Below are 47,268 nucleotides of genomic sequence, written 5' to 3' on the forward strand. Positions count from 1 at the left end.
TTGGCCGCCAGGTGCAGGGCGACCAGCGAGGACGAGCACGCCGTGTCGATGCTCACCGCCGGGCCCTCCAGCCCGAGCGCGTACGCGACCCGGCCGGAGACGACGCTGCCGACGTTGCCCGCGAGCAGCATGCCCTCGTAGCCGTCCGGCGCGTGGTGCAGGCGGGAGGCGTAGTCGTGGTGCATGACGCCCGTGAAGACGCCGGTGCGGGAGCCGCGCAGTGACCTCGGGTCGATGCCGGCGTGTTCCAGGGCCTCCCAGGAGGTCTCCAGCAGCAGGCGCTGCTGCGGGTCGGTCGCGCGGGCCTCGCGCGGGGAGATGCCGAAGAACTCGGCGTCGAAGTCGCCCGCGTCGTACAGGAAGGCGCCGTGCCGGGTGTAGACCGTGCCGGTGCGGGACGGGTCCGGGTCGTAGAGGGCGTCGACGTCCCAGCCGCGGTCGGTCGGGAAGTCGCCGACCGCGTCGGTCTCCTGCTCGACGAGGCGCCACAGGTCCTCGGGTCCGGTGACGCCGCCGGGGTAGCGGCAGCCCATGCCGACGATCACGATCGGGTCGTCGTCGTGCACGGCAGCGGAGGGCGCCTCGGGCACGGCCGGGGCGCCGACCGCCTCCCGGACCAGGAGCGCCGCGAGCGCGGTCGCGCTGGGGTGGTCGAAGACGACGGTGGCGGGCAGCCGCAGGCCGGTGAGGGTGGTGAGCCGGTTGCGCAGGTCCAGCGCGGTGAGCGAGTCGAAGCCCAGCTCGCGGAAGGCTCGTTGGACGTCGAGGGTGTCCGGCTCGGCGTGGCCGAGCACGGCGGCGGTCTGGGAGCGGACGAGGTCCAGGGCCGCGCGGGCGCGGCGGTCCTCGGGGAGTGCGGCCGTCCGGCGCGCCCAGGTGGGCGCGTCCCCGGTCCCCGGGACCGCCGCCGGGCCCAGCGCCGCCCGGTGCAGCGGGGCGAGGACCAGGCCGGAGAGCACGGGCGGCACGCTGCCCGCGGCCGCGAGGTCGCGCAGGGCCGCGCGGTCGAGGCGGGCGGTGACGGCGTACGGCAGGTCGTGCCGCAGGGCGGCGTCGAAGAGCGCGAGTCCGTCCTCGGTGGACAGCAGGCCGATGCCGCCGCGCGCGAGCCGGGCGCGGTCGGCGGCGGCGAGGTGGCGGGTCATGCCGCTGCTCTCGGACCACAGGCCCCAGGCGAGCGCGCTGCCGGGCAGTCCGGCGGCGCGGCGGTGCTCGGCCAGGGCGTCGAGGAAGGCGTTCGCGGCCGTGTAGGCGCCCTGGCCGGCGTTGCCGGTGACGGCGGTGACGGAGGAGAACAGCACGAGCCCGTCCAGGTCCTGGCCACGGGTCAGCTCGTGCAGGTGCCAGGCCGCGTCCGCCTTGGGCCGCAGCACGGCGGCCAGCCGCTCGGGGTCCAGGTTCTCCACGGTGCCGTCGTCGAGGACGCCGGCGGCGTGGACGACGAGGCCGAGCGGGTGCGCGGCGGGGACGGCGGCGAGCAGGGCCGCCAGGTCCTCGCGGTCGGCGACGTCGCAGGCGGCGATCGTCACCCGCGCGCCGAGCGAGGCCAGTTCGGCGCGCAGCGGTTCGGCGTCGGCGGCACTCTGCCCGGCCCGGCTGACCAGCAGCAGGTGGCGCAGGCCGTGGTCGGTGACCAGTCGGCGGGCGATCAGCGCGCCGAGGGTGCCGGTGCCGCCGGTGATCAGGGCCGTACGCTCCGGGTCGAGCGGGCGTCCGGCGGGCGGGGCCCCGGCCGGGACGAGCCGGGGGCGGTACAGGATGCCGTCGCGGAGGGCGAGTTGGGGTTCGCCGGTGGTGAGGGCGGCCCGCAGGGCGCGGCCGGAGCGGGCGGGGTCGTCGAGGTCGATCACGGCGAAGCGGCCGGGGTGCTCGGACTGGGCGGTGCGCAGCAGGCCCCAGACCGGGGACTGGCCGAGGCCCGGCAGGGTGTCCCCGGCCCGGGCCGCGACCGCGCCCCGGGTGACGAGGACCAGGCGGGTGTCGGCCGGGCGGTCGGCGGCCAGCCAGGCCCGGACGGTGTCGAGGGCCCAGCGGGCGGCGGCGTGCGCGGCCTCGGCGGTGTCGCCGCCGGGCGTGGCGGGGACGGGGGCGACCACCAGAGCAGGGGCGGGGTGCCCGGCGGCGGTGCGGGCGTCGAGCGCGGCGAGGTCCGGGTGGAGAACCCGCGCCCCGAGGCCCAGGTCGTCCGCGCCGAGAACCGCACAGTCCGGGCCGTCCAACGCGGCTGTGGGCACGGACAGTTCCGTCCAGCGCAGGGCGAAGAGCGCGTCGCGCGGGGCGCGTTCGGCGGGGGCGAGCCGCCCTGCGGGCAGTTCGCGCAGGCCGAGGCCGCCGACCGTGAGGACGGGTGCGCCGGTGGTGTCCTCGGCGGTGAGCGCGGTGGTGCCGTCCGGGGCGGGCGTCAGCCGGACGCGCAGCGCGGTGGCGCCGGTGGCGTGCAGCCGGACGTCGGTGAAGGAGAACGGGATGCGCGGGGCCCCGGCGGCCGGGCCCCCGGCGGCCAGCAGCAGCGGGTGGAGCGCGGCGTCGAGCAGGGCGGGGTGGACGAGGTGCCCGGCGTCGTCCCCGCCGGGTTCGGCGGGCAGCCGGACCTCGGCGTACAGGTGGCCGCCGGTGCGCCAGGCGGCGGTGAGGCCCTGGAACCAGGGGCCGTAGCCGTAGCCGAGCCGGTCGAGGCGCTGGTAGGCGTCGGCGAGGTCGAGCGGTTCGCTGCCGGGCGGCGGCCAACTGCCCTGCCCGGCCGGGACGGTGGCCACCCCGGCGGCCGTCAGCGTGCCGGAGGCGTGCCGCGTCCAGGGCCGCTCGCCGGGCTCGTCCGCACACTCGTACGGCCGGGAGTCCACGGTGACGGCGCGCCGGCCCGCCGGGTCGGCGGGGGCGACGGCCACCCGCAGCTGCGCCCGCCCGGTGCCGGGCAGCACCAGCGGGGCCTCCAGGGTCAGTTCCTCGACGTGCGGGCAGCCGGTGAGCGCGCCGGCCCGGAGCGCCAGGTCGAGGAAGGCCGTGCCGGGCAGCACGACGGTGCCGGTGACGGCGTGGTCGGGCAGCCAGGGCCGGGTGTCGGCGGCGAGGCGGCCGGTGAGCAGGGTGGTGCCGTCCGGGGTGGTGGTGACGGCGCCGAGCAGCGGGTGGTCGACGGCGTCGAGGCCGAGGTCGGCGGGGCGGGTCTGCGCGGGCCCGGCGGTCAGCCAGTAGCGGCGGCGCTGGAAGGCGTAGGTGGGCAGGTCGACCTGCCGGGGGCCGCCGGGGAGCAGCGCGTCGGGGTCGGGCTCCGCGCCGTGGACGATCGCCTCGGCGACGGCGGCGAGGAACTGGCCCTGACCGCCGTGGTCGCGCCGCAGGGTGCCGATGGCCGTACCACCGGCGCCGCCGGCTCCGTCCTGGTCGCCGCAGGCGTCCAGCGTCTCCTGGGTTCCGATCTTCAGGACGGGGTGCGGGCTCGCCTCGACGAACAGCCGGTGGCCGTCCGCGTGCAGCGCTCGCACGGCGGGCTCGAAGCGGACCTCCTGGCGCAGGTTGCGGTACCAGTAGTCGGCGTCGAGCGCGGTGGTGTCGGCCAGCAGCCCGCCGGTGACGGTCGAGTAGAAGGCGGTGTGCGCGGCCCGGGGCGCGAGGTCGGCGAGCGCGGCGAGCAGCGGTTCGCGCAGCGACTCGACGTGCGCCGAGTGCGAGGCGTAGTCCACCGGGATCCGGCGGGCGCGCACGCCGGTCCGTGCGCACTCGGCGAGGAGCGCGTCGAGGGCGTCGTCGTCGCCGGAGACGACGGTGGTGGCGGGGCCGTTGCGGGCGGCGATGCCGAGCCGGCCGGGCCACGGCGCGAGGAGGGCGCCGACCGCCTCGGCGGGCAGCGGCACGGAGGCCATGCCGCCGGTGCCGGCCAGGTCGAGCAGGGCGCGGCTGCGCAGGGCGACGACCTTGGCGGCGTCGTCCAGGGTGAGCACGCCCGCGACGTGGGCGGCGGCGATCTCGCCCTGCGAGTGGCCGACGACGGCGCTCGGCTCGACGCCGACGGACCGCCACAGCCCGGCGAGCGCGACCATGACGGCGAACAGCACGGGCTGGACGACGTCGACCCGGGTGAGGTCGGGCGCGCCCGGCCGGCCGTGCAGGACGTCGTGCAACGACCAGCCCGTCCAGCGGGCGAGGGCGGCCGCGCAGGCGTCCAGCTCGGCCGCGAACACCGGTGCGGTGTCGAGGAGTTCGACGGCCATGCCGGGCCACTGCGAGCCCTGGCCGGGGAACACCAGGGCGGTCGCGCCGCGGGCGGCGGACTGGGCCAGAACGAGGTTGTCGGCCGGCTCGCCGTGGGCGAGCGCGGTCAGCCCGCGCAGCGCCTCGGCGCCGGTGCGGGCGAGGACGACGGCGGTGTGGTCGAACCTGGTGCGGCCGCGCAGCAGGGCGTGGCCGAGCGCGGTCGGGTCGACGCCCGCCCCCTCGGACCGGGCCGCGAGGTGCCGGGCCAGCCGGTCGGCCTGGGCGCGCAGGGCGGCCCCGGTGCGGCCGGAGACGGTGAGCGGCACGGGTACGTCCGACCGCACGGGCACCTCCGGCTGCTCGGGCACCTCCGGCCGCCCGGGCGCATCGCCGTCCACCGCCTCGCCCGGCGCCTGCTCGACGATGACGTGGGCGTTGGTGCCGCTGATGCCGAACGAGGAGACGCCGGCCCGCCGGGGCCGCGCGGGGCCGCCGGGCGAGGGCCACGGGGTGGCGGCGGCCGGCACGGTGAGCGCGCCGTCCGCCCAGCGGACCTTCGGCGAGGGCTCGCGCAGGTGCAGGGTGGCGGGCACCAGTGCGTGCCGGATCGCGAGGACGGTCTTGATCAGCCCGGCGATCCCGGCCGCGGCCTGGGTGTGGCCGATGTTGGACTTCACCGAGCCGAGCAGCAGCGGGTGTTCGGGGGCGCGGTCGCGGCCGTAGACGGCGAGCAGGGCGTGCGCCTCGACCGGGTCGCCGAGGGCGGTTCCGGTGCCGTGGGCCTCGACCACGTCGACGTCCCCGGGCGCCAGCCCGGCGGCGCCGAGCGCCTGCCGGATCACCCGCTGCTGCGCCGCCCCGTTGGGGGCGCTGAGGCCGTTGCTGGCGCCGTCCTGGTTGACGGCGGATCCGGCGAGCAGGGCCAGCACCGGGTGGCCGAGGCGCCTGGCGTCCGAGAGCCGTTCCAGCAGGACCACGCCGACGCCCTCGGCCCATGCCGTGCCGTCCGCGTCGGCGGAGAACGGCTTGCAGCGCCCGTCCGGGGCGAGGCCGCGCTGCCGGGCGAACTCGACGAACATGCCGGGCTCGGCGAGCACGGTGGCGCCGCCCGCGAGGGCCAGCGCGCACTCGCCCGCGCGCAGCGCCCGGGCGGCCAGGTGCACGGCGACGAGGGAGGAGGAGCAGGCGGTGTCGACGGTGACGGCGGGGCCTTCGAGGCCGAGCGCGTAGGCGATCCGGCCGGAGGCGACGCTCGGGGTGGTGCCGGTGAGCAGGTAGCCGTCCAGGCCGTCGACGGGCTGGTGCATGCGCGGGCCGTAGTCCTGGGCGGTGGCGCCGACGAACACGCCGACCCGGTCGCCGCGCAGCCCGGCGGGGTCGAGCCCGGCGCGTTCCAGGGCCTCCCAGGAGGTCTCCAGCAGCAGGCGCTGCTGCGGGTCCATGGCCAGCGCCTCGCGCGGGCTGATGCCGAAGAACTCGGCGTCGAACTCGCCCGCGCCGTCGAGGAATCCGCCCTCGCGCACGTAGGTGGTGCCGGGCCGGTCCGGGTCCGGGTGGTGCAGCCGGTCGAGGTCCCAGCCGCGGTCCCGGGGGAACGGTCCGATGGCGTCCACGCCTTCGGCGGCCAGGCGCCACAGCTGCTCGGGGGTGTCGGCGCCGCCGGGGAAGCGGCAGGCCATCGCCACCACGGCGATCGGGTCGTCGTCCGGGCGGGCGGCCGCCGGGGACGGCTCGGCGGGCTGTTCCGGTACGGGTCGGGCCAGCGCGAGGGCGGCCAGGTGGCGGGCGAGGTCGGCGGGCGTCGGGTGGTCGTAGGCGGCGCTCGCGGGCAGGTCGAGGCCGGTCGCGCCGGAGAGCCGCTGGAGGAGTTCGACGGTGGCGGCCGAGTCGAGGCCCGACTCCCGGTAGGCGAGGCCGGGGCGGACGGCGTCCCGGGTGGCGTGGCCGAGGACGGCGGCCGCGTGCGAGCGGACCAGGTCCAGGACGACGCGCTGCCGGTCGGCCTCCGGGAGCCCGGCGATCCGGCGGGCCAGCGGCGAGTCCTGCTCGACGCCCCCGACGACCGGGGCGTCCTCGGGGGCGGCGGCGCGCAGCCAGTGCCGGGTGCGCCGGAACGCGTAGGTGGGCAGGTCGACCCGGCGCCGCGCGCCGGCCGGGAACAGGGCCGTCCAGTCGAGCGCGGCGCCCAGGGTGTGCAGCCGGGCGGCCGTCTCGGCGAGGGCGTCGGCCTCCGGCCGGCCGGCCCGCAGGGTGGCGACGGCGGCGAAGGCCTCGCCGCCCTCGGGCACCGGGCACTCGCGGGCCAGGGCGGAGAGGCTGCCGTCCGGCCCGAGGTCGACCAGGACGGTCGCGCCGGCCTCGTGCAGCCGCCGGACGCCGTCCGCGTAGCGCACGGCCTCGCGCGCCTGCCGCACCCAGTAGTCGGGCGAGCACAGCTCCTCGGCGGTGGCCGTGCGGCCGGTCAGGTTGGACACCACGGGCGTGGCCGGCGGGTGGAAGGCGAGCCCGCGCGCGACCTGCGCGAAGGCGTCGAGCATCGGCTCCGTGCGCGGGGAGTGGAAGGCGTGGCCGACGTTCAGCCGCCGGACCTTGCGGCCCTGCGCCCGCCACTGCTCGGCGAGGGCGAGCACGGCCTCCTCGTCGCCGGAGACGACGGTGGCGGCGGGCCCGTTGACGGCCGCGATCGAGACCCGCGCGCCGAGGCCGGTCAGCGCCTCGGCGACCTGCGCCTCGCCGAGGCGGACCGCCAGCATCGCGCCGCCGGTGGGCAGTTGCTGCATCAGTCGGCCCCGGGCGGCGACCAGCGCGCAGGCGTCTGGCAGGTCGAGGACGCCGGCCGCGTGGGCGGCCGTGAGCTCGCCGACCGAGTGGCCGAGCAGCAGGTCGGGGACGACTCCCCAGTGCGCCAGCAGCCGGTGCAGCGCCGTCCCGAGGGCGAACAGGGCGGGCTGGGTGAACTCGGTGCGGTGGACGAGCTCCGCCGTCGCGCTGCCCTCGGGCGCGAACAGCACCTCGCGCAGCGGGCGCGGCAGCCGCGGGTCGAGGTGGCGGCAGGCCTCGTCGAAGGCTTCGGCGAACACGGGGAAGCGGGCGTGCAGTTCGCGGCCGAGGCCGGGGCGCTGGCTGCCCTGGCCGGTGAACAGGAAGGCGGTGCGGCCGGCCCTGACCCGGCCGGTGACCACGCCGGGGGCGGCGCCGTGGGTGCGTAACGCGTCCAGGCCGGCCAGCAGTTCGGCGCGGTCGGCGGCGAGGACGACGGCGCGGGCGGGCAGGTGGCTGCGGGTGGTGGCGGCCGACCAGCCGAGCCGCGCCGGCTCGGCGTCGGGGTGGCGCAGCAGGTGGGCGTGCAGGCGGTCGGCCTGGGCGGCCACCGCCTCGGGCGTGGTGCCGGAGAGCGGGACGGGGAGGAGGGCCCCGGGCTCGGCGGCGGGCGGCTCGGCCGGGCCCTGTGCGGGCGGCCGTTCCGCCAGCACCACATGGCAGTTGGTGCCGCCCATGCCGAAGGAGCTCACGCCGGCGACCAGTCGCCGTTCGGGCCGTGGCCAGGGGCCGGTCGTGTCCTGGACGCGCAGGCCCAGCTCCGCCAGCGGGATGCGGGGGTTCGGGGTCGCGAAGTGGAGGCTGCGCGGCAGCTCCCGGTGGCGGATCGCGAGGACGGTCTTGACCAGGCCGACGATGCCGGCCGCGCCCTCCAGGTGCCCGAGGTTGGTCTTCACCGAGCCGACCCGCAGCGGCGCGCCGGCCGGGCGGCGGGTGGCCGGCGAGGTGCCCGGAGCCGTACGGAGGGCGGCGCCGAGGGCGGCGGCCTCCACCGGGTCGCCCACCGGGGTGCCGGTGCCGTGCAGTTCGACGTACTGCACGTCGGCCGGGCGGAACCCGGCCCGGCGGTGGGCCGCGCGGATCACCTGCTCCTGGGCCGCGGCCTCGGGCGTGGTGAGTGCCGCGCCGCCGCCGTCGTGGTTCATCGCGCTGCCCGCCACCACGCAGTGCACGGTGTCGCCGTCGGCGAGCGCGCGGGCCAGCGGCTTGAGCACGACGACCGCGCCGCCCTCGCCGCGCACGTAGCCGTTGGCGCGGGCGTCGAAGGTGAAGCAGCGCCCGTCCGGGGAGAGGCCGCCGAGCTTGCCCGCGTCGCCCGGGGCGTCGGCCAGCAGGTCGAGGTTGACGCCGCCGGCCAGGGCGAGTGCGGACTCGCCGCGCCGCAGGCTCTCGCAGGCGACGTGCACGGCGACCAGCGAGGACGCCTGGGCCGCGTCGACCGTCATGCTGGGGCCGCGCAGGCCGAGCGCGTAGGAGACCCGGTTGGCGATCATGCTGCGGTGCAGGCCGGTCACCTGGCGCGACCCGGCCGCGACGCCCGCCCGGCGCAGCAGCGCGGCGTAGTCGTCCCAGATCGCTCCGGCGAACACGCCGACCGGGCCGCCGCTCAGGCCGTGCGCCGGGATGCCGGCGTGTTCCAGGGCCTCCCAGCTCAGTTCGAGCATGAGCCGCTGCTGGGGGTCCATCAGCGCGGCCTCGCCGGGGGCGATGCCGAAGAACTCCGGGTCGAAGCGGTCGACCTCGTGCAGGTACCCGCCGCGCCGGGGCGGGTGCGGCGCGGCGGCGGCCGGGTGCTCCGGGCGCTCCGGCGCGGTCGCCGTGCGGCGCTCGGCGGGGAATTCCCGGACGGCGTCGACGCCGGTGCGCAGGAGTTCCCAGAATGCGTCCGGAGTGTCGGCTCCGGCGACCCGGCAGGAGAATCCGACGATCGCGACAGCTTCCGAATCGGTCATACCGCTCCATCACGTCCAGTCGTCGATCAGCACGGGCGAGCGCAGGCAGCAGAACTGTGAATCGGGGGGCCGATCATTCGCAACCCCACCTTTTGCCCGGCGCGACGGCGCGGCGGGGATCCGAATTCCGCCGGGGCTGCCGGCGCCCGCCGACGCGAGGGCCCGGAACTGCGGAGATGCGATCAACCGACAAGCTCACCAACCCGGTTCCCGCCGTCGCGGCCCTCGCATCCACGCGTCCGATTCCCCTTCGAAAAGACGTTCACCACTGAAAGGACGTTCGATTCCGAGGCGCGGGAATCACTTTCGTCACTTCCTGCCACAATTCCGGGCCGCCCGTAATGCCGAATTCACCGACACTCGAACGCCTGCCGGAATACCGGAGGTGAAGGCATTCCGAAGCGCCCGCGAATTCCGGCCAATCGGGAACCTACACCGACCCGGCGCCGCGCGGGCACCAAGATCACCTGGACGGATGCGTCGTCCACGGAATCGACAAGGAAAAGGACCCGGCGCCGGGTGGCGCCGGGTCCGTCGAACACGCGACCAAGCAGAGGGGGGACGGGCGGGCCCGGGTCAGCCCCGGGCACGGATGGCGCGGCCGCCCTCCACCGGGTAGTGCAGGGCCTGCAGCTCGCAGAACGCGTCGATGCCCTCGGCGCCGCACTCGCGGCCGATGCCGGAGTGGCCGAAGCCGCCGAAGGGGGCGGCCGGGTTCATCGGGCCGCCGTTGACCTCCAGCTGGCCCGACCGCACCCGGCGCGCCACCGCGCCGGCCCGCTCGTCGTCGGCCGACCAGACGGAGCCGTGCAGCCCGTAGCGGGTGGAGTTGGCCAGCCGGACGGCGTCCTCGTCCCCGTCGTGGGCCATGATCGACACGACCGGGCCGAAGATCTCCTCCTGCGCCAGGTCCATGTCCTCCGTGACGTCGCCGAACACCACCGGCGCCACGAACTGGCCGCCCAGCTCGCGGTACGGGACCACCGCGCGGGCGCCCTGGGCCAGCCCGCGCTCGCAGGCCGCCACCACCCGGGCCTTGGCCTCCGCGGTGATCAGCGGGCCCAGGTCGGTGCCGGGCGCGGCCGGATCGCCCACCACGTACCCGGCGGTGAGGGTCCGCACCAGCTCCTCCGCCTCGGCGACCCGGCCGCGCGGCACGACCAGCCGGCTCCACTGCAGGCACGCCTGGCCGCTGTTGAACATCGCCTGGTCGACGGAGGCCGTCACCGCCCGGGTCAGGTCGGCGTCGTCGAGCACCAGGGAGGCGCTCTTGCCGCCGAGCTCCAGGTGCACCCGGGTCAGGTTGGCCGCGGCCGCCGCCGCCACCGAACGGCCCGCCCGCACCGAACCGGTGAACGACACCAGGTCGGTCAGCGGCGAGGAGGCCAGCGCCGCGCCGACGCCGAGCCCGTCGCCGAAGACGATGTTGAGCACGCCCGCCGGCAGCTCGCTGCGCTCGGCCAGCCGCGCCAGGTACGCGGCGTGCAGGGGCGTCAGCTCGCTGGGCTTGACCACGACCGCGCAGCCGGCCAGCAGCGCCGGCACGACCTTCTGCAGGGTGAGGATCAGCGGCACGTTCCAGGGGATGATCGCCGCCACCACCCCGGCCGGGACCCGGCGGATCACGGAGTTGCCGCGCCGCTGGTCGTCCAGGACGGACACCGCGTCCAGAGCCGCCCGGGCGACGTCGAGCGCCAGCCCCACCTGCACCATGCGGCTGAGGCCGACCGGCGTGCCCACCTCCCGGGAGACCAGCTCGGCGAGGAACGCCGCGTCGGCCTCGACCAGGCCCAGCCAGCTCCGGACGGCCGCCGACCGCTCCCCGAGCGGCGTCGCCATCCAGCCGGGCAGGGCCGCCGCCGCCGCGGCGAGCGCGGCCTGCGCGTCCGCCGCGCCGCCCCGGGGGACGCTGCCCAGGACGCCGCCGTCCGCCGGGTTGAACACCCGGTCGGCCGCCGGAGCGATCGAGGTGGCCCAGGCGCCACCGATCCAGTGCTCCTTGAGGTCGTAGGAGAAGTCGCTGATGGACGGTTCGAGCGGCATGGGCCGCCCCTCTCTCTCGAATCCGGAACGTGCTGGTAGTGGATACTCAGCGTCATGCCTCGGTCAACGTTACGACCTCGACAGCAAGTTGACGCCGGGCACTTCGCCTTCGCAGCAAGTTGACGCCCGGCGTCGGCCGATCCGCCCGGCGCGCGCCCGCGGACGACGCGGATCCGGCCCCGAAATCCAGTCCGACGCACCGTCAAGATCGCTTCCACCAGGGCATTTGCACGAACGGCCAGCGACACCGGGCGACCTCCCGCCCCCCGCCTCCCGATCGTGCTTCGCCCCGGTTCGCCCGGCATGACCGATGGTTGCCCGGCACAGATCGCGTAGGTAGTGTCCTGGACTGCGTCAGGGAGACCGTCACGGGGTGTGGATCACGGTCCTCCAGGCAATTCCCATCGACTGACACGACGTCAGTCATCGGTTCTGGTCGGGCAGTACGGGGCACATCGGGTCGATGCCGCCCCGTTCCGTTCCGGCGCAGGCCGGCGCGAGTGCCGATCCCCGCGGACAAGGAACGCTCTCCGAGCGCTCTGTCCCGCCCTGACGTGTTCCGCACAACGAGGAAGGAGATTGTCATGGAGAACACCTCCGTGGAGACTCTGGAGCTCCAGGCCTACGAGACCCCCGAGGTCTTCGAGGCCGGTTCCTTCGCCGAGGACACCGGCGCGCTCGGCCTTCACGGCGCCGAGCCGTTCTTCCCGACCCTGCACACCAGCTGGTGGTAGGTCCGCGCCGTGGGTGAGGGTGGCACGCTGATCCGTTGAGGGGGAGATGGTCCGGTGGATTTCGGTGAGCAGTACTTCGTGGTCCTTCCGGACCAACAGAGCGCGGCCACCGCTGCCGACCGGCTCCCCCCGGATGCCACCCCACTCATGTCGCACCGATCCGGCCGGCCGTTCCTGGCCGGCCGGATCGTCCCCGGACAGTTCCTGACGGCCGAGGCCGGGGACACCCTGCTCGCCGTCGCGGGCATCTGCTCCGCCACCCAGGCCGACCTGGACGCCCAGGCCCGCCGCATCACCGACCCGGCCCAGCTGGACGAGCTGTCGCTGCGCTGGTCGGGCAGCTACCACCTGATCGCCTCGGTGGGCGGACGGCTGCGGATCCAGGGCACCGCCTCCGGGCTGCGCCGGATCTGCCACACCCGCCTCGACGGGCTCACCCTCGCCGCCGACCGGGCCGACCTGCTGGCCCGACTCACCGGCTCCGAGGCCGACTTGGGCGTCCTCGCCCTGCGCCTGCTCGCACCGCTGCCGCACCCGCTGTCCGAGCGCTCGGTCTGGCGGGGCGTCGACACCGTACCGCCCGGCAGCTGGCTGTCGGTGCCCGCCGACGGCCGGGGCGCCTCGGTGCACACCTGGTGGCGGCCGCCGCGGCCCGAGCTGCCCCTCGACGACGCGGCGACGGCGCTGCGCGCCGAGCTGACCGGTGCCGTCGACGCGCGGCTCGCCGTGACCACCCGGCTGACCGGCGACTTCTCCGGCGGCCTCGACTCCACCTCCCTGCTCGCGCTGGCCGCGCAGGAGACCCCGGTCGTCGGGTTCACCATGGCCAACGACGACCAGGCCGACGACGACCTGTACTGGGCCGAGACCGCCGCCGCCGAACTCCCCCACCTCCGGCACGTCGTCTTCGGCAGCCACCAGATACCCGGCAACTTCGAAGGCCTGGCCGGCATCAGGGCGGTCACCGACGAGCCCAACCTCGCCCTGCTGAGCGCGCCCCGGCTGCACGCCACCCGCGAGCTCGCCACCGGCCACGGCTCCACCCTGCACCTGGACGGCCTGGGCGGCGACCAGATGCTGACCGGCACCTTCGCCTACTACCACGGCCTGCTGCGCCGACAGCCGCTGGAGGCCCTGCGGCGGCTGCGGACCATCCGGCTACTGAGCCGGATGGACGTCGGGGCCTCGCTGCGCACCCTCCTGGACGGCAGCTCCTACCGCTCCTGGCTCACGGCCGAGGTGGACGCGCTCGCCTCGGGCCGGGCCCGGCGCCGCAACAACGTCTTCGACTGGGACGCCCCGATGGGCCTCCCCGACTGGCTGACCCCCGAGGCCAGGGAGTCCGCCCTCGCCGAACTGCGCGCCGCCGCCGAGCAGGCCCGGCCGCTCGACCCCGGCCGCGGTCGGCACCGCGACCTGGTCACGATCCAGGACACCGGGCTGCTGATCCGGTCGATGCACCAGCTGTCCGCCCAGCCGGGCTACCAGGGCTCCTCGCCGTTCCTGGACGACCGGGTGGTCGCGGCCTGCCTCGCGGCCCGGCCGGAGGACCGCGCCACTCCCTGGGAGTTGAAGCCGCTGATCAAGCGGGCCATGGTCGGCGTGCTGCCGCCGCGGATGCTGGAGCGGCGCACCAAGGCGGACGGCTCGATGATCGCCGCCGAGGGCTTCGCCAAGCACCGGCTCGAACTCGACTCGCTCTGGCAGACCTCCCGGCTGGCGGAGCTGGGGCTGGTCGACCCGGCCCCGCTGCGCGAGCTGAGCCGCCGCCCGTACACGGCCACCACGCACGGGGTGCGGATGCTCGCCGCCCTGAGCGTCGAGCTCTGGGCCAGGGACCGGCTCGCCTGAGCACCTCCCCCGCCGGCTGCCGCCGGCCCGCCGCACCGCGCCCGACCACGACGAGAGAGACCGGCATGGCCCTCACCCTTCACCCCGACGTGTCCACCGCCGACACCGAGTACGGCATCGTGCTGCTGGACGGCCGCGACGGCCGGTACTACCAGCTCAACGGGACCGCCGCCACGGCGTTCCGGGCGCTGGCGGACGGCAGCACCGTCGAGCAGGCCGCCGAGCGGCTGACGGCCGCCTTCGCCGTCGGACTGGACCAGGCCCGGCAGGACGTCGAACGGCTGGTCGCCAAGCTCGTGGCGCTCAAGGTGGTGACCGCGTGAGCAACTCGGTGGTCCCCGCCCGGGCCGCGACGCGGCTCACCCTCGGCCGCAAGCTCGCCGCCCGCACGGCCGTGGGCGTGGCCCGGCTGCTCGCGCGCAAGCCGCCCGCCCGGATCCGCGTCCTCCTGACCAAGCTGAGCAAGGGCGCCCGCCCGGCGACCTACGCCGAGGCCGAGGCGGCCCGCAACGCCGTCGTCACGGTCAGCCTGCGCTGCGCGGCCTTCGAGGGCTGCCTGCCGCGCTCGCTGGCGACGATCCTGCTCTGCCGGGCCCGCGGCACCTGGCCGACCTGGGTGGTGGGCGTCCGGGCCCGGCCGCCGTTCGGCGCGCACGCCTGGGTGGAGGCCGAGGGGCGGATGGTGGACGAGGGCGTGGACCCCGCGTACTTCCGCAGCCTGTTCACCGTCGGCCCGGCGGGCGACCGGGCCTGAAAAGCGTGCTGCGGGGGATCGCCGGGGTGCCCGGCGGTCCCCCGCAGTGCTATCTGCCCGGGTACTCGATGTTGATGATCTGCTCGGCCCGGAACTGCGTGCGGCGCGGGTCGGCGTCGGGCGGTGCGAGCATCAGCCGGGCGGACAGCGGCTTCTCCCAGCGGGCCGACAGGGCCGCCATGTCCCCGATGACGGCGGCGAGTTCGTCGTCACCGGTGGTCGCCGGCAGCGGGACGGTGTCCAGTCCGGCGCCGCAGACCGAGGAGTACGCGAGCACCGAGTCGGTGTCGATGCGCCCCTCCTGCCAGGCCAGCGCGAGCACCCGGTCCTCCAGGACGGGGAGCATCAACCCCGCGTAGCCGACCGTGGGTTGGCCGACCGAGCGGATGCCCGCCGTGACCGCGGCGCAGGCCGCCACCGTCCCGGGGGCGCCGAAGCGGATGCCGCCGACCGCCTCCAGGAACTCCGCGATGCTGGCGTCCGGGGCGCAGGCCGGGGACGGGTCGAAGCCGTGGAACAGCAGACCCCGGCGCTCGCAGGCCGGCCGCAACAGGGCGGCCAGCGGGGCGAGTTGCCCGTCCAGGCAGCTCCTGGTGAGCTCCGTCGCGGCCACCGGGTCGGGCTCGCCGGCCGCCCGCGCCCGGGCCAGCAGCGGGCCCGCCGACTGGAGCCCCACGCTCACCCCGGCGGCGCCGCCGTCGCCGTACGAGCCGGGGAACAGCGGGGCGTTGGGGCCGAGGTGGGCGACGGCGGCGAACCGGAAGTTGGCCTCCCCGTCGCGGTTCGCCAGCTCGCGCACCACGGCCGCGCCGAAGGCGACGGCGGCGTGGTCCACCCGGCCGTCCTCGGCGACCAGGACGGCGAGGAACAGCAGCGGGTGCGCGACCAGCACCTCCGCGACCTCCGCGGGCGTCACCCCGGCCAGCGCGGACGGCCGCAGGGCCCCGAGCGAGGCGCTGCCGACGCCGGAGCGCCGGCAGGCCTCGGTGAGCGCGGCGGCCCGGGCGCGGAGCCGGTCGGGGCCGAGCGGCCCGTCGGGCGCCGGGGCGGACAGGCGCACGGTCTGCACCTCGTACCCGGCGGCGGCGAGTTCGCCGGCGATCGCCAGCGCCTGCTCGCCGTACCGGCCGATGGCGGCGGTGTCGGCCCGGCCGCCCGGGAACGCCTCGCCGGGGAGGCAGAGGGTCACGGCGCGCACCGGAGAGAGGTCGGATGTCATGCGTGCAGCACCACCGGCAGTTCGTTGAGGCCCCAGGTGAAGTTCGACCCGTTGTAGCGCGGTTCGCCCTCCAGGGTCATCGCGCGCACCAGGCGGCGCAGGGTCCGCAGGTACGCGGCGACCTCCAGCCGCGCGAGCCGGCTGCCCAGGCACATGTGGCGGCCCGCGCCGAAGCTCAGGTGGCGGTTCTCGGTGCGGCCGACGTCGAAGGTGTCCGGCTCGGCGAACACCTCCTCGTCGCGGTTGGCCGAGCCGATCCAGGTGACCACGCGCTGGCCGGGTTCGACCTCGACGCCGCCGACGCGCAGCGCCTCGGTGGCGGTGCGCATGACGTGCATGCCGGGCACGGACCAGCGCAGCGCCTCCTCGGTGGCGACGGCCGGATCGGCCTCCCCGCTCAGGACGCGCGCCAACTGGTCCGGTTGCTCGACGAGTTGGAGGGTGAGTGCGGCCAGGGTGAACCGGGTCGTCTCGTTGCCGCCGGCGAGGATGCCGCTGAAGTTGAAGACCAGTTCCTCGTCGGTCAGCCGCGCGCCGCCGGTGTCCTGCGCGGTAAGGCCGCTGACGAACGCGTTGGCGCCCGTGCGGCGGTTCTCGCGCACCAGGTCGCTGAAGTACTTGAAGATCTCGCCGTTCGCCGTGATCCGCTGCACCTCGGAGGGGGATTCGAAGGCGTCGGTGGTCTTGCGGCCGATCCACTCCCAGTCGGCGCGGGGCAGGCCCATGATGGCGCAGATGACGTCGGTCGGGATCCGTTCGAGCTGCGCGATCAGGTCCGGGCCGGGCCGGCGGACGGCCGTCTCGACGACGTCGGCGACGACCTGCTCGACGTACTGCTCGGCGCGGGACAGCACGTCGTTCGAGAACGGCTGGATGAGCACGCGCTTCATCCGGGTGTGGTCGGGCGGGTCGGCGACGATCAGCATCTTGTTCGCGACGGCGCTGACGGCGCGCTCGGTGGAGCCGAGCCGCATGCCCCCGGTGGAGCTCATCCGGGTGGTGTCGCGGTGCACCGCGACGACGTCGTGGTAGCGGGTGACGCTCCAGAACCCCTCCGGCTCCCCGGCGGGGTGCTGCCAGGAGACGGGGTCGTTCGCCCGGTACCAGGCGAAGCGCTCGTAGAAGCCGGTGCCCGCGAAGAGCCCCGGCTCGAACAGGTCGGGCGCCGTCGCGCCCGGTGCCGTACGCTGCTCGGTCATCCGCGCACCGCCTGCCGGGTCAGGTCGTCGTCCGGGAGGGCCCGGAGCAGGGTGTCGGGCGCCATGAACGCGTGGTGGTCCGCGTCGATCACGTGGTGTCCTCGGTAGTCGGCGGCCCGCTCGCGCCACCGGGCCATCTGCTCGGCGGTGACGACCGTGTCGCGCAGTCCGGAGACGGAGCGCAGCGGGGTGCCGGTCAGCGGTTCGGCCGGGTCCCGGTAGCCGGCCATCAGCCGCAGGTCAGCGCGCAGCGCGTCGACGGCGTACCGGGCGAGTTCGGTGTCGCGGACGGCCGGGTGGAGCAGGGCGGCCAGTTCGTCCTCGGGCGGGTTCGCGGCGGGGAAGGTGCGCCAGTGCTCGGGCGAGCGGGCCGCGACGACGACCAGGGCTCGGGCCGCGGTGCCGACGGCTTCGAGCCGGCGCGCCACCTCGTAGGCGATGAGCGCGCCGAGGCTGACGCCGAGCAGGACCAGCGGGCCGCGCCGCGCGCCGTCGCGCAGTTCGGCGGCGACGCGGTCGACCACCTCGGCCAGGCCGGCGGCCGGCCGGTCCTCCAACCGGTCCTCACGGCCGGGGAGTTGGACGCCGATCAGGTGGGTGCCGGGGGGCATCTCCCGGGCGGTCGCGCGCAGCCGCAGGCAGCCGGCGCCTGCCTGCGGGAAGACCGCGACGGTCGTGGCGGCGGCCTCGCCCGCGGGGGCGAAGGAGCGCAGGTAGCTCACGCCGCCCTCGTTTCGTCGATCCGCCGGGCGAGTGCGCCGGGGGTCCGGGTGGTGAGGACGTCGTTGATGGTGACGGTCACCCCGAGGTCGGTCTCGATGCGGGAGGCCAGTTGGGCGGCGAGCAGGGAGTGCCCGCCGATGTCGAAGAAGTCGGCGTCCTGGTCGACGGTGTGCCCGAAGGCGCCGCCCCAGGCCGCGAGGACGCTGCCGAGGACGTGGTCGTCCCGGCCGGGACCGTCCGACCCGCCCGCGGCGGCCCGCACCGCCCGCTCGTCCTGTTCGGCCTGCGCGGCCTCGCCGAGCGCGGCCACCGCGTGCCGGGCGACCTTGCCGGTCGGCTCCAGCGGGATGTCGGCGATCCGGTGCAGCAGAGCGGGGCAGAGCTGGCGCGGCAGCCGGGCGGCGAACCGGGCGGCGAGCCGGGCGCGCAGTTCCTCGTCGAGCGGCCGGCCGGCGGCGGTCTGCAGGCCGATGGCCAGGGTGGCCGGCTCGCCGCGGGTGTAGGCGACCGCGCCCTCGATGCCGGGCTCCTCGCCGGCGATGTTCTCCAGTTCCTCGAGCTCGATCCGGAAGCCGCCGATCTTGACCTGGTTGTCGGCCCGGCCGAGGATGCTCAGCTGTCCGTCCGGGCGCAGCGTCCCGTGGTCGCCGGTGCGGAAGTACCGGGCGCCGCCGCGCTCGACGAAGCGCTCGGCGCCGGGCGCGCGCGGGTCGACGTACCCGAGGGCGACGCCGGCGCCGCCGATCAGCAGCTCGCCGGCCTCGCCGGCCGGGAGCTCGTTCAGGTCGGCGTCGACGACGGTGACGGTGTAGCCGGCGAGCGGGCGGCCGATGGTGCGGGGGTCGTCCCCGCGGGCGGTGTCGGCCACGGTGGCGGCGATGGTGCCCTCGGTCGGGCCGTACACGTTGAGCACCCGGTCGGCCGCCCCCCGCAGGCGGTCGACCAGGGCGTCCGGGCAGCGCTCGCCGGCGACCACGGCGACCTCGGCCCTGGGCAGTTCGGTGAGCGCGGCGTACAGCGAGGGGGTCAGGCAGAGGTTGTCGATCTCCCGTGCGGCCAGGGCCTGTTCGAGGTTGCCGAGCGCGGGGTCGACGGCGACGCAGGTGACGCCGTTGACGAAGGGGGTGAGCACCGACCACAGCCAGCCGTCGAAGCCCGGGGAGACGGCCACGACGGCGCGGCTGCCGGGCCGGAAGCCGAGCGTCGCGGCCTCGGCGAGGAGGTTGCCCAGGGCGGCGGAGCCGACCCGGACGCCCTTGGGGCGGCCGGTGGTGCCCGAGGTGTAGACGACGTACGCCTCGGCCTGGCGCTCGGTGTCCGCCCAGTCGTCCCACCCGAGGCCGGTGGCCGGCGCGGCGCCGGCGGCCTCCGTGCCGTCCGTCCCGATCAGCGCGAGGCCGAGGTCGGCGTCGTCGGGCTCGGAGGTCACGAGCACCTTGCACCCGGCGTCCGCGACGATCCAGCGCAGCCGCTCGGCGGGGTGCCGTTCGTCGAGCAGCACCGCCGAGGAGCCGTTGGCCCAGATCGCCAGCAGGCTGCTGAGCCCGTAGCGCGAGCGGCCCGCCATGACGGCGACCCGGTCGCCCGCGCCGACCCCGGCCCGCTCCAGGCGGTCGGCCAGGGTCCGCGTGGAGGCGGCGATCTGCGCCCAGGTCAGCCCCGTGCCGTCGGTCCCGACGAAGCCGGGGCGGTCGGGGTGCTCGGACGCCCAGGACTCCAGTGCCCTCCTGGCGTGCGCTATGTGCGGCACGCTCGCGTGGCTGTCCGTCACGGGCCTACTCACCAGTTCTCCCCCTAAGTTCACCACGACACCCAGCCGCCCCTTCGCCGTCAATTCGCCTTGGTGGCCCACAGGATGACGTTCGTTCCGAAGAACTTCTTGCGCCATCCGATGTCCCGGAACCCGAGCCCGCGCAGCACGACGGCGATGCTCTGCGGCGTCTCGAAGGCGCGGGTGCTGGACTCCAGGTAGGTGTACGACTTCCGGTCGCGCGCCACGACCTGCCCGAGCAGCGGGACGATGACGCGCATGCCCCACTTCACGACGGGCTCCACCAGGCCGCTCGGCGGGCAGGTTTCGAGGATCACGACGCGGCCGCCGGGCTTGAGGACGCGGTGCTGCTCGCGGAGCACGGCGGGCAGGTCGGCGACGTTGCGCAGCAGGTAGCCCTCGGTGATGCCGTCGAAGGACTCGTCCTCGAACGGCAGGTCGGTGGCGTCCGCGTGCTGCCAACGCACCGCGTCGGCACCGGGTTTGGCCTTCGCGCGGCGCAGCATCTCCGCGGAGAAGTCGGCGCCGGTCACCGTGACGGTGGGGTACCGGCGGGCGGCCTCCAGGGCGATCACGCCGGTGCCGGTGGCCAGGTCCAGCAGCTGTCCGCCGCGGGCGGGCGCGACGCGCGCGGCCACCTCCCGGCACCACTTCTCATGACGGCCGAGCGTCATGACGAAATTCATCCGGTCGTAGTAGCCGGCGATCTTCTGGAAGATCCCGTGCACGTCGGAACCCTTGCCGTCCTGCGTGCGGTCAGTCGTCACCTGTTACGCCCTCCTCCACTGGGAACACCCGCCTCCGGCTCGGCCCGGGTGATGTGGTGGCTCACCCGGGAGTCCGAACCGGACAGGTCCGCCCAGGCCATGACCGCGACGGCGAACGCTCCGATGAGCGCCGTCCCGACCGATGGCCGCACGCCGAAGAGCAGCAGGCCGAGAAAGACCACGGACACGTACATGTCCCGCTGGCCGACCAGGTTGTACTCGATCGGTGTCCGGGCGCGGACCATGGAGACCATGTTAGCCACGGCCGGAACGACCATGACGCCGACGTAGGCGAGCCGGTTCGGCAGGTCGCTGACCAGCACGAGCAGCGGGAACGCGGCGTACACCAGCGTGGTGGCGACGGCCGCGACCCAGGCGCCGGCCTGCTGCGAGGGCAGCAGCGCGGGGATGGTGCGCAGCCCGGCGGCCTTGTCCCCGGCGTAGTCGGGGACGTTCTTCATGATGCCCTTGGCGAAGTACCAGCAGAACAGGAACGCGGCCAGCAGGACGGGCTGTTGGAGGGAGTCGTAGTGCGGGAGCTCCCACCAGGAGTCGCCGAGCAGCGCGCCGGCGATGAACGGCTCGGTGACGGCCATCGAGAAGACCGCCATGCCGACGACCGGACGGCCCTTCAGGCGGAACCGCTTGGAGGAGTAGCCGAGCACCAGGAAGACGGCGTACACCCAGAGCAGGGACTGGGCGAAGGAGATCAGCAGCGCGAGCAGCAGCATGACGGCGAGGCCGCCGTACAGGACCCGCTGGAGCAGCCCGACGCCGGCCGCCTCGACCAGCTTGAGCCGGCCGGGGACGTTCTCGCCGTCCTCCACCAGGTCGGTCACGGCGTTGTGGGCGTTGGCGGCGAGCGGGGCGAGCACGTGGAAGAGGACGCCGAGCAGCACCGTGAGGTCGAGGCTGTGGCCGGCGACCGCCGCGCCCACGCAGTAGGAGAGCGGGCTGACCAGGAGTGTGCGGGGGCGGACGTTCTTGACCACCGCGTGGAAACGCGTCGTGCCGCGCATGGGGACGAACCTCTCTGACGGGAATCGTGCCGACTCCGGCGGGCGTGCGGGGGCGGCGTGCACGGGACGGCGTGCACGGGGCGGCGTGCACGGGACGGCGTGCACGGGACGGCCGCCGCCCCGGCGGCGGGCGGCCGGGGTGCCGTCACATCCGGGTGAGAGTCAGCCCGAAGCCTTCGCGGGGGCGCAGGGTGAGCATGGCCTTGGGGGCGGGGCCGGTGGCGTCCCGCTGGGAGATCTCGAAGGTGTCGAGGATGCTCGCGAGCAGCATGCTCATCTCCATCATGGCGAAGCCCTTGCCGATGCACATGTGGGCGCCGGCCCCGAAGGGCAGGAAGGTCCCCTTGCCGGGGGTGCCGCCCCGGAAGCGCTCCGGCAGGAACTCGTCGGGGCGCTCCCACACGTCCGGATCCCGGTGGATGGCGGCCACGTTGAGCATCACCATCGATCCCGCGGGGACCGTGGACGAGCCGATCCGCACGTCCTTCTGGACCTGGCGGGGGATGGTGGGGGACGGCGGGAAGAGCCGCATCCCCTCGTTGATGACGCCCTCCATCAGCGTGCTCCCCGGCCGTTCCCGGGAGTCGGCCGGGGTGCCCGCGCGGACCTCCTCGCGCAGGCTCTGCTGGACGTCCGGGTAGCAGGCGAGCAGGTAGAGGATCCAGGTGAGCGCGCTGGCCGTGGTCTCGTACGCGGCGACGAAGGTGGTGAGCACCTCGTCCCTGACCTCGACGTCGGTCAGCGGCTCGGCGGCGTCGCCGACCCTGGCCTCCAGCAGCATGTCCAGCAGGTCGCCCTGCCGCTCGCCGGTGCGGCGGCGCTCCCGGATGATCCGGTGGACGAGGTCGTCCAGGCCCTGCATGGTGGCGGTGAAGGTCCGGTTGCGGCGGGTCGGCACGCCGACCGGCAGGGAGAGCGGCATCTGCAGGCGGCGCTCGACGAAGCCGAGCAGGAACGAGATCGTGCCCGGGGTCAGGACGGCGGCCACCGAGTCGCCGGAGCGGCTGAACATGCACCGGGACACGATGTCGAGGGCGAAGGACAGCATGTCCTCGTGGACGCGCAGCTCCGTGCGCTCGCGGCCCTGCCAGCGCCCGGTGTGCTCGGCGATCACGTCGGCCATCGTCTGCCGCATGCCGGCCAGGCTGGGGCGGCCGTACATGGGGTGCAGGGCGCGCCTACGCTGCAGCCACTGGTCGTGGTACGGGTTGCTGATCAGCCCGTCCCCGAGCACCAGCCGCAGCGGGTTCTCGCCGTCCGGCTTGCCGAAGGTGTGGATGTCGGACAGGACGGTGTCGGCCGCGGCGCTGCGGTTGACGAAGACCATGCGCTTGGGGCCGACCGAGAAGTACGAGAGCTCGCTGCCGTCCCGGGCGGCGTACTGGATGGCGTTCAGCAGGTTCGAGCGCAGCCGCGGCAGGTCGCCGAGCACGGGCAGGCGCCTCGGCGGCACGGTGGGCGCGGCGAGCACGCCGCTGTCGTGCCGCACCTGCCTCACGGGTAGCGCGCTCGCGACCGTCCCTGCCATCTCGGGCCCCCCTGGTGAATCGATGCGTCAATGCCGGTGGCCGGGGGGCGCGTGCGGTCGGCGTGGGTGACGGCGACCGGGCACCTCCCGGCGGAGCGCCGGACACGGAGTCCGTACGGAGTTCGCCGGTCGGCCGGGACGCCGCCCGCGGGAGCGGCCGCACCTTGATCCAGTCGGCGTGTACAAGTCGTACTCTCGCGCGGCCCGGCGGAGCAAGCGGATGGCAGGAAGGTGACGGGCGGGGCGGGCGTTTCCGTCCACCTCATGCCTGAGATTTCCTCACCGCGCGCTTGACCAGGCCGACTTGGGGCGCGAGGGGCGGTGCGTCCTCGGCGCCCGGGCGGATCCGGCCGCGGGCCGGGGCCGGGTCAGCCGGTGTGCGCCCACCACCTGCGCAGGACCTCCTCGGCGGGCTTGCCGTGCGGGGTGTAGGCGAGGTGCTTCGCCGTCTCGCCGCTGTCGGGCCAGTCGTCCCACATCCACCAGCAGACGCCGGCCCACCACGCCTTGCCGTCGAAGGAGGCGAGCAAGGCCTCGTAGGCGGCGGCCTGTTCGGCGCTGCCGTCGCTCTTGGAGACGGTCCAGGAGTACGGCGCGGTGGTGGTGCCGCGCTGGCTGACGTAGCCGGCCTCGGTGAACAGGACCTTCCGCTGCTGGCGTTCGGAGAAGGCGGCGAGCTCGTCGGCGATGGGCTTCCAGGCCTCGCGCAGCTGCGCGCCGTCGGTGGTGGCCCGGTCGGCGAGCGGCCAGTAGGCGTCGATGCCGATGACGTCGAGGTCCTTCCAGAACGGGACGTTCCGGTACTCGTCGTAGTTGGCGGCGTACGTCAGCCGGCCCCGGTAGCGGCCCCGGACGGCGGCGATGACGCCGCTCCAGCGCGCGCCGTCCTGGGAGGTGCCGGCGAGTTCGGTGCCGACCGAGAGCTGCTCGACGCCGGTGTCGGCGGCGAGGTCGGCGTAGTGGGTGATGAAGCGCCGGTAGGCCGCGAACCAGGCGTCCGGGTCCGCCGGCCTGATCCCGGCCCGGTCGCCGCCCTTCACCAGGTCCACGTGCGGCTTCACCATGATCGCGAGGCCTGCGTCGTGGGCGCGCCGGATGATGCTGCGCAGGCTCTCGTCGGAGGCGGTCTCCTCGGTGGTGCGCAGCTCGGAGTCGGTGACCCGGTCCTGGTACCAGGTCGGGGTGAGGGTCACCCACCGGGCGCCGGTGGCGGCGATCTGCTGCAGGTAGGTCGCGGCCTGCGGGCTGTCGTAGTCGTGGGTGTTCCAGGAGGGGAGCGTCATGCCCCGGAACGCGCCGGTGTCCCCGTCCGCGGGCCGGGTGCTGGGGCCGCTGGCCGAGGGGGCGGGCTGCGGGGTGTCCTCTTCGTCGCCGCCGGACGAGGAGCATCCGGCGCCGACGAAGAGGACGACCAGCGCCGACCAGGCGGCGGCCATCCTCTTCATCGGGTTCACGTGTGACGACTCCTCATCCGGGGAGTTCAGTTGGCGAGGTCCATCGGGCCGACGAAGGTGTAGCCGAGGGCCCTGATGCCGTCGATGGTCTGCTGGAGCGGGGCCACGTCGTAGTACGGGTGGTAGAAGAAGCTCGCCACGCCGTCCCGGACCGCCAGGTTGGCCTTCGCCGAGGCGATCAGGTCGGCCGGGAGGCGCGCCGGGTGGTTGTTGATGGGCACCGGCTCGTAGTTGCCGATGTTCTCCGGGAGCACGGTCGTACCGTAGACGTCCTTCACGGAGTACGGGAAGAACTGGCCGATGTAGCGGGCGGCGTTCACCGGTCCGCCGCCGAGCGTTCCGGCGAAGTACAGCGGGCGCTCCAGGCGCGCCGTGAAGTTCTGCCCGAAGACCCGGTAGTCGGCGGCGGAGGCCGCGTAGTGCGGGGTCGTCCAGAGCGCGGGCCTGGGCAGGCCGGCCAACGCGAACTGGGCGAGGCCGGCGCTCACCCGGGCCTGCGCCCAGGCCGCGGAGTCCTCGGCCGGCGGGGCGTCGTACACCACGTTGTTGGCGGCGTCGATGTGGGCGCGGAAGAACTCGAAGTCGTCGCCGGTGACGCCGGTGTAGGGGTTGGCGACGTTGCCGTACTGGTGGGTGTAGCCGTGGTTCATCAGGACGGCGCCGTGCTGGAGCATGTACTGGAGCGCGGCGACGACGTCCGGGGCCTGGGCCAGGGTGACGGTCTGCGGGATCCCGTTGTCGTAGACGCCCTTGGGGTCGGTGTAGACGGGGATGACGTTGATCCCGTACGGGATGTGCTGCGAGGCCAGGTAGTCGGCCATGGCCCGCAGCTGCGCCGGGTCCGCGTCGGGGCTGATGTCCTCCAGCCGCACGAACGCCCGGTGGCGCGCGGGGGTCGCCGGGGCGAGGGCGTCGAACAGCAGGTCCTCGAACACGATCACCCGGTCCTGCTCGGACACGTAGGCGAAGGGGATCTCGCCCACGTAGGTGAGGTTCGCCGAGCGGAACGCCCACGGGCTGGTGGCCCCGGTGGTGCCGTCGACGGCCTGCGCGAGCTGGGTCACCTGCGGGTAGCCGGCGCCGGACAGGGCGGGGTGCAGCACGCCGCCGTCCTGGCCAGCCGGGAACTTCCGGGTCAGCGTCTGGCCCTGGTAGACGACCTGGTTGATGTTGCCGACGCCGCCGTTGGTGGAGAAGTAGGAGTTGGTCGGGTCCCAGCCGTACTTCGTCTTGAAGTTCTCGATGCCGACGGCGTTCGCCATGTTCCAGATGTTGTCGCCGATCCAGTCGACCGGCTTCGCCGTGGCCATCACGTCCTGGTAGAAGGACGCGGGCACGGCGTCGGGTATGGCGCCGCCGTAGTAGGTCGAGCCGACGTAGACGGTGGCGGAGTACTGCTCCACCAGGCCCGGGGTGTACGCGGACACCGGCTTGGCGCTGACGGTGCCGAAGTGGCCGGCCAGGTTGGCGACGGCCATCGCGTAGAGCTCGCCGAGGTAGCCGTAGGGGCCGGTGGTGTCGTAGAGGACGAGGGCCGAGGTGCCGGCGGTGGCGTTCGGGGCGGCCGTGGCGTTCGGGACGGCCGCGGCGTTCGGGGCGTTCGAAGCGGCCGCGGCCTTCGGCGCGGCGGCCGGGGTGACGGCGAGCCGGTGCGCCCGGCGCTCGCGGTCGTTCCGCCGCTGCTCGGCGCTCCACGCCGTCAGATCCTCGGACGCTCCGTCGAATCCGCTCTGGAATCCGCTGGTCCCGGGCGAGGACACCGCCGGTCCCGGGCTGGCCTCCGCCCCCGTGGAAAGGCCGACGCCGCCCAGGAGGGCCGCGATCACGGTCAAGCTGAGCGAGACATGAGAAACCGGAGCTCTCCCTCGCACATTCTTCATTACTGCCCCCCTGATTTGGCGTTTTTACCGGCCCTTCACCGAAGGCGCCCCGCTAATCGGGGAGAACGCCGCGACGAAGCCTGATAATTCGGTGATTCTTGCTCCGGGCCCGGGGAGTGTCAACAGGGCTCCGGACGCCAAAGCCGCATTTGACAAGGACCCGACGATCTCGGAATTCATCCTTCCGATTCTTCATCTCCGACCATAAACCGTAAAGGCCCCTTCCCGTCTGATAACCTCCCTGCGCATGCCCCGGGACGACGGGCGTGCCGAAATCCGGGGGGATCTCTCTCATGTACGGAAAACCAGCTCTGGGGATAGGTCTGCCCTTGGCCGGCCTCACCGCGGCCCCGGAAGTCCTGCCCGGCATACCTTTTGCCAAGGGCCTGCAAGAAGTGGCCGGTGCCGGATTCCTGCTCTACTGCACGACAGCCGCCGTTCTCCTTCTGGCCAAATTCTGGTTCGTTCTCCGAAACCATGGTGAACAAAAGTGATCACGGAGGTTCTGCTCTGGTCCAGCATCGCCATCATCGTGATGGCGGGCTGCTACAACTCCGCCCTCTTCCTGCTCTCCCGACGCCCGGTCCGCCACGACCACGGCCACCACGACACCGAACGCCTCTACGTCTTCCTCCTCGCCTGCCTGAACGAGGAGAAGGTCCTCGCCGAGAGCCTGGCCCGGATCACCTCGCTGCCGACCGGCAACTTCCTGGCCCTGGTCATCGACGACGCCTCCGAGGACCGCACCGCCGACATCGCCCGCGCCGCCGACCCCGCCCGGGTCAAGCTCCTCCAGCGGCACCTGCCCGACGCCCGCAAGGGCAAGGGCGCCGCCCTCAACGCCGGCATCCGCCACCTGCGGGAGTCCGGCATCCTCGAAGGACGCGACCCCGGCGACGTCGTCGTCTGCGTCGTCGACGCCGACGGCCGCCTCGACCCGCACGTCGTCCAGGCCGTCGACCCGTACTTCGACGACCCGCGCACCGGCGCCACCCAGGTCGGCGTGCGGATGTACAACCGCCACCAGGGCCTGCTCGCCCGGCTCCAGGACATGGAGTTCGTCATCTACGGCGACATCTTCCAGTCCGCCCGGCGCCACTTCGGCAGCGTCGGCATGGGCGGCAACGGCCAGTTCATGCGGCTCTCCGCCCTGGACGGCCTCATGGACGACCACGGCAACGGGCCGTGGAGCGACTCCCTGACCGAGGACCTCGACCTCGGGGTGCGCCTCATCGCCCGCGGCTGGACCAACCACCACTGCACCACCGCCGCCGTCTCCCAGCAGGCCGTCCTGGACGTGCGCCGGCTGGTGCGCCAGCGGTCCCGCTGGTTCCAGGGCCACCTGCAGTCGGCCAAGCTGGTCCCGCTCATCCTGCGCGAAGTCCCCGTCAAACCCGCCGTCGACCTGCTCTACCACCTGTCGAGTCCCGTCCTGATCCTGCTCACCTCGCTGCTGCCGCTCTCCTTCCTGGTCGCCGCGGGCGCCGTCGTGCTCGGCTCCGTCCGGGCCGGCCACCCGCTGATGACACCGATGTGGTTCATCGGCCCGTACGTCCTGTCCTTCACCGCGGCGTACGCCTACGGCTGGGTGTACTCCCGCCGCGAGCGCGGACTCGGTCTCGTCCGCGCGATCCTGCTGTCCCACGTCTTCGTGCTCTACGGCTACATCTGGTTCGCCGCCGGATGGTGGGGCCTGTGGCGCATGCTCACCGGCAAGCAGACCTGGCTCAAGACCGCGCGCACCTGACGCGCACCCGACCCTCCCCCCTGCCACCACGGGCAGGCACCCTCCCTGGGAGACCCATGTCCCCGAACGCCAGCACCACACCCGTCCGCGCCATGCTCGTCCTGGGCACCCGGCCGGAAGCGATCAAGCTCGCGCCGGTCGCCCGCGCCATGGCCGCCTCCCCACACTTCACCCCCCTCGTCGTCAGCACCGGCCAGCACCGCGAGATGCTCCAGCAGATGCTCGAACTCCTCCACGTGGAAGCCAAGTTCGAGCTCGACGTGATGCGCGAACGACAGGACCTCGCCAAGCTGACGGCCCGGCTCGTCGACGGACTCGGCGAGGTCGTGCACGCCGAACGCCCCGACCTCGTCGTCGTCCAGGGCGACACCACCTCCGCCCTGACCGGCGCCCTCGCCGCCTTCTACGAGCACATCCCCGTCGCCCACGTCGAGGCCGGGCTGCGCACCGGCGTGGCCGACAACCCCTTCCCCGAGGAGCTCAACCGCCGCCTCATCGGCCGCATCGCCCGCTGGCACTTCGCCCCCACCCCCCGCGCCGCCGGCCACCTCACCACCGAGGGCGTGCCCGAGGCCGAGGTGTTCGTCACCGGCAACACCGTCATCGACAACCTGCTGTGGGTGCTCCGCGAGGGCACCGGCCGCAACCACTTCCGCACCGGCCTGCGACGCGTCCTGGTCACCCTGCACCGCCGGGAGAACCAGGGCGACACCATGCGCGCCATGGGCAAGGCGTTGCGCCGGCTCGCCGACCGCGGCGACGTCGAGATCGTCCTGCCGCTGCACAAGAGCCCCGCCGTCCGCGAGGCCCTGCTCCCCGAACTGTCCGACCACCCCGACATCCGGATCGTCGAACCGCTCGACTACCTCGACTTCTCCGCCACCCTGGCCGGCTGCGACCTCGTCCTCACCGACTCCGGCGGCGTCCAGGAGGAGGCCCCCACCCTCGGCAAGCCCGCCCTCGTCCTGCGCACCACCACCGAACGGCCCGAGGCCGTCGAGGCCGGCGCGGCCAGACTCGTCGGCACCGACCCGCAGGTCATCCTGGACGCCGCCGAGCGGCTGCTCGACGACCAGGACGCCTACCTGCGGATGGCCAAGGCCGGCAACCCCTTCGGCGACGGACACGCCACCGAACGGATCCTGGCCCAACTCGCCGAGGACTTCGGGGTGGACGCGGCTGCGGCGCCCACGCCGAACCCCCTGGTCGCCCCCTGACCCGGTCTCCGACCCGCTCCCGCGGCGGCATACTCGACGGCATGACGCGAGTTCACCGGCTCCTCCCCCTCGCACTGCTCACCGCCGTCGCGGTGACGGGGCTCGCCCTCACGGTGGGCCCCGTCTGGGGCGGCGGAGGCGGCGAACCCGCCCGGCCGTGGACCGACGGCTCGGTCCACGGCCCCTGGCGGTCCGTCTTCGACGGCCACGGCACCAACACCGGCCTCGACAACGGCCTCTCCCTCTCCCCCGCACCCGCCCGCACCCCGGCAGAGACCCACGCCGGACTGATCGTCTCCACCCGCCAGTACCAGGACCTCACCCTCCGGGCCACCCTGCGCACCGTCGCCCAGCTGCGCACCCCCACCCCCAACCCCTGGGAAGTCGCCTGGCTCGTCTGGGCCTACACCGACCCGGACCACTTCTACTACGTCATCCTCAAGCCCAACGGCTGGGAACTGGGCAAACGCGACCCCGCCTACCCCGGCGGCCAACGCTTCCTCGCCACCGGCGACCAGCCCTTCCCCGTCGACCACCCCGCCGACGTCCGGGTCACCCAGCACGGCCCCCACCTCGAAGCCACCGTCGACGGCCACCCCCTGGTCGCCTTCGACGACCACGAACGCCCCTACCCCACCGGCAGCATCGGCGCCTACACCGAGGACGCCCACGTCGAGTTCACCGACGTCTCGGCGGAACCGGCCGGGTAGGGGGCGGCGTCCACCCGTGCTGAGCAGGCGCTACGCTCTGGGCCGCGCCGTTCCGGTCGGGGCGGCGGAGACGAGTCATCACGGGGGAAGTACTGTGCGCTACCTGGTCCGCGACCGGATGTTCGCCTTCCACGAGGAGGCCTGGATCGAGACCGAGCACCGGGAGAAGCTGTACCGCGTGAACCGGAAGTTCTTCCGGCTGCGGCGCACCTTCGCCCTGGTGGACACGAGCGGCGAGCGCGTCGCGACCATCGTCCGCAAGGCGTTCACGATCCACCACACGCTGCTGATCAAGCAGGACGGGCAGCCGACCGCCAAGATCAGCAAGAAGATGTTCAAGCTCTTCGGGGACCGCTTCAAGGTGCGGCTCGGGGACGGCCGCCGGCTGCAGGTGAACGGGAACCTCTGGGACCGGGAGTTCGACATCCGGCACGAGGGGACGACGCTGGCGCACGTGTCCCGGCGCTGGTTCACCATCCGCGACGCGTACGCCGTGGACGTGCTCAGCGAGCAGGACGCGCTGATCCTGATCGTCCTCGCGGTCTGCGTCGACCACACCATCCAGGACGCCAAGGGGGACCAGCTCACCAATCTGTGAGACGGGGGCAAGCCGGGGGCGAGCGGGGTGCGGACCGGGTGAGGCCCGGGTGAGGACCGGTCCAGGGTTTGGCATAGCCACGGCAAAGACTTCCCGTCGCGGCCTCCGCGCATCTGGACGGATCCGCCGCCGAGCTGATGTGGTGTCGGGGCTCAGCAACCGCACGTACGCCCCTCCCACACCCTCACACTCGGGAGCAGACGCATGCGCAAGCCGTTCAAGGCCGCCGCCCACACGCTGGCCGCGCTGGCCCTGGCCGCCCTCGGCTCCACCTCGCTGGCCTCCGGTGCCGCGGCGCAACCCGCCGCGGCACCGGGCCACTTCGGGGTGAAGCCGCTCCACTCCGGCGCCGCGCCGCAGGTCGCCGCCGGCTCCACCAGCAACACGCTCAAGGTCGGCTCCAGCGCCACCCAGGGCGTGGTGTCCCCCACCCCGAAGGTGTACCTGGTCTTCTGGGGCTCGCAGTGGTCCTCCGACCCGGCCGGCGTGGCACCGGACCTGCAGAACATGTTCAAGGGCCTGTACGGCAGCCAGGACACCTGGGGCACCATCATGTCCCAGTACTGCGAGGGCGTCGCCAAGGGCACCAGCACCTGCGGCACCCAGGGCACCCACGTCCAGCACCCGGCGTCCTCCCCGCTGGCCGGCGTGTGGTTCGACAACGCCGCCGCCGCGCCGAGCAGCGCGACCGCCGCCCAGATCGGCGCCGAGGCCGGCAAGGCCGCCGCCCACTTCGGCAACACCACCCAGGCGCCCAACCTCAACGCCCAGTACGTCGTGGTCTCCGCCACCCACACGCACCCGGACGGCTTCCCCAACACCGGCTTCTGCGCCTGGCACGACAAGACCAGCAGCTCCTACGGCACCCTGGCCTACACCAACCTGCCGTACATCCCGGACAACGGCGCCGGCTCGTGCACCACGTTCACGGACGGCCGGCTGCTCTCCGGCATCGAGTCCACCGAGACGCACGAGTACGCCGAGACCGTCACCGACTTCTGGCCCAGCATCGGCTGGAACGGCGGCGGCGGCGAGATCGGCGACGAGTGCGAGAACCTCGACGCCTACGTCACGCTGAGCACCGGCACCTTCGACCTCCAGGGCCTGTGGTCGAACAGCGCCAACAAGTGCGTGACGCACGGCTAGGACTCGGTCCCGGCCAGCCGGGATCGTCGTCTCGCGGCGGGACGGTGGGCAGAGTGCGCTGCTCAGCCGCCCGCCGCGAGGCGGTCGGGCCGGCGCGGGCCGGGCGGGGCGGGCGGGGCGGGCGGACGGACGGCGTCGCAGTGCGCCCGCAGCAGCAGCGACAGCTCCCGGCCGGGCTCGACGCCGAGCTCCCGGTGGGTCAGGCCGCGGTAGGCGTCGTAGCTGCGCAGCGCCTCGACCAGGTTGCCCTCGGCCAAGTGCGCCTCTATCAGGGCGCGTTGAGCGCTCTCCCGGAGCGGTTCGACGCCGACCGCGACCATCGCCGACTCCACCGCCTCGGCGCAGCGGCCCGCCCGGACGAGGTGGCGGCTGAGCGCCTCCAGGCCGTGCAGCAGCCGCTGGCGGATCCGCTCGCGCTCGATCAGCACCCAGTCGTCGTACCAGCCGGGCAGCAGGTCCAGCACGTCGGCGCGCCAGCGGAAGGTGCCGAGGTCGGCGGCGGTGGCGGTGCCGGCTATCAGGCGTCCGGCCCACTCGCACAGCACGTACAGGTCGACGACGGTGTGCTCGCGCACGGAGAGCGAGCACTTGTCCGAGTCGAGCACGTCGATGCCGGCCGCCTTGAGCCGCCACAGCGCCGAGCGGAGGTTCCCGGCCGCCCGGAGGTCGTCGCCCAGCGGCCAGAGGGTGCCGGCGGCGTGGCGGCGTTCCACCCACCCGCCGTTGAGGACGACGAAGGCCAGCAGCCGCTTGCTGCCTTCGGGCACCTCCAGCCGGCGGCCCGCGTGCACCACCCGGGGAGTGCCGAAGAGGTGCAGGGTCGGCGCGTCGGCCTGACCGGGGATCGGGATCGGCGTTTCCAGGAACGGTGCGTGCATGGCGGTCCTCCAGTCGAAGCCCGGCCCTGCGAGGCTATGCGCACCTCGTCACAGGACCGTCACCGTCAGCGACCGGATGGTGCCTACCCGTCCCTTCTCCCGGTAACCCTGGTCAGACCTGACCGCTCCGACCGCTCGTGACGCGGCAGCCCCGCAGGAAGTCCGCGACCAGGGCCAGCACCGTGCCCGCGTCGGCGGCCCGGGTGCGCGACTCGGCGGACGGGCGGCGCAGGTCGGTGCTCGACGTGACGGTGATCAGGAACCGGCCCGGCGCCTGCGGCTCGACCCGCACCACGCACAGGGCGGCGTACGGGAGTTCGTCCTCGTCGACGGGTCTCACCGGCCGTCACCCGGCTCGGCGGTGGGCGGCGCGGTCGATGGCTCGGCGGCGGTCGGCGCAGCGGCTTCCGGCGGCGCGGCGACGCCGGGCGACCAGCAGGACACCTGACGGCTGCGGACGAACGCGACCCACCCGCCCGTCCACCCGCCGTCCACCGCGGAGGCCGTCACCGGCCCCACCGGCCCCACCGGCACCAGGACCTCCACCTCGGCGGCGGAGTCGAGGACGATCCGGTCCCGGTGCTGCGCCTGCTGGACGGCCTCCGCGATGTCGGCCCGGGAGGCCTCGCAGAAGCGCAGGTCCAGCCGGTCGCCGAGGACCCGCCGCACCTCCTGCTCCAGTCGCTGCCGGTCGCTCTGGACCGGCAGGTAGCCGGCCGGCGGCAGGTCGCCGAAGCCGCGTTCGGTGAGCGGCGGCACCGCCGGGAGCGCGGCGTCCCGCCGTGCGCCGTCCTCCCTGGCGGCGCGCTCCAGGGCCTCCTTCATCGACAGCGCCAGCCGCGACCGGGCGCCCTGGGCCATCCCGACGATCCGCCGGATCTCCTCCGCCAGCGCCGTGTCCGCGGCCCGCTCGGCGGCCGCCGCGCCGCCGGCCCGAGGGTCCCGCCACTGCGCCAACTGGTCCTGGAACTGCAGGATCTGCGCCGCGTACGCGTTCCACGGCCGCATCCCGAGCCGGCCCTGCCACCAGCGCTCGGGCGGCGGCGCGCCGACCTCGCGGCGGGCCGTCCAGGTGTCGACGATCCACTGGGAGACGTCCGGCCCGACCGGGATCAGCAGGGCGAGGCGCACCGGCGGCCTCGGGTACTCGACCGGCGGCTCCCAGTCGGCCGGGAGGACGGCCGGGGTGGCCAGCCAGGGCGTGTCGTCGGCCTGCCCGGCGGCGAACAGCCGGGAGGCCAGCCAGTTGCGGCGGTTCACACCGAACTGCTCCTCCAGCCCGGTCGCCCGGTCCGCCGTCAGCGAGATCCGCACGCCCTCGGCGGTGAACTGCTTGCTGGTGGTGGCGCCCGCGCACGGGTCCTCGCAGAGCAGCCCCTGGACGGCGGTGTCGCCGTAGTCCCAGTCCAGCCGCGACACCTCCACCCACCAGAAGGCGTCGGCGCCGGCCCGCAGGTCCTTCAGCGGCAGCGTCACCTCGTGCCGGGAGCGCAGCGGTCGGCCGGCCGCGTCGACCGCCAGGCCGCCGGTGACCTTCAAGGCGCCCTGCTCGACGGCGACCCGGTAGCCCTCGACGACGCCGGGGCCGCCGGAGCGGCCGATCGCCGAGGCGAACTCCCGGGCGTAGTCCTGGATCCGGTTCAGGTGCTCGGCGCGCAGGAACAGCCCGTCGAAGGCGTGCAGGCGGTCGATGTCGCCGCCGGCGGTGTCCGGCGTGCCGGCGGAGTTCTCGTCGGGCGTCCCGGACGATGCGGCGGCGGTGGCGGCGGTGGTCATGACGCGGCCCTCCCGGTGTCGGCGGTGTCGGCGGTGTCCTGGTTGCCGTGCTGGTTGTCGTGCTGGTTCTCGTGCTCGTGCTCGTCCGGGCAGTCGTGCTGGTGCAGGTGCATGGTGAGCACGGCGTCGTGGCCGTCGTGCCGCCCGGCCGCCGGGCCGTCCGTGAGGCCGGCGAACGGCACCCACGGGTCGGTCCCGTAGCAGGGCTCGGGGCCGGTGCCCCGGATCAGCACGCGGACCAGCCGGTGCGCGGGCGGGAGTTCGAGGTCGACGACGGCCCGGGTGCCGCCGTCCGTCAGCCGCACCCCGGCCACCGTGCTCCGCGCCCAGCCCGCGCCGTGCTCGGGCCGTTCGCAGAGCGAGGTGATCGTCAGGGCCTGCTCCAGCGAGCGGCGGTCCACCGGCCGGTCGAAGCAGAGGCTCAGGCAGGTGTCGCCGCGGCTCCAGCGCAGCGAGCCCGGCGCCAGCCGGGGCCCACCGGCGTCCTCGCTCAGCGTCTCGCCGAGCAGCGCGGGGGCGAGGCCGCACAGCAGCTCCTGGAGGGCGCCGGTGGGCAGCAGGGCGGTCCGGGCCCGCTGGTCGACGTCCACGTTCGCGACCCGCACGCAGCCGGGCGCGGTGACGACGTCGAAGGCCAGCTTCGCGAGCACCACCGGCGCGTGGTCCTCCGTCACCGGGAACAGCTGCGGGCAGGCGTCGCCCTCCTCCCGCTCGGGCGCGTCCTGGACGGCGTCGCCCGCGGCCAGCCGGCGGAACTCCGCCAGCAGCTGCTCCGCCCGGCGCCCGGGGGCGGCGGCCCGCACCCGGGCGGCGGCCTCCGCCGCCTCCCGCCCGGCCGCGTCGTCCGGGCCCGTGACGCCCTCCAGGCCGAACAGCACCCGCAGCCGGTGGTACGGGCGGCGGCGCGGCGGCTCGTCCCCGAGGACCACCACCCGGACGGTCTCGGCGACCCGCGAGTAGTCGTCGTGGCGGCGGGTGATGTCGCACGGGTCGGCCAGCGCCGGGACGGGCCTGGCCGGGCAGGACGCGAACTCGGCCGCCAGCCAGGCCGTCACCCGCCGGGTCGTGCCGCCGGGGCACGGGTCGGGGGCGGGCTGGCCGGTGCACGGGTCGGGGGCGGACGGCCCGGGCGGGCCCGGTGGGCCGCTCGGCGCCGGGTGGTCCTGGGCCCAGCGGGTGGCCCACGCGGTCAGCGAGGCGCACGCCTCCGCCTCCAGGGCGAGTTCGCGACCCCAGCCGTCCACCGCGAGGCCGGGCGCGGCGCGCAGCCGGTCGCCGTCCGCGTCCAGGTGCACGCCGTACCCCCAGAGCACGCCCGGGCCGTGCAGCCAGGCCGCGTGCAGCATCTGCTTGCCGCGCGGGTTGCCCATCAGCACCCGGAAGTCGTCCTCGCCGAGCAGCATGCCGAAGGCCACCCGCAGGGCGTCGAAGGGGGTGACCGGCAGGTCGTCCTGGCCGCAGGGGCCGCCCCCCGTCCTGGTCGCAGCGCCACCGGTGGTGCCGCCGCAGCCGCACGGTGCACTGCTGTCGAGCGCCGTCATGATGACTCCTCCCTGTTGGGCCCGGCGCCGGCCGCGCCGAGCGCGCGCAGTGCCCGCTCGTCGGCGGCCCCGGCGGGCGGGGCGGCCGGATCGGCCGGGAACGGGCGGTCCGCCTTGGCGTACTCCCGGCGCATCGCCTCGACCAGCTCCGGCCGGCCGACCCGCCCGCCGCTCTCCGCCGCGCGGAAGGCGGCGGCGATCGCGGCGTTGCGGATCCAGCCGCCGGGGACGGGGTAGCGGTGGGCGAGCGCGGCGAGGTCGACGCCGGGCGCCCGGACGGGCTCGGGCAGGTGCAGCTGCCAGAGCCGGAGGCGGTCCGCCTCGCCGGGCAGGTCGAAGCCGACCACGAAGTCCATCCGGCGCAGGAACGCGGCGTCGATGTTCTGCCGCAGGTTGGTGGCCAGCACCGCCAGGCCGTCGAAGCGGTCCAGCCGCTGGAGGAGGTACGCCGTCTCCAGGTTGGCGAAGCGGTCGTTGGCCTCGGAGATCTCCGTCCTCGTCCCGAACAGCGCGTCCGCCTCGTCGAGGAACAGCACCGCCTGCATCCGCTCGGCCGCGTCGAAGGCGGCGGACAGGTTCTTCTCCGTCTCCCCGATCCACTTCGACACCACCCGCGAGAGGTCGACGACCAGCAGGTCCGTCCCGGCGGCCGTCGCCAGCACCTCGGCCGCCAGCGACTTGCCGGTGCCGGGCGCGCCGCTGAGCAGCAGCCGGACCCCGCGGTCGGCGCGGGCCGCCTCGCGCAGCCGCCAGTCGTCCAGCACCACCGCCTGGTACGCCAACCGAGAGACGGCGTCCCGGAGTTGACGCTCCGGCTCGGTGGCCAGCACCAGCCGGTCCCAGGCCGCGCGCGGGCCGACCAGGTCCACGCCGGGCGGCAGGACGGCGCCGGCCCTGGTCCGGATCGCGGCCGACACGTCCGTGCCCGCGCCGCCCGGCGCCAGCGCGTCGCAGCTGTGCACGTCCATCGCGACCTGCGCCGTCAGCGCCGGGTCCAGCGGGTGGCGGGCCGCCAACTGCGGCGCCTGCTCGGCGACTTGGGGCAGCGCCGCGCGCCAGGCCGCCCGCCGGTCGGCCGTGCCGATCGGCCCGGCCGGCACGGCCAGCACCGGCCGCTCCGGGCCGGGCCGGACCGCACCCGGCCCGGCGCAGACCAGGATCGGGCCGGCCACCCGGCGCAGGTCCAGCCGGGCCGGGCCCGCGCCCTCCTCCGGCCGGGGCACCACCAGGACGGGCACCCCGCCCCGGGCGGCCGCGTGCAGGTTGAGCAGGCCGAGGGCGGCGGGATAGTCGGGGCGGGTCCGCCCGGCGACCGGCCGCAGCCCGGCGGCGCGGGCCAGGGCGGCGCAGCGGCTCAGCCCGATGGTGGCGTCCTGCGCGGTCACGACCACGGTGCGCGGCGCCGTCGAGCGCAGCGCGGCCACGGCCAGCCGGGCGGCCGGGCGGTCGAGCCAGCCGTCCAGCCCGGCGACCGGCGGCCCCACCTCGATCTCGGCCAGCGCCTCCGGCCAGGCCGCCCAGCCGTGCAGGGCCTCCCACAGGCGGTCGGCCAGGCACAGGCTGCGGTCGTGGAACGTCCCCTCGCCGGCGACCGCGAGGGCGCCGCTGCGGGCGGCCGCGCCCTCGTGGAGCAGGCGGCGCAGCGCGGCGCGGTCGGCGCCCGGCTGGTGCGGCTGGTCCTGGTGCTGGTGTTGGTGTTGGTGTTGGTCGAGCAGGAGGGCGGCGAGGCCGACGCTCGGGTGCGAGTCGCCGCACGGGTGCATGGTCCGGAAGGTCCTGGCCAGGCCCTCGTGCTCCTCCGGCAGGCCGGCGAGCAGCAGCAGGTCGACCTCCACCTCGGTGAGGGCGAGCCGGTCCGCCAGGCGCCGCAGCGGTTCGGCCTCGGCGGGCAGCGGCGGTCGGTGGCCGCGCGCGGAGTCGGCCCAGGCGCGGAGGAAGCCGACCGAGTCGGCGGCGGACTCGGTGTCGCAGGTGGCTTCGAGCAGCCCGGCCAGGCGGAGGGCGATCCCGGCCGCCCGGGCGGTGAGCGCCCGGCTGACCGCCTCGGGCGCGTACGGGGCTCCGAACGTCTCAGACATAGACGTACCTCACGACCGCGCCGAGCCAGGGCACCCAGCCCGGATCCAGATCCAGACCGGCCCGGCGGACCGTCAGGTCGGTGTCGGCGACGGACAGCCGCACCTCGATCCACCCGGGCTCCGCGCACACCTCGCCGCTGCGGCGGGCGACCGCCCGGACGGCGGTGGCGTCTTCCAGCTCGCGGTCGCCGAGCCGGGCGCAGGTGGCCGAGGCCCAGGCGGCGGAGAGGGCGCGTACGGCGGTCCGTTCCGGTTCGGTGGGCGGCGGGGCGGCGAGCAGGACGGCGGCGCGGGCGGGGCCGAGGCCCGCCAGGGCGAGCAGCGCCGCATCGTCCGGCGCCGCCTCCGGCAGCAGCTCGCGCCCGAGGCGGTGCAGCACCCAGCGCAGCGGGCGGGCCGTCAGGGCGGGGTGGTCCAGGGCGCGCTGGGGGAGGCCGGCGTCGGGCGCGGCCGCGAGGAGGAAGAGCAGCCCGGCCCAGGCGGTGCACGCGCCGCCGGGGGTGTCCGGGGCGGCGACGGACGGCTGCGGGGGGCGGTGCGGGGTGGCGGGGTCGGGGGCGGGGTCGGACGGGCTGGGCGTGGCGGGCGGCTCCTCGTCCGGTGCGGGCGGGTGCGGCCTGGTCGCCTCCACGGTGGGCGAGGAATCCGGCATCGGCTCCGGCACAGCTGCGACGGGTGCGGGGACGGCGGGTGCGGGGACGGAGGGTGCGGGGACGGAGGGTGTCGTGGGCACCGGTGGCGCTGCGGGCCGATCCCGTCCCGGCGGCGTCGCCTGCCCGAGCACCGCCCCCAGCTCCTGGGCGAGCGCCCTCGGCAGATCGGGGTGCGGGCGGCGGTGCAGCGATCCGGGATCGGCCTCGGCGGCCGCCAGCACCGCCCAGGCGGCCAGGGTCGCGGGCCCGGGGCGCAGCCGGGCCGACCGCGCGAGCCCGGCCAGCACCGAGCCCGCCAGCAGGGTCCGGGCGAGCGCCCGGGCGGGGGCGGGAACCGGCCCGTCGTGGCCCGGACCGGCCGGCGCGGGCCCGCACCAGGACGCCACCGCCGCCAACCCGGCCACCGCCTGCCACCCCTGTTCGCCGAACAGCCGGTCCAGGGCGGGCAGTCCGCAGACGGGCGTGGCCCGCAGCAGCGCCGCCGCCACGTGCTGCGGGGCCCGGCCGAGCGCGGCGAGCACGGCCGCCCGGGGCTCGACACCGGGAGCCGGGTCGCCGGGCCGCAGCGCCCCCGCCTGCTGCCACGCCCAGTGCCGGACGGTCCGGCCCGCGGCCGCCCCGGCCACCAGGTCGGCGAGCAGGTCGACGTCGTGCCGGTAGTGGACGACCTCGCCGCCGCCCTCCCGGACCGCCCGCTCGATCGCGGCGGCCACCGCCACCGACCACACCCGCCCACCGTCCGGCCCGGGCCGGTCGAGGTCGAGCGGCAGGCTCAGCCGCAGCCGCCGGACGCACCAACGGCCCTCCGGCAGCCGCACCTCGCGCAGCGCGAGCGCCAACCCCCCGTCCACGACGCACCGGAGAGGCGCCGTCAGCCCGGCCTCGCCCGGCCGCGCCGAGCCGTCGTCGTGCAGCGTGGCGGAGAACCGCCCGATGGTCACCGCAGGAACGCTCATCCCGCCTTCACCGCCCTCACCGCCGAGAACCGCCGGACCACCCACCCGGCCCCCGTACACCCGGACCGGCCGACCGCCACGGCTCGGCGCGGGCTCACGCCGCAGAAGGATTCAGCCGGCGCGGAATCCACCAAGGACCGGGCGGGGAAGGGACGTTCGGCATCCGCTCGCACCACACCGCGCGGGCTCACGCCGCAGAAGGTGTCAGCCGACGATGTATCCGCCAAGACCTGGGCGGTAAAAGGAAGTTCGCCGCCGACCACCACCACCGGAGCGCCCAGCCGCACACCCTCCATCACCATGGCTCGGGCCCGGCTCACGCCGCAGAAGGATCCAACCAGCGAGGCATCCGCCAACACATCGGCGGCCGAGAGCAGTTCGCCACCGCCCACCGTCAGAGCGCCCAACCGGACACGCCCCACCACCACGGCTAGGGCCCGGCTCACGCCGCAGAAGGATCCAACCAGCGAGATATCCGCCAACGCATGGGCGGCATAGGGAAATTCGCCACCGGCCACCACCACCTGAGCACCCAGCCAGACACGCCCCACCACCATGGCTCGGACCGGGCTCACGCCGCAGAAGGGTTCAGCCGGATCAGCATCCGCCAACACATCGGCGGCATAGGGAAGTTCGCCACCGGCCACCACCACCGGAGCACCTAGCCAGACACGCCCCACCACCATGGCTCGGGCCGGACTCACGCCGCAGGAGGGTTCAGCCGGATCAGCATCCGCCACAACGCGGCCGAGCAGTCCAGCATCCGCCAAAGCATCGACAACACCTGGCAGTTCCTCATTCACCCGACCCTCACCGCCCCCACCGCCGCCGTCTCCCCCACCTTCGCCGCGGCCGAGGGCACGCCGACCACGCCGTCCTCCCCCACCCGGACGTGGCCGACCACCGCCGGGCCCCAGGCCGCGCCCGGGCCGACCACCGATGTGAGGTCCAGGTGCAGGGCCCGGCCGATCCGCATGCCGGTGCCGAGGGGGCAGATCTCCGCCAGCGTGTGCGCGGGCTTGTGGGTCTCCACGATGCTGCGCACCACGTCGAGCGGCTCTCCGGTCAGGGGTGCGGCGATCAGGACGGTGAACCGGTGGGCCGTCGCCGTGTAGCCGTCCTCGCCGGGCCGCAGGCCGCCGACGGCGAACCGGCCGAGGGTGGCGGTCGCGCGGGCGGCGCCGCCGACGGCGGGTGCGGGGGGCCCGCCGGGCTCCGTGCCGAGGACGGCGCCGCCGAGGCCGCGCAGGCGCCAGTTCTCGACGACGGCGACGGGGACGGGCAGGTAGAGCCGGAGGATCCGTTCCAGGCAGGTGAGGGTGCCCCGGATGCGGAACAGGTCGTACGCCTGGGCGACAAGCGCGCGGCGGGCGGCGATCGGCCAGCGGCGGTCCAGGGCGAGGCCGAGCAGGCCGGCGAGCCAGCCGAGGGCTTCCTGCGGGGTGGCGGTGGGGTCGAGCAGGACGGTTCGCAGGGCGGCGCGCCCGTCGAGTTCGTGCAGCAGTCCTTCGGCCGGGGCGAGGTAGCGGTGCAGGAAGTCGGCGTCGTCCTCGTCGCGGCTGAAGGAGCGCGGGAGCTCACCGAGCAGCCGGTGGCCGGGGCGTTCGACCCGCAGGGTGCGGATGCGCGGGGTGAGCCGGGCGGTGCCGGCCAGGTCGAGGACGATCCACAGGTAGCGGCCGGGCGGGGCGCTGACCGGGGCCTCGTACGTCTCGAAGGCGTCGTCGGGGGCGATCTGCGCCCAGGGCCATTCGCGGCCGGTGGGGCGCCGGTAGAGCCCGCCGGGCGGGGCGAGGCGGCCGAGTCGGAGTTCGGACGGCAGCGGCGGGGTCCGGTCGCCGTGCCGGACGGCGCGCATCCCCCGGGCCGGGGGCGTCCAGGGCAGCGGGTCGGGGACGGTGTCCTCGTCGCTGGTGAGGAACCCGACCCGCAGGTCCGTGCCCGGGGGGAGGCAGGCGTCGAGGAAGAGCCGGCCCCAGCGGGTGCGGTAGGCGCCGGCGTCGAGCCGGTAGGTGACGAGCCGTCCGCTCGGCACGTACCGGGCCGCTGGGCCGGCGGTCCAGGCGAGGCCCTGGTCGGTGGTGTAGGCGGTGCGCCCGTCCGGCGCGGTCTCGACGGCGCCGCCGTCGTAGCGGGGTGCCCGGACGGGTTCGATCTCGACCCAGCGCTCGCCGTCCGGCCGGAAGCGGCGGAACGGCTGCCCGGGGCGGCCGGCGACGGTGAGCAGGCCGTCCGGGCCGAGGGCGAGGTCGCTCGCCTCGCCGACCTCGACCGGGTGGCTGCCGTCCGGCCGGGCGATCACGGCCCGCCCGCCGCAGGGCGCCGTCCACAGCAGGTGGACCTGCCCGGCGCACACCGCGACCCGGGCGGGGGTCAGGCCGGCGGCGAGCAGCGGTCCACCGAGTGCGGGTCCGGGTGCGGGCCCGCGCCGCCCGCGCAGCAGGGCCAGGCCGGGCGGGTCGGCGAGCAGGACGACGGCGCCGTCGCAGCGCGCGGCCACGTCCAGCGGCCGGCGGGCGCGGTGGGCGGCGGTGCGCACGGGCACCCGGCGCAGCAGGCGTTCGGCCCACAGGTCGACGACCTGGACGGCGCCGCCGCAGCTTTCGGCGGTGTAGAGGCGCTGGGCGCTGTCCACGGCGAGGCCGCGCGGGGTGCGCAGGGTGCCGGGGTGCGGGTCGGTGGGGGCGGAGGGCGCCCCGGGGTCGAGCACGTCGACCCGCCCGAGGTCGGGGTACGAGCGGTAGGCGCGCCCCCAGCGGTCGAAGGCCAGCCCGGCGGGTTCTCCCCACGGCCCGCCAGCGGACGGCGGCGCCTCCCACGCGAGGCCGACCCCGCCGCCGTCGAGCAGCGCGGTGCCGTCGTGGGCGCAGCGGACCCACTGGTCGCGGTCGGTGAGGAGGCTGGTCTCGCGGTCGCCGTCCATCAGCAGACCTCCGGGGGCAGCGGGACGAGGACGGGGTCGCCGCCGGGCAGCGGGGTGGGGCCGTAGCCGGTGCCGGGCGGCAGGGGCGGTCCGGTGACGACGGTGATCTCGGCGAGCCGGGGCACCTGCCAGGCCTTCAGCTCGACGAGCGGGGCGGGTGTCCAGGCGGCGGTGGGGCCGGGGCGGGCGGCGAGGCCGAGTTCGCCGTCGAGGTATTCGACGCCGTCGACCTGGACGGCGACGGCTTCGAGTTCGGCGCGCCGGACGGCCCGTCCGAGCGGCCAGCCGGCGCCGTCCGGCCCGTAGGGGGGCACGGGGGCGAGGTACTGGCGGACGATCAGTTCGGCCCAGCGGCGGACGGCGTCGACCTGGTAGCCGTCCCGGACGTGGAGACCGATCGAGACGGCGATGTCCAGGTAGGTCGGGGGGATGACGTAGAGCTCGGTGGTGAGCAGCCGGCGCGGGTCGAGGTAGGCGGCGACGCGGCGCAGCAGGGCGAGGTCGGGCAGCGGGGCGCTGAGGTCGCGCTGGTCCTCGGTGGGGAAGACCAGGACGCTGACGACGCCGGCGGCGGTGCGGCTGAGGGTGTCGGGGTGGAACAGCGGCAGGGTCTCGGCCCGCCGGACGCCGGGGACTTCGAGGGCGAGGGCGCGGAAGTCGTCGGCGGTGACGGCCCGGTCGCGGCGGTGGAGTTCGCCGGGGAGGGCGTCCAGGGCGTCGGCGAGGGTGGCGGGGTCGGCGCCGCCGGCGGCGGGCAGGACGTTGCGGGCCTTGACGCCGGCGACGCCGGTGAGGCTGCCGATCGCGCCGGCGGGGACGTTCCCGGCGGCGCCGCCGCCGTAGCGGTAGCCGAGGGCCCGGATCCGTTCGCCGATCTGCGGGACCTTGCCGCGGGTGCCGAAGCGGACGAGCCCGGCGGCGGGGTCGAGGGTGTAGTGCCGGTCGAGCGGGCCGCTGGCGGCGAAGCTCTCGACCTCCGTCCAGGGCTGCCAGCCGTCCGCCTCCTCGACCTCCAGCCGCACGGTGCCGGGGACGACGGGGTGCTGGGTCAGGCGGTAGGTCTGGGCGGCGTCGGCGGTGCCGGTGCCGAGCAGTTCGGGGGCGGCGGTGCGGGCCTGGACGACGCCGACCGCGTTGGCGCCGACCCAGCGGATGCGGTGGATGGCGTCGTTCTCGGTGGCGGGGCGGCGCACCCGCAGCCAGCCGATGACCCGGGCGGCGGTCTTCTCGTCGTCCAGCGGGGGCGGGCTGTGCAGGTCGCCGGTGGTGGCGGGGGCCGGGGCGTGGGTGGGGAAGGCGGCGGGCAACTGCAGGGTGACGACGCCGGTGGCGGTGAGGCCGCGGGTGGTGTCGGCGAGGACGGCGAGGTTGGTGAACGCGGTGTCGGCGCTGCCGGCCCGGTCGGGGCCGTTCCAGAGTTCCCAGAGGAAGGCGGGCGGGTCGGCGGTGAGGTCGGCGGCGCGCAGCCGGGAGCGGTCCGGGTCGCGGGCCTCCAGGTCGAAGGGCCTGGGGAGTTCGGTGTCGGGGACGACGCCGAGGAAGATCGCGTGGTCGCGCAGCCGGGCCGGGTCGGTGCCGTTCCTGCCGAGCAGGGCGATCCACAGGCACTGGTCGAGGGTGGTGGCGACGTCGAGCGGCGGCCGGTCGACGGCCAGCGGGTCGGCGGGGACGGCGGTGGTGGTGTAGAAGCCGTGGGCGGCTCCGGCGCGCACGTGGTCCTGCTGGCGGAGCGGCAGCGCGGCGACGGCGTCCTGCCGCCGCCGGGCCTCGGTGCTGCCGGCCTCGACGTCCGGCGCGGCGGTCTTGCCGACCGCGTACGTCTCCAGCGGCCAGGCCACCACCTCGCCCTCGGTCTCGAAGGGGACGGCGCCGGCGCGGGCCTCGGTGCCGGCCAGGACCTGCACGCCCTGCGCCCGGTCGGTGTCCAGCACCAGGAGCGTGCGGGCGAGTTGGGCGGGCCTCGGCTGGACGTCGAGCAGGCGCAGGAAGGCGGCCCGGGTCGCGTCGGGGATCTGGTTGAAGCGGAAGAGCAGCGATTCGCCGAGGTAGGCGAACAGTTCCAGCAGCGCCACGCCGGGGTCGGTGGCGTTGTGGTCGGTCCACTCGGGGTTGTAGACCGGGATGCGCTTGATCAGCTCGTCGCGGAGCTGAGCAAAGGATCGGTCGTCGAGGATCGGGCCGATCAGGGCCACGGCCGGGTCACCCCCTGTGGTCGTCGTCAGTGCCGGAGGGCGTGTCAGCGCAGGTAGAACGGGTAGACCAGGTTGTCGGCGCGCAGGTCCGCGAGCCGGACGTAGGCGATGTCGATCCACACCATGGTCGGCTCCTCCCCCGGGGTCACGGACACCCCGATCACCTGGATCCGCGGCTCCCAGCGGCCGAGCGCCTGCTCGATCTCCGCCCGCAGCGCGGCCCGGGTGGCGGCGGTGTTCGGCGCCATCAGGAACTGCCGCAGCCCGCAGCCGAAGTCGGGCCGCATGACGCGCTCGCCGGGCTCGGTGTCCAGGATCGTCTCGATCGACTGCCGGACGAGGTCCGTCCCGCTCGCCCAGGCCAGGCCCCCGCCCGGCCCGCCGGCGGCCGTCCGCGGCCGGAAGGGCAGCCGGATCCCGGTGCCGAGCCACGCGTCGGCGGGTGCGCCTGCGTCGGTTGCTGCCATGCCGTCGATGGTGCTCGGGGCGCGTCACGGGCGCGTTATCGCCGCGGGCTGCCGGTCCGCCCCGAGCCGCGGCAACGCTTTTGCGCGAGAAGTCGGCCTGGCCGACTTCTCGCGCAAGTTGCCGTTCCGTTCACTCGAAGTGGCGGGGCGTGGCCTGGCGGAGGACGGAGCGGAGAAGGGCTTCGGCGCTTCCCGGGGTGGCCGTCCAGCGCTGCATCTCGGTGTGGGCGGCCCGGCGGCGGGGGCTGATCGCGCGGACCGGGCGGGAGAACTGGGCGCTGAGACACCACCACATCTCGACCCGGGCCCAGGTGAGGCGGCCGATCACGGCGCGGGGTGCAGGTAGATCGGGTGGGCGTCGAGGCCGAGGTAGGCGATCGCCCCCACCGTGCCGGTGTGGATGAGCTGGTGGGCGATCCGCTCGGCGGAGGCCGGGGAGAAGTAGTCGGCGAGGTAGCCGGCCTGGTCCTCGTCCAGCGGGAGCCGGGCGAGGGTCGTGCGGATCGCGTCGAGGGCGTGGGAGAGCTCGGCGAAGGTGGCGGCCGAGGTGACGCCCTTGATCTCGACGCTGACGGGGAAGGGGAGTTCGACGCTCACCGCGCGCCCTCGCCGTCGATCAGCGCCCACATGATCTTGCCGGGGCCGAGGGTTCGCGGGCAGCAGCCCCAGTCGGTCGAGAGCTGCGAGACGAGCCAGAGCCCGCGCCCGGCCTCGTCGTGCGGGGAGGCCGGGAACGGGAGGGCCGGCCGGCCGGCGTCCGCGTCGTGCACCTCGATGCGGAGGGCGGAGGGACGGAGCTCGAACCGGATGAAGATGAGCCGCCCCGGCGGGGTCTTGGCGTGCAGCACGGCGTTGGTGACGAGCTCGCCGAGCACCAACTCGGCGGATTCGAGGAACCGTTCACCGTTGGCCTGCTGGGCGAGGAAGGTGCGGAGCAGCCGCCTGGCGAAGCCGGCGGACTTGCGGTGCCTGGGCAGCCACCAGGAGAACGGGTCGGCGGGGATGGGCGGCTTCTCCAACGATCCGGGCATGGCAGGGCCTCCTCCAACTTCGGCTCGCAGCGAGAAGCGATGGGCCCAAGAAGGGCATGGGAATGCCCGGGTGACCATCCGTCAAGATCGCCATGAGCGGCAACGGACTACTGCCCGTAGTCTGCTCCCAACTCTCCGCAATCTGCAAGACTTCATTTTGGATGCTTCGCATCAGATGACTCATCCGGTTGACGTTCATTGCGAAGCGGGCGCACAGGTGCTTTCATTTCGAGCGCCGACGGTGCTTCATACTGGAAGCCAGGAAGGGGAAGGCCATGCCAGAGGGGCCAACTGGATCGACGGTGCCGCGCAGGCAGCTCGGGCGGTACCTGCGCGATCTGCGCAACCGATCACGACTCACCGTGCGAGCGGCAGCTCGCCAATTGGAGTGGTCGGAAGCGAAGATGTGGCGCATCGAGACCGGTCAAACGTCCTTGCGAAGCCTCGACGTCGAGGCCATGTGCAAGGTCTACGGCGCACCCGCCGAACTGACCGAGGCCTTGATGGGGCTGGCGAAGGAGACCAAGGCCCGAGGCTGGTGGCACGCCTACGGGGATGTGATCCCCGAGGGATTCGATCTCTTCATCGGGCTGGAAGAAGCTGCCTCGAAGATCGCTTGGTACGAGAGTGAGTTGGTTCCGGGTCTGCTGCAGACCGACGACTACTCGCGTGTGGTCATGCGAGCGCACAATCCGCACGAAGTCGACGAAGAGATCGAACGACGAGTACACCTTCGCTCGAACCGCCAGGTTCTTCTCACCAGGGTCACCGACGCACCCGTCTTCGATGTCGCACTCAACGAGGCGGTGCTTCGGCGTCCCATCGGCGGTGACAAGGTCATGGCCGCACAGCTCGCCCACCTGCTGGAGATGGGCGACCTTCCTAACGTCACCATCAAGGTGGTCCCGTTCAGTGCGGGCCTACACCTGGGCGTCCTGTCAGGCTCATTCGGGATTCTGCGCTTCCCGCTCAACGGCGACGGCTCCGAAACGGAGCCGCCGACCGTCTACGCGGACGGATTCACCGGAGACCTGTACCTGGACAAGCCCAACGAAGTGGAACGCTACGACGCCGCGTTCACGAACATCTGGGAGACAGCGCTCAGTGAGCAGGCGTCGAAGCTGCTGATCTCCGAAGTGGCAGGAAGCTATGGACACGGTTGATCTGACAGAAGCGGTGTGGTTCAAGTCCAGCCGCAGCAACGGACAGTCCGCCTGTGTTGAGGTCGCGTTCCTCAACAGCGGCATCGTTCCCGTTCGTGACTCCAAGGACCCCGGCGGGCCGGCGCTCGTCTTCCCCGCCGACGCGTGGACGACCTTCATCACCGCCGTCAAAACCGGCGAACTCCTCCCCAACACCTGAACACCCTCGCGCGAGAAGTCGGCCCAGCCGACTTCTCGCGCTCACTTGTCAGCGCCCAGCTGCTTCCACTCCTTGGGCAACTTGC

Annotated in this window: 36 protein-coding genes; 12 read left to right on the forward strand and 24 right to left on the reverse strand. The window is 74.7% G+C overall.

The window, feature by feature from the left end:
• A partial coding sequence (locus tag VM95_RS26255) for a type I polyketide synthase (RefSeq protein ID WP_045701010.1) occupies positions 1-8,966 on the reverse strand: 8,966 nt, incomplete at its 3' end.
• Between the two features lie 576 nt (positions 8,967-9,542).
• Positions 9,543-11,009, reverse strand: a complete 1,467-nt coding sequence (locus tag VM95_RS26260) for an aldehyde dehydrogenase family protein (RefSeq protein WP_045701012.1) — start codon at positions 11,007-11,009, stop codon at positions 9,543-9,545.
• 584 nt (positions 11,010-11,593) lie between these two features.
• Between VM95_RS26260 and VM95_RS41845 the strand changes: the two genes are divergently transcribed.
• From VM95_RS41845 to VM95_RS26275, 4 genes are all read left to right on the forward strand, one after another.
• On the forward strand, positions 11,594-11,743 hold the full coding sequence (locus VM95_RS41845; RefSeq protein ID WP_107073100.1) for a keywimysin-related RiPP: 150 nt from the start codon (positions 11,594-11,596) through the stop codon (positions 11,741-11,743).
• Positions 11,744-11,890: 147 nt separating this feature from the next.
• Positions 11,891-13,594: an asparagine synthase-related protein gene (locus VM95_RS26265; protein WP_157882217.1), complete on the forward strand. Its 1,704-nt coding sequence runs from the start codon at positions 11,891-11,893 to the stop codon at positions 13,592-13,594.
• A 65-nt stretch (positions 13,595-13,659) separates the two neighbouring features.
• Positions 13,660-13,917 carry a lasso peptide biosynthesis PqqD family chaperone gene (locus tag VM95_RS26270; RefSeq protein WP_045701018.1) on the forward strand — a complete coding sequence of 86 codons (258 nt, stop codon included), beginning with the start codon at positions 13,660-13,662 and terminating at the stop codon, positions 13,915-13,917.
• Positions 13,914-14,348 (forward strand): lasso peptide biosynthesis B2 protein, encoded by a 435-nt coding sequence (locus tag VM95_RS26275; protein ID WP_045701020.1) that lies wholly within the window; start codon positions 13,914-13,916, stop codon positions 14,346-14,348. Before VM95_RS26270 ends, VM95_RS26275 begins: the two co-directional genes overlap by 4 nt.
• A gap of 49 nt (positions 14,349-14,397) precedes the next feature.
• On the opposite strand, the gene VM95_RS26280 is transcribed toward VM95_RS26275, so the two are convergent.
• The 9 genes from VM95_RS26280 to VM95_RS26320 all read right to left on the reverse strand — a co-directional run bounded on the left by VM95_RS26280 (position 14,398) and on the right by VM95_RS26320 (position 25,788).
• Positions 14,398-15,537, reverse strand: coding sequence for a DUF711 family protein (locus VM95_RS26280; RefSeq protein WP_167352962.1), 1,140 nt, complete (start codon positions 15,535-15,537; stop codon positions 14,398-14,400).
• Between the two features lie 26 nt (positions 15,538-15,563).
• Positions 15,564-16,766 carry a cytochrome P450 gene (locus VM95_RS26285; RefSeq protein ID WP_045701023.1) on the reverse strand — a complete coding sequence of 401 codons (1,203 nt, stop codon included), beginning with the start codon at positions 16,764-16,766 and terminating at the stop codon, positions 15,564-15,566.
• Positions 16,763-17,488 (reverse strand): thioesterase II family protein, encoded by a 726-nt coding sequence (locus tag VM95_RS39125; RefSeq protein WP_052707587.1) that lies wholly within the window; start codon positions 17,486-17,488, stop codon positions 16,763-16,765. The genes VM95_RS26285 and VM95_RS39125 overlap by 4 nt, the downstream gene beginning before the upstream one ends.
• Positions 17,485-19,260, reverse strand: a complete 1,776-nt coding sequence (locus tag VM95_RS26295; RefSeq protein WP_052707588.1) for a non-ribosomal peptide synthetase — start codon at positions 19,258-19,260, stop codon at positions 17,485-17,487. Before VM95_RS26295 ends, VM95_RS39125 begins: the two co-directional genes overlap by 4 nt.
• A 59-nt stretch (positions 19,261-19,319) precedes the next feature.
• The gene (locus VM95_RS26300; RefSeq protein ID WP_045701026.1) at positions 19,320-20,027 is read right to left on the reverse strand and encodes a ubiquinone/menaquinone biosynthesis methyltransferase; all 708 of its coding nucleotides are present in this window, start codon (positions 20,025-20,027) and stop codon (positions 19,320-19,322) included.
• Positions 20,024-21,046, reverse strand: coding sequence for a UbiA family prenyltransferase (locus VM95_RS26305; protein ID WP_045701028.1), 1,023 nt, complete (start codon positions 21,044-21,046; stop codon positions 20,024-20,026). Before VM95_RS26305 ends, VM95_RS26300 begins: the two co-directional genes overlap by 4 nt.
• Positions 21,047-21,191: 145 nt before the next feature.
• Positions 21,192-22,535: a cytochrome P450 gene (locus VM95_RS26310; protein ID WP_052706571.1), complete on the reverse strand. Its 1,344-nt coding sequence runs from the start codon at positions 22,533-22,535 to the stop codon at positions 21,192-21,194.
• A gap of 407 nt (positions 22,536-22,942) precedes the next feature.
• Complete coding sequence (locus VM95_RS26315) at positions 22,943-24,019, reverse strand: glycoside hydrolase family 113 (RefSeq protein WP_078860548.1); 1,077 nt, start codon at positions 24,017-24,019, stop codon at positions 22,943-22,945.
• 35 nt (positions 24,020-24,054) lie between these two features.
• Positions 24,055-25,788, reverse strand: coding sequence for a DUF2334 domain-containing protein (locus tag VM95_RS26320; protein ID WP_244178954.1), 1,734 nt, complete (start codon positions 25,786-25,788; stop codon positions 24,055-24,057).
• Between the two features lie 449 nt (positions 25,789-26,237).
• On the opposite strand from VM95_RS26320, the gene VM95_RS42795 reads away from it, so the two are divergent.
• The 6 genes from VM95_RS42795 (at position 26,238) to VM95_RS26345 (ending at position 31,326) form a co-directional block, all read left to right on the forward strand.
• Positions 26,238-26,402 (forward strand): hypothetical protein, encoded by a 165-nt coding sequence (locus VM95_RS42795; protein WP_157882218.1) that lies wholly within the window; start codon positions 26,238-26,240, stop codon positions 26,400-26,402.
• A complete protein-coding gene (locus VM95_RS26325) occupies positions 26,399-27,655 on the forward strand; it encodes a glycosyltransferase family 2 protein (RefSeq protein ID WP_107073101.1) in 1,257 nt (418 codons plus the stop codon). The genes VM95_RS42795 and VM95_RS26325 overlap by 4 nt, the downstream gene beginning before the upstream one ends.
• Before the next feature lie 56 nt (positions 27,656-27,711).
• The gene (gene wecB / locus VM95_RS26330; protein ID WP_045701036.1) at positions 27,712-28,872 is read left to right on the forward strand and encodes a non-hydrolyzing UDP-N-acetylglucosamine 2-epimerase; all 1,161 of its coding nucleotides are present in this window, start codon (positions 27,712-27,714) and stop codon (positions 28,870-28,872) included.
• A 41-nt stretch (positions 28,873-28,913) separates the two neighbouring features.
• Positions 28,914-29,582 (forward strand): LamG domain-containing protein, encoded by a 669-nt coding sequence (locus tag VM95_RS26335; RefSeq protein ID WP_045701037.1) that lies wholly within the window; start codon positions 28,914-28,916, stop codon positions 29,580-29,582.
• A 94-nt stretch (positions 29,583-29,676) separates the two neighbouring features.
• On the forward strand, positions 29,677-30,180 hold the full coding sequence (locus tag VM95_RS26340) for an LURP-one-related/scramblase family protein (RefSeq protein WP_045701039.1): 504 nt from the start codon (positions 29,677-29,679) through the stop codon (positions 30,178-30,180).
• Positions 30,181-30,384: 204 nt separating this feature from the next.
• On the forward strand, positions 30,385-31,326 hold the full coding sequence (locus tag VM95_RS26345) for a hypothetical protein (protein ID WP_052706572.1): 942 nt from the start codon (positions 30,385-30,387) through the stop codon (positions 31,324-31,326).
• 62 nt (positions 31,327-31,388) lie between these two features.
• Here VM95_RS26345 and VM95_RS26350 read toward each other — a convergent pair whose 3' ends face one another.
• The 13 genes from VM95_RS26350 to VM95_RS26410 form a co-directional block, all read right to left on the reverse strand.
• A complete protein-coding gene (locus VM95_RS26350; protein ID WP_045701041.1) occupies positions 31,389-32,204 on the reverse strand; it encodes an AfsR/SARP family transcriptional regulator in 816 nt (271 codons plus the stop codon).
• A gap of 112 nt (positions 32,205-32,316) precedes the next feature.
• Complete coding sequence (locus tag VM95_RS26355; RefSeq protein WP_045701044.1) at positions 32,317-32,544, reverse strand: hypothetical protein; 228 nt, start codon at positions 32,542-32,544, stop codon at positions 32,317-32,319.
• Positions 32,541-33,980 (reverse strand): hypothetical protein, encoded by a 1,440-nt coding sequence (locus VM95_RS26360; protein ID WP_045701047.1) that lies wholly within the window; start codon positions 33,978-33,980, stop codon positions 32,541-32,543. Before VM95_RS26360 ends, VM95_RS26355 begins: the two co-directional genes overlap by 4 nt.
• Positions 33,977-35,521, reverse strand: a complete 1,545-nt coding sequence (locus tag VM95_RS26365; protein ID WP_045701049.1) for a hypothetical protein — start codon at positions 35,519-35,521, stop codon at positions 33,977-33,979. Before VM95_RS26365 ends, VM95_RS26360 begins: the two co-directional genes overlap by 4 nt.
• Complete coding sequence (locus tag VM95_RS39130; RefSeq protein ID WP_052707589.1) at positions 35,518-37,599, reverse strand: AAA family ATPase; 2,082 nt, start codon at positions 37,597-37,599, stop codon at positions 35,518-35,520. The genes VM95_RS26365 and VM95_RS39130 overlap by 4 nt, the downstream gene beginning before the upstream one ends.
• A complete protein-coding gene (locus VM95_RS26375) occupies positions 37,592-39,208 on the reverse strand; it encodes a hypothetical protein (RefSeq protein ID WP_157882219.1) in 1,617 nt (538 codons plus the stop codon). The genes VM95_RS39130 and VM95_RS26375 overlap by 8 nt, the downstream gene beginning before the upstream one ends.
• A complete protein-coding gene (locus tag VM95_RS26380) occupies positions 39,205-40,011 on the reverse strand; it encodes a hypothetical protein (protein WP_157882220.1) in 807 nt (268 codons plus the stop codon). Before VM95_RS26380 ends, VM95_RS26375 begins: the two co-directional genes overlap by 4 nt.
• Positions 40,008-42,131, reverse strand: a complete 2,124-nt coding sequence (locus tag VM95_RS26385) for a phage tail protein (protein WP_045701056.1) — start codon at positions 42,129-42,131, stop codon at positions 40,008-40,010. The genes VM95_RS26380 and VM95_RS26385 overlap by 4 nt, the downstream gene beginning before the upstream one ends.
• A complete protein-coding gene (locus VM95_RS26390; RefSeq protein ID WP_045701058.1) occupies positions 42,131-44,323 on the reverse strand; it encodes a putative baseplate assembly protein in 2,193 nt (730 codons plus the stop codon). Before VM95_RS26390 ends, VM95_RS26385 begins: the two co-directional genes overlap by 1 nt.
• A 44-nt stretch (positions 44,324-44,367) precedes the next feature.
• Complete coding sequence (locus tag VM95_RS26395) at positions 44,368-44,790, reverse strand: GPW/gp25 family protein (RefSeq protein WP_052707590.1); 423 nt, start codon at positions 44,788-44,790, stop codon at positions 44,368-44,370.
• A 130-nt stretch (positions 44,791-44,920) separates the two neighbouring features.
• On the reverse strand, positions 44,921-45,118 hold the full coding sequence (locus VM95_RS26400; RefSeq protein WP_045701060.1) for a hypothetical protein: 198 nt from the start codon (positions 45,116-45,118) through the stop codon (positions 44,921-44,923).
• A complete protein-coding gene (locus VM95_RS26405) occupies positions 45,115-45,387 on the reverse strand; it encodes a hypothetical protein (RefSeq protein ID WP_045701063.1) in 273 nt (90 codons plus the stop codon). The genes VM95_RS26400 and VM95_RS26405 overlap by 4 nt, the downstream gene beginning before the upstream one ends.
• Positions 45,384-45,821, reverse strand: coding sequence for an ATP-binding protein (locus VM95_RS26410; RefSeq protein WP_045701065.1), 438 nt, complete (start codon positions 45,819-45,821; stop codon positions 45,384-45,386). The genes VM95_RS26405 and VM95_RS26410 overlap by 4 nt, the downstream gene beginning before the upstream one ends.
• Positions 45,822-46,096: 275 nt before the next feature.
• On the opposite strand from VM95_RS26410, the gene VM95_RS26415 reads away from it, so the two are divergent.
• Both VM95_RS26415 and VM95_RS26420 read left to right on the forward strand, forming a co-directional pair.
• Positions 46,097-46,984, forward strand: coding sequence for a helix-turn-helix domain-containing protein (locus tag VM95_RS26415; RefSeq protein ID WP_045701067.1), 888 nt, complete (start codon positions 46,097-46,099; stop codon positions 46,982-46,984).
• Positions 46,971-47,183 carry a DUF397 domain-containing protein gene (locus VM95_RS26420; protein ID WP_045701069.1) on the forward strand — a complete coding sequence of 71 codons (213 nt, stop codon included), beginning with the start codon at positions 46,971-46,973 and terminating at the stop codon, positions 47,181-47,183. The genes VM95_RS26415 and VM95_RS26420 overlap by 14 nt, the downstream gene beginning before the upstream one ends.
• Positions 47,184-47,268: the final 85 nt, after the last annotated feature.

Origin of the sequence: Streptomyces rubellomurinus, from assembly GCF_000961885.1 — a bacterium.
GTDB lineage: Bacteria > Actinomycetota > Actinomycetes > Streptomycetales > Streptomycetaceae > Kitasatospora > Kitasatospora rubellomurina.

What these genes read in the sequence shown, in the direction of transcription:
- VM95_RS26260 (WP_045701012.1), bottom strand. Translation starts at nt 11,009, where the DNA reads ATGCCGCTCGAACCGTCCATCAGCGACTTCTCCTACGACCTCAAGGAG.
- VM95_RS41845 (WP_107073100.1), top strand. Translation starts at nt 11,594, where the DNA reads ATGGAGAACACCTCCGTGGAGACTCTGGAGCTCCAGGCCTACGAGACC.
- VM95_RS26265 (WP_157882217.1), top strand. Translation starts at nt 11,891, where the DNA reads ATGTCGCACCGATCCGGCCGGCCGTTCCTGGCCGGCCGGATCGTCCCC.
- VM95_RS26270 (WP_045701018.1), top strand. Translation starts at nt 13,660, where the DNA reads ATGGCCCTCACCCTTCACCCCGACGTGTCCACCGCCGACACCGAGTAC.
- VM95_RS26285 (WP_045701023.1), bottom strand. Translation starts at nt 16,766, where the DNA reads ATGACCGAGCAGCGTACGGCACCGGGCGCGACGGCGCCCGACCTGTTC.
- VM95_RS26305 (WP_045701028.1), bottom strand. Translation starts at nt 21,046, where the DNA reads ATGCGCGGCACGACGCGTTTCCACGCGGTGGTCAAGAACGTCCGCCCC.
- VM95_RS26315 (WP_078860548.1), bottom strand. Translation starts at nt 24,019, where the DNA reads ATGAAGAGGATGGCCGCCGCCTGGTCGGCGCTGGTCGTCCTCTTCGTC.
- wecB (WP_045701036.1), top strand. Translation starts at nt 27,712, where the DNA reads ATGTCCCCGAACGCCAGCACCACACCCGTCCGCGCCATGCTCGTCCTG.
- VM95_RS26335 (WP_045701037.1), top strand. Translation starts at nt 28,914, where the DNA reads ATGACGCGAGTTCACCGGCTCCTCCCCCTCGCACTGCTCACCGCCGTC.
- VM95_RS26345 (WP_052706572.1), top strand. Translation starts at nt 30,385, where the DNA reads ATGCGCAAGCCGTTCAAGGCCGCCGCCCACACGCTGGCCGCGCTGGCC.
- VM95_RS26350 (WP_045701041.1), bottom strand. Translation starts at nt 32,204, where the DNA reads ATGCACGCACCGTTCCTGGAAACGCCGATCCCGATCCCCGGTCAGGCC.
- VM95_RS26360 (WP_045701047.1), bottom strand. Translation starts at nt 33,980, where the DNA reads ATGACCACCGCCGCCACCGCCGCCGCATCGTCCGGGACGCCCGACGAG.
- VM95_RS26365 (WP_045701049.1), bottom strand. Translation starts at nt 35,521, where the DNA reads ATGACGGCGCTCGACAGCAGTGCACCGTGCGGCTGCGGCGGCACCACC.
- VM95_RS39130 (WP_052707589.1), bottom strand. Translation starts at nt 37,599, where the DNA reads ATGTCTGAGACGTTCGGAGCCCCGTACGCGCCCGAGGCGGTCAGCCGG.
- VM95_RS26375 (WP_157882219.1), bottom strand. Translation starts at nt 39,208, where the DNA reads ATGAGCGTTCCTGCGGTGACCATCGGGCGGTTCTCCGCCACGCTGCAC.
- VM95_RS26385 (WP_045701056.1), bottom strand. Translation starts at nt 42,131, where the DNA reads ATGGACGGCGACCGCGAGACCAGCCTCCTCACCGACCGCGACCAGTGG.
- VM95_RS26395 (WP_052707590.1), bottom strand. Translation starts at nt 44,790, where the DNA reads ATGGCAGCAACCGACGCAGGCGCACCCGCCGACGCGTGGCTCGGCACC.
- VM95_RS26410 (WP_045701065.1), bottom strand. Translation starts at nt 45,821, where the DNA reads ATGCCCGGATCGTTGGAGAAGCCGCCCATCCCCGCCGACCCGTTCTCC.
- VM95_RS26415 (WP_045701067.1), top strand. Translation starts at nt 46,097, where the DNA reads ATGCCAGAGGGGCCAACTGGATCGACGGTGCCGCGCAGGCAGCTCGGG.
- VM95_RS26420 (WP_045701069.1), top strand. Translation starts at nt 46,971, where the DNA reads ATGGACACGGTTGATCTGACAGAAGCGGTGTGGTTCAAGTCCAGCCGC.